The organism is Niastella soli (assembly GCF_017742245.1).
GTDB lineage: Bacteria > Bacteroidota > Bacteroidia > Chitinophagales > Chitinophagaceae > Niastella > Niastella soli.
Genome location: NZ_JAGHKO010000005.1, coordinates 519,044 through 576,714 on the forward strand (window position 1 = coordinate 519,044; position 57,671 = coordinate 576,714).

General features: G+C 42.3%; 56 protein-coding genes and 1 tRNA gene (2 of these 57 running past the window's edge). 32 read left to right on the plus strand and 25 right to left on the minus strand.

The window, feature by feature from the left end:
* The 6 genes from J7I42_RS22520 to J7I42_RS22550 all read left to right on the plus strand — a co-directional run.
* Window positions 1–2,158: the 3' portion of a T9SS type A sorting domain-containing protein gene (locus J7I42_RS22520; protein WP_209141134.1), read on the plus strand. Its footprint begins 1,010 nt before the window's first position; 2,158 of the gene's 3,168 nt are visible here — the last part of the coding sequence; its start codon lies off the left edge, out of view; it ends in the stop codon at window positions 2,156–2,158.
* A 17-nt stretch (window positions 2,159–2,175) separates the two neighbouring features.
* Window positions 2,176–2,313, plus strand: a complete 138-nt coding sequence (locus J7I42_RS22525) for a hypothetical protein (protein WP_209141135.1) — start codon at window positions 2,176–2,178, stop codon at window positions 2,311–2,313.
* Window positions 2,314–2,380: 67 nt separating this feature from the next.
* On the plus strand, window positions 2,381–2,926 hold the full coding sequence (locus tag J7I42_RS22530; protein WP_209141136.1) for an RNA polymerase sigma factor: 546 nt from the start codon (window positions 2,381–2,383) through the stop codon (window positions 2,924–2,926).
* Window positions 2,907–3,176 (plus strand): hypothetical protein, encoded by a 270-nt coding sequence (locus J7I42_RS22535; protein WP_209141137.1) that lies wholly within the window; start codon window positions 2,907–2,909, stop codon window positions 3,174–3,176. Before J7I42_RS22530 ends, J7I42_RS22535 begins: the two co-directional genes overlap by 20 nt.
* Before the next feature lie 156 nt (window positions 3,177–3,332).
* The gene (locus tag J7I42_RS22540; protein ID WP_378572186.1) at window positions 3,333–4,037 is read left to right on the plus strand and encodes an ATP-dependent Clp protease proteolytic subunit; all 705 of its coding nucleotides are present in this window, start codon (window positions 3,333–3,335) and stop codon (window positions 4,035–4,037) included.
* 1,244 nt (window positions 4,038–5,281) lie between these two features.
* Window positions 5,282–7,684: an ABC transporter permease gene (locus tag J7I42_RS22550; protein WP_209141139.1), complete on the plus strand. Its 2,403-nt coding sequence runs from the start codon at window positions 5,282–5,284 to the stop codon at window positions 7,682–7,684.
* A gap of 482 nt (window positions 7,685–8,166) precedes the next feature.
* On the opposite strand, the gene J7I42_RS22555 is transcribed toward J7I42_RS22550, so the two are convergent.
* Window positions 8,167–8,415 carry a hypothetical protein gene (locus tag J7I42_RS22555; protein WP_209141140.1) on the minus strand — a complete coding sequence of 83 codons (249 nt, stop codon included), beginning with the start codon at window positions 8,413–8,415 and terminating at the stop codon, window positions 8,167–8,169.
* Between the two features lie 546 nt (window positions 8,416–8,961).
* Here J7I42_RS22555 and J7I42_RS22560 point away from each other — a divergent pair.
* Together J7I42_RS22560 and J7I42_RS22565 are read left to right on the plus strand one after the other, a co-directional pair.
* Entirely contained in the window at window positions 8,962–9,117 is a 156-nt protein-coding gene (locus tag J7I42_RS22560; RefSeq protein ID WP_209141141.1) for a lmo0937 family membrane protein, read from the plus strand.
* Window positions 9,118–9,352: 235 nt separating this feature from the next.
* Window positions 9,353–10,804 (plus strand): SDR family oxidoreductase, encoded by a 1,452-nt coding sequence (locus tag J7I42_RS22565; protein WP_209141142.1) that lies wholly within the window; start codon window positions 9,353–9,355, stop codon window positions 10,802–10,804.
* A gap of 35 nt (window positions 10,805–10,839) precedes the next feature.
* Here J7I42_RS22565 and J7I42_RS22570 read toward each other — a convergent pair whose 3' ends face one another.
* The 4 genes from J7I42_RS22570 to J7I42_RS22585 all read right to left on the minus strand — a co-directional run bounded on the left by J7I42_RS22570 (window position 10,840) and on the right by J7I42_RS22585 (window position 13,305).
* Window positions 10,840–11,226 carry a hypothetical protein gene (locus tag J7I42_RS22570; RefSeq protein WP_209141143.1) on the minus strand — a complete coding sequence of 129 codons (387 nt, stop codon included), beginning with the start codon at window positions 11,224–11,226 and terminating at the stop codon, window positions 10,840–10,842.
* Window positions 11,219–11,584 carry a phage holin family protein gene (locus tag J7I42_RS22575; protein WP_209141144.1) on the minus strand — a complete coding sequence of 122 codons (366 nt, stop codon included), beginning with the start codon at window positions 11,582–11,584 and terminating at the stop codon, window positions 11,219–11,221. The genes J7I42_RS22570 and J7I42_RS22575 overlap by 8 nt, the downstream gene beginning before the upstream one ends.
* A gap of 32 nt (window positions 11,585–11,616) precedes the next feature.
* A complete protein-coding gene (locus J7I42_RS22580) occupies window positions 11,617–11,826 on the minus strand; it encodes a YtxH domain-containing protein (RefSeq protein WP_209141145.1) in 210 nt (69 codons plus the stop codon).
* Between the two features lie 348 nt (window positions 11,827–12,174).
* Window positions 12,175–13,305, minus strand: coding sequence for an AI-2E family transporter (locus J7I42_RS22585; protein WP_209141146.1), 1,131 nt, complete (start codon window positions 13,303–13,305; stop codon window positions 12,175–12,177).
* A 192-nt stretch (window positions 13,306–13,497) separates the two neighbouring features.
* Here J7I42_RS22585 and J7I42_RS22590 point away from each other — a divergent pair, with 192 nt between their 5' ends.
* From J7I42_RS22590 to J7I42_RS22600, 3 genes are all read left to right on the plus strand, one after another.
* A complete protein-coding gene (locus tag J7I42_RS22590) occupies window positions 13,498–15,684 on the plus strand; it encodes a catalase (protein ID WP_236065554.1) in 2,187 nt (728 codons plus the stop codon).
* Window positions 15,685–16,065: 381 nt separating this feature from the next.
* Entirely contained in the window at window positions 16,066–16,773 is a 708-nt protein-coding gene (locus J7I42_RS22595; RefSeq protein ID WP_209141147.1) for a tellurite resistance TerB family protein, read from the plus strand.
* A 122-nt stretch (window positions 16,774–16,895) separates the two neighbouring features.
* A complete protein-coding gene (locus J7I42_RS22600; protein ID WP_209141148.1) occupies window positions 16,896–17,201 on the plus strand; it encodes a hypothetical protein in 306 nt (101 codons plus the stop codon).
* Between the two features lie 65 nt (window positions 17,202–17,266).
* Here the strand turns inward: J7I42_RS22600 and J7I42_RS22605 are convergent, their stop codons facing one another.
* Complete coding sequence (locus tag J7I42_RS22605) at window positions 17,267–17,674, minus strand: response regulator (RefSeq protein ID WP_209141149.1); 408 nt, start codon at window positions 17,672–17,674, stop codon at window positions 17,267–17,269.
* Window positions 17,675–18,053: 379 nt separating this feature from the next.
* Window positions 18,054–18,185, minus strand: coding sequence for a low affinity iron permease family protein (locus tag J7I42_RS35205; protein ID WP_236065555.1), 132 nt, complete (start codon window positions 18,183–18,185; stop codon window positions 18,054–18,056).
* A 286-nt stretch (window positions 18,186–18,471) separates the two neighbouring features.
* On the opposite strand from J7I42_RS35205, the gene J7I42_RS22610 reads away from it, so the two are divergent.
* A complete protein-coding gene (locus tag J7I42_RS22610) occupies window positions 18,472–19,365 on the plus strand; it encodes an SDR family oxidoreductase (RefSeq protein WP_209141150.1) in 894 nt (297 codons plus the stop codon).
* A 330-nt stretch (window positions 19,366–19,695) separates the two neighbouring features.
* Here J7I42_RS22610 and J7I42_RS22615 read toward each other — a convergent pair whose 3' ends face one another.
* The gene (locus J7I42_RS22615) at window positions 19,696–20,283 is read right to left on the minus strand and encodes a hypothetical protein (RefSeq protein WP_209141151.1); all 588 of its coding nucleotides are present in this window, start codon (window positions 20,281–20,283) and stop codon (window positions 19,696–19,698) included.
* A 176-nt stretch (window positions 20,284–20,459) separates the two neighbouring features.
* Window positions 20,460–20,678: a hypothetical protein gene (locus J7I42_RS22620; protein ID WP_209141152.1), complete on the minus strand. Its 219-nt coding sequence runs from the start codon at window positions 20,676–20,678 to the stop codon at window positions 20,460–20,462.
* 201 nt (window positions 20,679–20,879) lie between these two features.
* On the opposite strand from J7I42_RS22620, the gene J7I42_RS22625 reads away from it, so the two are divergent.
* The 5 genes from J7I42_RS22625 (at window position 20,880) to J7I42_RS22645 (ending at window position 23,146) form a co-directional block, all read left to right on the plus strand.
* On the plus strand, window positions 20,880–21,023 hold the full coding sequence (locus J7I42_RS22625) for a hypothetical protein (protein ID WP_209141153.1): 144 nt from the start codon (window positions 20,880–20,882) through the stop codon (window positions 21,021–21,023).
* Entirely contained in the window at window positions 21,001–21,822 is an 822-nt protein-coding gene (locus tag J7I42_RS22630) for a toprim domain-containing protein (RefSeq protein WP_209141154.1), read from the plus strand. Before J7I42_RS22625 ends, J7I42_RS22630 begins: the two co-directional genes overlap by 23 nt.
* A 60-nt stretch (window positions 21,823–21,882) precedes the next feature.
* The gene (locus J7I42_RS22635; RefSeq protein ID WP_209141155.1) at window positions 21,883–22,272 is read left to right on the plus strand and encodes a hypothetical protein; all 390 of its coding nucleotides are present in this window, start codon (window positions 21,883–21,885) and stop codon (window positions 22,270–22,272) included.
* Window positions 22,273–22,483: 211 nt separating this feature from the next.
* Window positions 22,484–22,864, plus strand: a complete 381-nt coding sequence (locus J7I42_RS22640; RefSeq protein ID WP_209141156.1) for a hypothetical protein — start codon at window positions 22,484–22,486, stop codon at window positions 22,862–22,864.
* A 66-nt stretch (window positions 22,865–22,930) separates the two neighbouring features.
* On the plus strand, window positions 22,931–23,146 hold the full coding sequence (locus J7I42_RS22645) for a hypothetical protein (RefSeq protein WP_209141157.1): 216 nt from the start codon (window positions 22,931–22,933) through the stop codon (window positions 23,144–23,146).
* A gap of 157 nt (window positions 23,147–23,303) precedes the next feature.
* On the opposite strand, the gene J7I42_RS22650 is transcribed toward J7I42_RS22645, so the two are convergent.
* The 5 genes from J7I42_RS22650 to J7I42_RS22670 form a co-directional block, all read right to left on the minus strand.
* Window positions 23,304–23,771: a hypothetical protein gene (locus J7I42_RS22650; RefSeq protein WP_209141158.1), complete on the minus strand. Its 468-nt coding sequence runs from the start codon at window positions 23,769–23,771 to the stop codon at window positions 23,304–23,306.
* Between the two features lie 90 nt (window positions 23,772–23,861).
* Window positions 23,862–24,389: a hypothetical protein gene (locus J7I42_RS22655; protein ID WP_209141159.1), complete on the minus strand. Its 528-nt coding sequence runs from the start codon at window positions 24,387–24,389 to the stop codon at window positions 23,862–23,864.
* A gap of 19 nt (window positions 24,390–24,408) precedes the next feature.
* Window positions 24,409–24,876 (minus strand): SMI1/KNR4 family protein, encoded by a 468-nt coding sequence (locus tag J7I42_RS22660; RefSeq protein WP_209141160.1) that lies wholly within the window; start codon window positions 24,874–24,876, stop codon window positions 24,409–24,411.
* A 5-nt stretch (window positions 24,877–24,881) separates the two neighbouring features.
* Window positions 24,882–25,445 (minus strand): hypothetical protein, encoded by a 564-nt coding sequence (locus tag J7I42_RS22665; RefSeq protein ID WP_209141161.1) that lies wholly within the window; start codon window positions 25,443–25,445, stop codon window positions 24,882–24,884.
* A 20-nt stretch (window positions 25,446–25,465) separates the two neighbouring features.
* Window positions 25,466–25,768, minus strand: coding sequence for a helix-turn-helix domain-containing protein (locus J7I42_RS22670; RefSeq protein ID WP_209141162.1), 303 nt, complete (start codon window positions 25,766–25,768; stop codon window positions 25,466–25,468).
* A gap of 483 nt (window positions 25,769–26,251) precedes the next feature.
* On the opposite strand from J7I42_RS22670, the gene J7I42_RS22675 reads away from it, so the two are divergent.
* The 5 genes from J7I42_RS22675 to J7I42_RS22695 all read left to right on the plus strand — a co-directional run bounded on the left by J7I42_RS22675 (window position 26,252) and on the right by J7I42_RS22695 (window position 30,480).
* Window positions 26,252–26,623, plus strand: coding sequence for a hypothetical protein (locus tag J7I42_RS22675; RefSeq protein ID WP_209141163.1), 372 nt, complete (start codon window positions 26,252–26,254; stop codon window positions 26,621–26,623).
* Window positions 26,620–27,276 (plus strand): LexA family transcriptional regulator, encoded by a 657-nt coding sequence (locus tag J7I42_RS22680; RefSeq protein ID WP_209141164.1) that lies wholly within the window; start codon window positions 26,620–26,622, stop codon window positions 27,274–27,276. The genes J7I42_RS22675 and J7I42_RS22680 overlap by 4 nt, the downstream gene beginning before the upstream one ends.
* 15 nt (window positions 27,277–27,291) lie before the next feature.
* The gene (locus J7I42_RS22685) at window positions 27,292–27,510 is read left to right on the plus strand and encodes a hypothetical protein (protein WP_209141165.1); all 219 of its coding nucleotides are present in this window, start codon (window positions 27,292–27,294) and stop codon (window positions 27,508–27,510) included.
* Window positions 27,511–27,828: 318 nt separating this feature from the next.
* Entirely contained in the window at window positions 27,829–30,186 is a 2,358-nt protein-coding gene (locus J7I42_RS22690; protein ID WP_209141166.1) for an HYD1 signature containing ADP-ribosyltransferase family protein, read from the plus strand.
* 3 nt (window positions 30,187–30,189) lie between these two features.
* Complete coding sequence (locus J7I42_RS22695) at window positions 30,190–30,480, plus strand: DUF6881 domain-containing protein (RefSeq protein ID WP_209141167.1); 291 nt, start codon at window positions 30,190–30,192, stop codon at window positions 30,478–30,480.
* A 65-nt stretch (window positions 30,481–30,545) separates the two neighbouring features.
* Here J7I42_RS22695 and J7I42_RS22700 read toward each other — a convergent pair whose 3' ends face one another.
* Window positions 30,546–31,247: a hypothetical protein gene (locus J7I42_RS22700; protein WP_209141168.1), complete on the minus strand. Its 702-nt coding sequence runs from the start codon at window positions 31,245–31,247 to the stop codon at window positions 30,546–30,548.
* A gap of 345 nt (window positions 31,248–31,592) precedes the next feature.
* Here J7I42_RS22700 and J7I42_RS22705 point away from each other — a divergent pair, with 345 nt between their 5' ends.
* Both J7I42_RS22705 and J7I42_RS22710 read left to right on the plus strand, forming a co-directional pair.
* Entirely contained in the window at window positions 31,593–32,177 is a 585-nt protein-coding gene (locus tag J7I42_RS22705; protein ID WP_209141169.1) for a hypothetical protein, read from the plus strand.
* Window positions 32,178–32,268: 91 nt separating this feature from the next.
* Window positions 32,269–33,189 carry a recombinase family protein gene (locus J7I42_RS22710; protein ID WP_209141170.1) on the plus strand — a complete coding sequence of 307 codons (921 nt, stop codon included), beginning with the start codon at window positions 32,269–32,271 and terminating at the stop codon, window positions 33,187–33,189.
* Window positions 33,190–33,214: 25 nt separating this feature from the next.
* Here the strand turns inward: J7I42_RS22710 and J7I42_RS22715 are convergent, their stop codons facing one another.
* Together J7I42_RS22715 and J7I42_RS22720 are read right to left on the minus strand one after the other, a co-directional pair.
* Window positions 33,215–33,658: a hypothetical protein gene (locus tag J7I42_RS22715; RefSeq protein ID WP_209141171.1), complete on the minus strand. Its 444-nt coding sequence runs from the start codon at window positions 33,656–33,658 to the stop codon at window positions 33,215–33,217.
* Between the two features lie 212 nt (window positions 33,659–33,870).
* Window positions 33,871–33,947 (minus strand) — tRNA-Arg (locus J7I42_RS22720).
* A 171-nt stretch (window positions 33,948–34,118) separates the two neighbouring features.
* Here J7I42_RS22720 and J7I42_RS22725 point away from each other — a divergent pair.
* The gene (locus J7I42_RS22725) at window positions 34,119–34,592 is read left to right on the plus strand and encodes a 23S rRNA (pseudouridine(1915)-N(3))-methyltransferase RlmH (RefSeq protein WP_209141172.1); all 474 of its coding nucleotides are present in this window, start codon (window positions 34,119–34,121) and stop codon (window positions 34,590–34,592) included.
* Window positions 34,593–35,531: 939 nt separating this feature from the next.
* Here the strand turns inward: J7I42_RS22725 and J7I42_RS22730 are convergent.
* From J7I42_RS22730 to J7I42_RS22745, 4 genes are all read right to left on the minus strand, one after another.
* Complete coding sequence (locus tag J7I42_RS22730) at window positions 35,532–36,569, minus strand: DUF4249 domain-containing protein (protein WP_209141173.1); 1,038 nt, start codon at window positions 36,567–36,569, stop codon at window positions 35,532–35,534.
* Between the two features lie 3 nt (window positions 36,570–36,572).
* Window positions 36,573–39,125 (minus strand): TonB-dependent receptor, encoded by a 2,553-nt coding sequence (locus J7I42_RS22735; protein WP_209141174.1) that lies wholly within the window; start codon window positions 39,123–39,125, stop codon window positions 36,573–36,575.
* A gap of 100 nt (window positions 39,126–39,225) precedes the next feature.
* The gene (locus J7I42_RS22740; RefSeq protein ID WP_209141175.1) at window positions 39,226–40,227 is read right to left on the minus strand and encodes a FecR family protein; all 1,002 of its coding nucleotides are present in this window, start codon (window positions 40,225–40,227) and stop codon (window positions 39,226–39,228) included.
* A 50-nt stretch (window positions 40,228–40,277) separates the two neighbouring features.
* A complete protein-coding gene (locus J7I42_RS22745) occupies window positions 40,278–40,844 on the minus strand; it encodes an RNA polymerase sigma-70 factor (protein WP_209141176.1) in 567 nt (188 codons plus the stop codon).
* Window positions 40,845–41,176: 332 nt separating this feature from the next.
* Between J7I42_RS22745 and J7I42_RS22750 the strand changes: the two genes are divergently transcribed.
* Both J7I42_RS22750 and J7I42_RS22755 read left to right on the plus strand, forming a co-directional pair.
* Entirely contained in the window at window positions 41,177–41,779 is a 603-nt protein-coding gene (locus tag J7I42_RS22750) for an RNA polymerase sigma factor (RefSeq protein ID WP_209141177.1), read from the plus strand.
* A 361-nt stretch (window positions 41,780–42,140) separates the two neighbouring features.
* Window positions 42,141–43,433, plus strand: coding sequence for a FecR family protein (locus J7I42_RS22755; RefSeq protein WP_209141178.1), 1,293 nt, complete (start codon window positions 42,141–42,143; stop codon window positions 43,431–43,433).
* Window positions 43,434–43,896: 463 nt separating this feature from the next.
* On the opposite strand, the gene J7I42_RS22760 is transcribed toward J7I42_RS22755, so the two are convergent.
* Window positions 43,897–44,877: a helix-turn-helix transcriptional regulator gene (locus J7I42_RS22760; protein WP_209141179.1), complete on the minus strand. Its 981-nt coding sequence runs from the start codon at window positions 44,875–44,877 to the stop codon at window positions 43,897–43,899.
* A gap of 499 nt (window positions 44,878–45,376) precedes the next feature.
* On the opposite strand from J7I42_RS22760, the gene J7I42_RS22765 reads away from it, so the two are divergent.
* The 4 genes from J7I42_RS22765 to J7I42_RS22780 all read left to right on the plus strand — a co-directional run bounded on the left by J7I42_RS22765 (window position 45,377) and on the right by J7I42_RS22780 (window position 54,176).
* Complete coding sequence (locus J7I42_RS22765; RefSeq protein WP_209141180.1) at window positions 45,377–45,985, plus strand: GNAT family N-acetyltransferase; 609 nt, start codon at window positions 45,377–45,379, stop codon at window positions 45,983–45,985.
* Between the two features lie 210 nt (window positions 45,986–46,195).
* Window positions 46,196–46,351, plus strand: a complete 156-nt coding sequence (locus J7I42_RS22770) for a hypothetical protein (RefSeq protein WP_209141181.1) — start codon at window positions 46,196–46,198, stop codon at window positions 46,349–46,351.
* Window positions 46,352–46,361: 10 nt separating this feature from the next.
* A complete protein-coding gene (locus J7I42_RS22775; RefSeq protein ID WP_236065556.1) occupies window positions 46,362–52,799 on the plus strand; it encodes a HAMP domain-containing protein in 6,438 nt (2,145 codons plus the stop codon).
* Window positions 52,800–52,874: 75 nt separating this feature from the next.
* Window positions 52,875–54,176 carry an ATP-binding protein gene (locus tag J7I42_RS22780; RefSeq protein WP_209141182.1) on the plus strand — a complete coding sequence of 434 codons (1,302 nt, stop codon included), beginning with the start codon at window positions 52,875–52,877 and terminating at the stop codon, window positions 54,174–54,176.
* A gap of 93 nt (window positions 54,177–54,269) precedes the next feature.
* Here the strand turns inward: J7I42_RS22780 and J7I42_RS22785 are convergent, their stop codons facing one another.
* Window positions 54,270–54,719, minus strand: a complete 450-nt coding sequence (locus J7I42_RS22785; protein ID WP_209141183.1) for a response regulator — start codon at window positions 54,717–54,719, stop codon at window positions 54,270–54,272.
* Window positions 54,720–54,895: 176 nt separating this feature from the next.
* Here J7I42_RS22785 and J7I42_RS22790 point away from each other — a divergent pair, with 176 nt between their 5' ends.
* A complete protein-coding gene (locus J7I42_RS22790; protein WP_209141184.1) occupies window positions 54,896–55,201 on the plus strand; it encodes a hypothetical protein in 306 nt (101 codons plus the stop codon).
* 109 nt (window positions 55,202–55,310) lie between these two features.
* On the opposite strand, the gene nagB is transcribed toward J7I42_RS22790, so the two are convergent.
* Entirely contained in the window at window positions 55,311–57,218 is a 1,908-nt protein-coding gene (nagB, locus tag J7I42_RS22795; RefSeq protein WP_209141185.1) for a glucosamine-6-phosphate deaminase, read from the minus strand.
* Between the two features lie 101 nt (window positions 57,219–57,319).
* Window positions 57,320–57,671 carry the end of a beta-N-acetylhexosaminidase gene (locus J7I42_RS22800; RefSeq protein WP_209141186.1) on the minus strand. Its footprint extends 1,226 nt past the window's final position, so 352 of the gene's 1,578 nt are visible here — the last part of the coding sequence; the start codon falls outside the window, past its right edge; it ends in the stop codon at window positions 57,320–57,322.

Consider the following 57,671-nt stretch of genomic DNA (forward strand, 5'->3'; position numbering starts at 1 on the left):
AAACGGGCATAGGTCATGGGTGGCCAAAATAAACAAAGCAACCGGGCAAATCATGCGTCAGGGATGGTTTGGCGGACGAAGCTATGAGGACGCTCCGGTTGATATATTGGAAGACCCCGAAGGCAGCCTGGCAATTATCAGTTCAACCTGGCCAAATAATCCTTATGTGTCATCATACAAAGGTGGCGATAACGATATGTGGATCGTTAAGTTGCGCAATGCGGTGAACACCATAAAGGCAACAGTATACCTTGACAATAACCAGAATGGCCAAAAAGATACAGGGGAACCGCCGTTCGGAGATGCTTACATAAAATTGAAAAGGAATGCCACTGATAGTGCTTTATTGTCGTATAATGACGGTTCTTTTACCGCAAATGTAGATACTGGCCGGTATGAAATAAGTCTTACGCCATTCAGGCCTTATTATAATATAACACCTGCCACTAAACAGGTTTATTTTTCAGATTATAATAAAACGGATTCTGTCTCCTTTGGTGTAGTGCCTGTTCCCGGCATTGTTGACGTTACTGTAAGCTCTTGGTCGACTGACCCGGCCAGACTGGGACGTAACGCTAATATTAATGTAAAATATACCAATAATGGAACCGCGGCTTCTAATACTGTATTGAAATTTGTAAAAGACCATCGCACAGATTTTATCGCTTCTCCGCTGATATTTACTCAAGACGGTGATACGCTAACGGCAAATATCACCAACCTGAAACCGCAGGAATCCAGGGAAATAACCATTACACTGGCAATAAAAACACCTCCTGCTGTTAATTTGAATGATACATTGTTGCACGAAGTAAGTATCGGTGAGGCAGGCACCGACTCTACGCCGGCTGATAATCGACAATCGGTAATACAGGTAATAGTTGGTTCTTACGATCCTAATGATAAGCGTGAAATTACCTTACCAGGGAAAATGAACGCCAGGCAGCTAAAAGACAGGGAATATCTTGTTTATCAGATCCGCTTTCAGAATGTGGGAAACGATACTGCTTTTAATATTGTTGTAAGGGATACTATTGAGGAAAAACTCGATATCAATACATTTGAAATGATTAAGGCAGATCATGCCTATACTATGCAAATAACACAGGGCAGGTATGTGGAGTGGCGTTTTGATAACATTCTGCTTGCCGATAGCAATATAAATGAGCCGCGTAGTCATGCGTATCTTATCTATCGTATTAAACCCAAAGCCTCACTGCAGATGGGGGATGTTGTTAAGAACACAGCTTCTATCTATTTCGATTACAACCCGCCTGTAAACACGAATGAAGAAAGAACACTCGTAGTCCCAAATGTGCCGGCAACGCCTTCGATAAATGGTATCGGGGTTGCTTTTTGTGCCGGCCAGGGCGTACAGAAGGGAAAGATTGCCAACCTTCCTGCAGATGGGCCCGGTGTCACCACTACCATAGTCAGGCTTGACAACAGTAATCTTACGGTGGCTGCTGATAGCACTTTCTCCTTTAACGTTGATCTATTGCAACATGGCTCGCACACCATCGAAGTGACTTTCACCAACATTACAGGATCACAGACTGTGGCATACCAGTTTTCCGTAACTGCCGCGCAAACTCCCCAGGTGACCATCACAGCGAGTAGCACATATATTACCAATCTGACAACACCTGTTACCTTAACAGCAGCCTCAACAGGTAGTGGAGCGAATCCCTTGTATTCTTTTGCCAGGGACAAAGCCTTTACTAACGTGTTACAGCCGGAGGGACCGAATGCTTTCCTGATCATTCAACCATCTGCACTGGCCCTTGGAGACAATAAGATATACGTACGGGTGAAAACCAGCGCATCCTGTTATACAATACAGACTAATTTCGATAGTATTCTGTTGAAGCGGGATGCTTCCACCGGGATTGTGGATGTAAACGATCAGGGTCGCGTCATCACAGTGCTTCCTAATCCCTTCAGCAGCACGGTAACACTCGTAGGGCTAAACAACAGTAAAGCATACAGCATTGTACTCCATAATAGTCATGGACAAGCGGTGTATACCCGTGAAGTAAAAAATATACAGTTGTTTGAGATACAGACCACCCACATTGCTCCGGGGGTTTACTGGCTTACCCTTTATAATGCTAATAAGAAACCAGTTGGAACAGAAAAGGTAATCAAGTTAAGGTAAATTCAAATCGGGGGCGCATGGAAGCATTCAACGACTTTGAAGGCGGATGTTTGGCAGACATCAAAACCGATTTTTTCTACAAGCAAATTGCCGAGCCGTTTATTTCCGACATTTCAGCAGAAGCAGCAACCGGTGTTTTATTTTATGCCCGATGAAAATAAATTTGTACATTCTGGGTGATATTTACTCTAAAACTGCCACTTATTAGTAAAGCGTTAGTTTATGATGCAAGAGCTGATAATAGAAGACAGGGCCGCAGACAGGAAGGTGCTTTTTATGCACCTGTACCAGCAGGCGTTTCCGCTGGTGGCCAAATATGTGCGCGATAAAGGTGGTTCATTCGAAGAAGCCAAAGACATTTTTCAGGATGCGCTGGTGATCTATTATGAAAAACTGGTCACATCTAAAGTTGAACTAACCTATAGCGAACGTTCCTATCTTCTTGGTATTGCCAAACACCTGTGGGCAAAGAAAAATAAAGAACACTACAACCATATAACGCTGGATGATTCGCTGACCGGTATAGCCATGGAAGAACCCGGCACTACAGCGTCTGATAAACTGCTCAACCTGTTACACCACTCAGGCCAGCGTTGTATGGAATTGCTGCGGGCTTTTTATTACGATAAATTACCGATGACTAAAATCTCAAAGCTGTTTGGTTTCAGCAGCGAACGCTCGGCCACCGTTCAAAAATACAAGTGCCTTGAAAAAGTGAGAGATCTTGTAAAAGAAAAATCGTTGAGCTATGAGGACTTCCTTGCATAACATACAACAGATAGAGGATTATCTTTTAAAATATGCCGGCGAGGCCGACCAGTGCTTGTTTGAAGCGCGGTTGCTGTTACAACCCGCCTTGCACGAACAACTCTTGTGGCAGCAAAAAACCTACGCCATCATTCGCCAGTACAGTCGCCGCCAGTTAAAAGCCGAAATAGAATCAGTACACCAGCACCTGTTCAATGAAATAGAGCATATAACCTTTCGCCGGAAAATAATGGCACTTTTCGGGCAATAGGCAGTAGGGCATAAATGCTGAAGATCTATAGTCTTTGGAATTGTATTCCTATAGCCTACTGCCCCCACTGCCTGAAACCGGCCTTTTTTTGTAGGCTTTTCAGCCTGACGTTCTGTGTTCCCAAGCTTCATTAATTACTAAAACAAACTTGATACTATGACCAGTATTCAACAGGATTTTCGTGCCTATGCGGTATACCATCATCGTATTGGCAGCCAGCATGTGGATGGCTTTATTGCCCGGGTAGAAAACCGCTTTATGCCCATGGCCATGACGCCTTATATTACAGAAGAACGGCAATTGAACGTGGCGCAGATGGATGTGTTCTCGCGCCTGATGATGGACCGCATTATTTTTTTAGGCGATGCCGTTGACGATAAAATTGCCAATATCATTCAGGCGCAACTGTTATTCCTGCAATCAGCCGATGCCAAACGCGACATCCAGTTATACATTAATTCCCCCGGCGGGTCCGTGTATGCAGGCCTGGGCATTTATGATACCATGCAATACATTACGCCCGAAGTGGCCACCATTTGCACGGGCACGGCCTTATCTATGAGCGCTGTATTGTTATGCGCCGGCGCCGCCGGTAAACGCGCCGCCCTGAGCCATGCCCGCGTAATGATCCATCAACCTTCGGGTGGCATTCAGGGCGTTGCCGCCGATATAGAGATCACTATGCAGGAGATCAAAAAATTGCAACACGAATTGTATTCGATTATTGCCAAACACAGCGGGCAGGATTATCAAAAAGTGCACGAAGCATCTGACCGCGATCACTGGATGAAGGCGCACGAAGCCAAAACATTTGGCATGATCGATGAAGTGTTAGGCGAGGGGGCTCAAAGCAAAAGCTGATATTCAAATTTCTTTGCCTCTTCACCGACATCTTTTAAATGTCTTTTATTTTTGACCGGTAGTCGTTACCGGTCATTTTTTTTCCTGTTTTTTCCTGTCAGAATTTTTTAACACACTTATCGGTGAAATATGCGCGTCTATTGCTAAAACTACGCGTTCATTAAATGGGGCTTGTTTTCTTGTTTGTCAGGCAACTCTTTGTTAGATTCGTTTAGTCATCTTTAACCATTACCATTAGCTAACTTGCCTTCACATGAAAAAAAACAATTTGTAGCACCTGCTATTAGCAGGGCTTCACATTTATCCTCTCCCTCTCATTTCAATAGTCAATAAAAATACAGTGTGTTCCCGAATAAATACTTACCGGGGAAAATAAGTTAATGCATAATGGTGTGCCACACAGGCTACAACTGTTCAGCAATAGCTTGCTAACGGTGCGTAAAGGCATGTGCATGCCTGTAGGTAATATCCAATAAAAGCGTTTTATCCAGCGGAAAATATCATACTGGGATTGTTGTTAGCGTAAAAACATCCAATAATATAAGGATCATTGGTGTAGTTCAGTCCCAGACGAGTGGTCATAGGCCAGGCTCTATAAAATTTCAAGAATTAAAGCCAGACGGAACAATTTTCAGCAAAAAAGACGCGCGAGATATTGGGTCAACAATTGATTGAAGTTATCTCCTTTGTTACCATTTGAATCAAACCAGTTGCAACCTGTACCCAGCTGGCAATCGGAGAAGATGATAATGCGGTCTACTATTGTTTTAGTAGCGATCATACGGATGTTATCGCAGGCCGTCAGCAATGCTTGGTAAATATGCCTGTGGAGACCTGCCATTTTATACAGGCAAATCACAAAAGCGTCCGGCGTATCGGGGTCATGACCACTAACGGTACCTATAAGACGGGATTATATAAGAATTTATTGTTGGATTTGGGCTATGATGTCGTGATCCCGGATCTTATTTTTCAAAACGAGGTTATCCACAGAATGATCTATGATCCGGTATTCGGAATCAAATTAAGACCCGATTCTATTTCATTAGAGTAAAAATGTTATTGGAAAAAGCGTTAGATTTATTTATCGGCTGTACCGATTTATCGCTTATACTTCCCGGAATGATGGTTAACGATATGCTCATCATCGACTCCACTGATGTGCTGGCGGCATTGATCAGGGAGGCGACTAAACGGGAACAACTTCCGCATGCCCAATCGTTGAAGAACATTAAGTCATAAATATGTTTAAAAACTATCTGATCATTGCATTCCGGAATCTTAGAAAGAATAAAGTGTCCGCTATCATCAATATCGGTGGTCTTGCTATGGGGATGGCCGTAGCCATGCTGATCGGCTTATGGATATATGATGAATTGTCCTTTAATAAATACCATGAGCATCACTCTCAGATCGCACAGGTCATGCGGCACCAGGATCAGCAGGGGGATAAAATAACAAGCTTTTATCATCCGATGCCGCTTAGCGAAGCACTTCAAACCACCTACAAGGATGTTTTTAGATATGTTGTCATTTCCAAACAAACGGAAGAGCACATCATTTCATCCGGGGAGAATAAATTTGTACAGGCGGGGAATTATATGGGACCCGATGCGCCGGAGATGCTCAGCCTCAGAATGCTATACGGCAGTCATGGTGGACTGAAAGACCCTAATTCCATCCTGCTATCCCAATCTTTAGCAAAAAAACTATTTGGTAACAGCGATCCAACGGGCAGGATCGTGAAGATCGATGACCGGCTTACTGTAAAAGTTACGGGCGTTTATGAAGATTTGCCGGCCAATTCAGAATTCAGGTATGTAACCTATATCGCTCCTTTTGAACTGTGGGTGTCGGGTTTAAGAAACAAGGGAATGGATGCACGAAGCGATTGGAGGAATTACTTTGTATTGATCTATGCCGAGCTGGCCCCTGGCGCCGATGTTAACCGGGTGTCAAAGATGATCAAAAATACCTATCTGTCTCATGTTGATCAGAAGACTGCAGATACAAAGCCGGAACTGTTTCTTCATCCGATGGATAAGTGGCATCTGCACTCAAAATTTGAGAATGGCATTGCGTCTACCAGTGATCAGATGATGTTTCTCTGGTTCTTTAGTTTTATCGGAGTTTTTGTACTGCTGCTGGCTTGTATCAATTTTATGAACCTGAGTACGGCCCGTTCCGAAAAACGCGCCCGGGAGGTAGGTGTTCGCAAAGCAATTGGTTCTTTGCGCGGTCAGCTGCTCGCACAGTTCTTTTGCGAATCATTGCTGGTGGCCGCTTTTTCTTTTGTATTAGCCATTGTACTCGTCCTGCTGGCGCTGCCCTGGTTCAATAAGGTGGCGGGTAAGGATATCTCCATATTATGGGCAAACCCCGTGTTCTGGTTATTAGGTCTTGTTTTTACCATCACTACCGGTCTGATTGCCGGCAGCTATCCTGCATTTTACCTGTCTTCCTTTAATCCTATTCTTGTACTAAAGGGCAGTTTTCAGGCTGGTCGTTTCGCATCGGTTCCACGAAAAATACTGGTGGTACTTCAATTCACGGTGTCCATTATGCTAACTGCCAGCACGATCATCGTGTACAGGCAGATCCAGTTTACCAAGGACAGGCCGGTGGGTTATACCCGCGATGGGCTTTTAATGTTCCACCTGATGGCGCCAGGTGCTTCGGGGAAGTATAAACTGCTAAGTAATGAATTAATGAATACCGGCGTGGTGTCTGGAACGGCAGGAGCGGGAGGCGCCGTCACCGAAGTATGGTCTATGAACAGGAACTTTGACTGGAAAGGGAAGGACCCTAGCACCGATCCCAGCTTTGTTACCCTATCCGTTACACAGGATTATGGCAGTACGATCGGCTGGCAATTAATTTCCGGTACAGGTTTTTCAAAAGAATATGCCAGCGACTCATCCGGTTTTGTGATCAATGAAGCGGCAGCAAAACTGATGGGGCTGAAAGACCCGGTAGGAGAATTTGTGAGATGGGAGCCTGGCTGGCGCAAAGTCGGAAACTTTAAAATATTAGGCGTCATAAAGGATATGGTGATGGAATCTCCTTTTGAACCGGCGCAGCCGACGATCTTCACCCTTGATTCGGTTACGAGATGGATGTTCGTCAGGATCAATCCTGCAGTGAGTACCAGCAAAGCGCTGGAAAGGATTGAGCCCGTTTTTACTTCTTTATTTCCGGCAGCACCCTTTGATTACAAATTTGCCGATCTGGAATATGCAAAAAAATTCGCATCGGAAGAGCGTGTAGGCAAACTGGCCACCTTGTTTTCCATACTGGCCATTTTTATATCCTGTTTGGGTTTGTTTGGACTTGCCTCTTTTGTGGCGGAACAAAGGACGAAAGAGATTGGCGTAAGAAAGGTATTGGGCGCTTCCGTGTTTGGTGTATGGCGTCTGATCTCAAAAGAGTTTTTCATGCTTGTCCTCATCGCTTTTTTGATTGCTACGCCAACGGCATATTTTCTGATGCACAACTGGCTGCAATCCTACCAATACCGGTCGGGCATTCCCGCGTGGGTGTTTTTCATTGTAGGGCTGGGTGCATTGTTGATTGCATTGCTCACCATAAGTTACCAAACGATCAAAGCTGCATTATTGAGTCCTGCAAAGAGCCTGAAGGCTGAATAGAAGATCTTATCACATATGAAAATATTTCCGGTCAACCGGGTCGTAACGCTCCTTATTATCTGCCTTGGCTTTGCCCTGTGAACTGGTAGATGATCTCCATCTTCAGCGGGACGCCGCACGAACTCATATTCATCGGGCCTGGGAAGCAGTGCAGGAAATACTGCCCGCCTGAGCTACGAGAGTATATATGTGATCGACTATAAGGACATGTCTTTCGAGTACGTTTCAGAAAATCCGCTTTTCCTATGCGGGTATAGTGCGGTCGAGGTCTTGCAACTGGGCTATGAATTTTACTTCCGGCAGGTCTCTCACAATATTTGAAATAACAAAATTTGCTGAACAACAAGGTCCTGACCCACCTTGTGCAGTTGCTTTTACGTCGGCGGAACTCTGGTTGTGCCTGCCGGGTTCTCACAAATTAATAATAAAGGTGTGGATACACTACAAGTGTACCACACCTTTATACCATTTAAAAAAATAGATCAGTTTAGTAAGTCATCTATTGGAATGGCCTCCAGGTAATGGCTTATGGCATTCGCATCCGGCAATACCCGGTATTCTTCAATGCTCTTGTCGGTTTTGTTGCAATAAGCTTCAATGTAATAATAGTCGAGCTGAAACAGGAAAACAATAGTGTCCGGGTAGGATCTCTGAGCTAATGCCACTGCATTGTTCATGACAGCGTATTTTTTTTCCTCCTCATTTAACAGAATAAATTCAGAAAGCTTCATGACGTTAATTTTAAAAGTTAACTAATAAAGGCTTGCTAAAACTTTAAACGAAACTGAAGAACAGGAACAAAAACGTAATACGATAAATTACTACTACTGATAAAAGAGAACAAAAACTGCGATACAATACATAATCACTAAAAATCACCATGCGTCAGAAAAAAGGAGGCTAATTTTGACGCTAAAAAACAGAGACTTTGCGAATATAGGAGTTCTAAGGCAAAAAAAGATGGATTTTATGAAAACACCTGTTACTGCTTTATAAACGAACCTCCAGGCCAATTATTGTTTTCTATCCGATAGTAATACGGCAGTCGGGATGCGCTATGCTACTGAGCTACCAAAACTAAAGCCTCTCGCCACTGATTGTTACCCTCTTCTGAAGAACGAAAGATGTGGTCCATTTGTAATACCTCATTAAAATGTGTGAATGATGTAATTCAATTGTTTAATCACGTAACAGTTACGAGCAAAAATTGGCTGATCTTTATGTCGGCAAGTCTTTATTTGAAAGAATGCTATTTTTAATGAGATAAAAATAATTTTATGAGAAGCTTATTATACATCGTAGCCGTCATACTGGTTGTTGGATGGTTAATTGGTTTTATTGGATATCATGCCAGTGGGGCCATTCATCTGCTGCTTGTTCTTGCAATTATTGCTATTGTGATAAATGTTATGCAGGGTAAAAAAACCGTATAGAATCATTTCAGCTCCAGGATTTTGGCTGAATTTTTGTGCGAGTATCCTTCCCGAAAGCTTCTATTGCACAAAACCATGACGAAATGCCATTCTGAATTAGTTCATCCAGGCCAGGATCAGTCAAATACCCCATATTTCTTTTTGTAAATACTAACGATTATATCTGATTTATCAATAGAAGGAAAAATGTTCTCATAGATCTTAAGGTTTTAGGGACAGTTTAACCTGTGTTGCTATGCATATACTGATTACCGGAGCGAATGGTTATATAGGGCAACGTCTGGCCCCCGTGCTGGTGGAACAAGGGCATCGTATTACCTGCTGCGTGCGGAGCAGGCGACGTTTTGCCACTGTTCATTTGCCGGCCGACGTCCAGATTATTGAGGCTGACTTTTCGTCGAGCAGCACACAGCTTCAATTCCCCGAAGACATTGATGTGGCATTTTTCCTGATCCATTCTATGCGGGAAGGGCCTTCTTTTGAAGATGCGGAGCAACAGGCTGCCACGGTTTTTCTCCGGCTTGCAGAAAGCACCCGTTGTCAACAAATCATATATCTGAGCGGCATTGTAAATGCTCCGCATCTTTCCAGGCATTTGTCATCCAGGTTGGCGGTAGAAAAAGTACTTCGCGCAGGCAGGATACCCGTAACAGTTTTACGTGCCGGGATCGTTGTAGGATCCGGCAGTTCTTCTTTCGAGATCATGCGCGATCTAGTGGAGAAGCTACCAGTGATGTTAGCGCCAAAATGGGTGAACACGAAATGCCAGCCGATAGGTATACGCAATGTGATCGCTTTTCTGACCGGCATACTGCTACTGAAGGAAACATTTAATAAAGATTACGATATTGGTGGCCCTTCCGTTCTTACCTATAAACAAATGCTGCTGCAGTTTGCGGCGGTCCGCGGCTTGAAACGGCATATTATTACAGTACCAGTGATGACACCGCGCTTGTCGAGCTACTGGCTTTATTTTGTAACCTCCACCTCTTACCAGTTGGCAGTGAACCTTGTTGATAGTATGAAAGTAGATGTAATATGCCGACCCAATAACCTTGCGCAGCATTTGGGTATCACTTTGCTTTCCTACAAGGAAGCCGTGGCGCTTGCTTTTCAGAAGATTGAACAGCAGGAAGTGATCAGTAGTTGGAAGGATGCTTTCAGCGCTTCAAATACCAATCTGCAAATCATTAGCAATATCGAGGTGCCGCTATTCGGATGCTTTAAAGATGTAAAGCGCCGCAGCATTAAGGGCGATGATCAGCCGGTGCTTCAAAAAATATGGAGTATTGGAGGCAATACCGGCTGGTATTATGGCAATGCTCTTTGGAAGATACGTGGTCTCCTTGATAAAGCATTTGGCGGAGTGGGCCTCCGGAGAGGTCGTACCAGCCAGGTTAACATTTCAAGTGGAGATGCACTTGATTTCTGGCGTGTACTTATAGCCGATAAAACAAACAAACGCCTGTTGCTTTTTGCCGAAATGAAATTGCCTGGTGAAGCCTGGCTGGAATTCCAGATTGTTCAGGAAGACAATCAATATTTCCTGACGCAGACTGCCACTTTCCGGCCCAAAGGTGTCTGGGGCAGGTTGTACTGGTTCACCATGCTCCCTTTCCATTACTTTATCTTCAACGGCATGATCAATGCATTATTGAAGCCAGATGACCGAATACCACCCAGATAAAGATTTGATGAAAAGCATAAAAGTTTTCAATGTGGCTAATCATCTTTCGGTTTTCCATTTGTATTTTTTAAAATTCCACGTAAACGGTCGAAAAATTTATTCTTTTGTTCCTTCAAAAAATTAGATGAATAATTTTTAAGCAAATATGGCAATATCAATTTAGAAAGCCAACCAGCTCTTGCCAAAATGATTTTCTTAAAAATAATATCAGCAATAAGATCAGAACTAAGAGACAGTATTAAACTGGTTTTGTCTCTTGCAGTAAATTTATTTAAATGACCTGCTATTTCATAAATCGGTTTAAGTTCAAGTTTTAGTTTTATGGTATCTGCCTTTACTACCTCTTTTTTATTTTGTAAAAGTACCTCCAGTTGATGCTTTTCTTCTAATAACTCTTTGTATTTTTTAAACTGCCTATTCATAAACCTTTTTAGTAAGGAGGTTTCTCAGAAATGGAAGAATTAAATTCTTTCTCATTATAATAATGAAAATCATTATCATAATATAAAAGCCAGCTACTAAAAAAAAGCCAACAATCCGATTATTAACCAGATTCCCAAGCCACCAGCCAAGACCAAGTGATATGAATCCGAAACTGAAAAATCCAAAAATTATCAGGATAACGGCATTTACAGCTCCTGAAGCGATGTTGATTCCTTTTTGAGCAACAGTTACCGAAATAAGGTGATAGTATGTGTTCAGATAATCTGTTACACTTTCCAACAGATCCTTTGTTTCTTCTTTAATTTCCTGAACTTTAGTTTTAGGGTCTTCTTCCATGTGTTATGTTTAAAGAAGTATATGCAATATAATTAACGGTGGACAGCGTTCGAAAATGAATCAGCTGTTCTCCCTTCTTTTGCTTTTTTTGCCTTAACTATAAGATTTTTTAGTTTTTCCGCCAGGTCGGAAGTGGTTTCTGCAACTTTTTTTCTTGTTTCATTTCCCTTAGCTGGAGCAACCAGCAAACCGATGCAAATTCCAGCAGCACAAGCGCCGAGGATAATATAAATTGCCTTCATAATAAATTTGTTTAACTAAACTGTTGAAAGAATTGTACCAATAAAAACTAAGGAGAAATATCTATAACAACCGATTTTGCAATTTTTTTAGGTGGAAATTGTTCTACAAGCTAGCAATGCCATTTTAGGTAGGGTTGAAAAATAGAGGTGCTTACAGACGATATATATATTGCTAATTATGGCCAATTCCAGGGATGAAAGTTGACCCATACCTCTTTTAGCAAGTATCCTTCTTCTTCTTCTTCTGATTCTTCTCCTGTTATGAATACTTTAAACCAATGGTGGAAACATCATTTAGTGCGCTCAACAATAGAAGCTTTACATTGGAGGAGCTTTAATAAATATTTTCTATCCTTCTATCTTTTCTTTTTCAGTTCTCCGCAGTATCCGGTTCCATCTCTTTTGCCATATGATCCCAATATGCTCGGTGGGTACATCATCGCCAAGTAGTTTTCCCCAGGGTTTCAGGCCTTCAATTCTGTCAAATATAATTTTTAATATAGCAATAAAGGGAATTGAAAGAAACATTCCAGGGAAACCCCATAACAATCCTCCCAGCAGTACAACAATAATCGAGATTAATGCATTGATTTGAACTTTTGAGGATACGATTTTAGGGACCAAAAAATTATTATCGATAAACTGTATCACCGTATAGGATATGACAATGGCCAGTATTGGTGAAAAGCTGTCTTGCGAAATAAGTGACATCAATACAGGCAGTAAAATTGCGATTACACCTCCTATATATGGCAATATGTTTAAAATTCCTCCTATTACCCCAATGACTATGGCGTTGGGTACGCCTATGATCATTAAGGCAATGCTATTCAAAGTGCACACGATGGCAGTTTCAATCATCAATCCTAACATAAAGCTTTGTATAGCGCTTTTTACTTCACCCAATACTTCAGCAACTTGCACAGAATGCTTTTCTGCAAAAACTTCAAACAAAAAATTTAGTATAAGCGGTTTATAAAAAAGCAGTAAAAAAACATAAATAGGTAATAGGACAATAACGCCCACCATACCCAATATGCTCCCAAGTGTATTGGTAAGCACGCCAGGTGTTGCTGCTCCGGTCAACTTTTCCCGTATAACATTTATATGCTTTTGGATTGAAAAACCCAGGGTATGTTGAATCCATGTTTGAAATTTTGTAAGCAGCGCGGAAAATTTTTGCTTTACAAGCGGCATGCTTTCCCCAAACTTTGCAATTTGGTTAGATAAAAGATAGATTAAACCAGCCAAAATAAGCGTTGCTATTAACAATGTAAGTAAAATTGCAGGAATCCTGGGCATTATGCGGTTCAGGCGGTTAAATAATGGATTAAATAATATAGCAATTAACCCGGCAAATGCAAAGGGTATTAAAACCTCTGCAACCGATTTTAGAATATAAAAGAATAAAACGAGTGCAATTAAAATGATAGTTGCTTTGAAGTAGAATGGAACTTCCTTTAAATTAGGGGATTGCATAATTGAAATGTAAAATGAAATACATTTATGTATTTAAACAATCATGCCACATGATTTCTTGGGGAGCTGCCATGACGTGTATCTCTTAGTATTAGGTGTCCCTTATTTTCATGCTGACCAAAAGCCTACTATACCATCATTGCTGGCATAAAAGTTTGTTTGTTTATCCCACATACACTAAAACAAATAACTATGCCAGTCAAGAAAAACAAGCCTGCTAATAATGACATGCCTGAAACAAAAAAAGACACCGATCTTAATGCCGACAAAGAAAAAGCGGATGCCCAATCAATGACCACCAACCAGGGCGTAAAGATCAATGACGATCAAAATTCATTAAAAGCCGGCGACCGAGGTAGTACACTGATGGAAGATTTCATTTTCCGTGAAAAAATGACCCATTTCGATCATGAACGTATACCTGAACGGGTAGTACATGCAAGAGGCACCGGTGCGCATGGTTATTTTAAAGTTTATGAATCACAGGAAGCTTTGACAAAGGCAAAATTTCTCACAGATACATCGGCTGAAACGCCTGTATTTATTCGCTTTTCAACAGTAGCAGGTTCTCGAGGCTCTACCGACCTGGCCCGTGATGTGCGGGGTTTTGCCGTAAAATTTTATACGGAAGAAGGCAATTTTGACCTGGTAGGCAATAACATGCCCGTTTTCTTTATACAGGACGCTATGAAGTTTCCAGATCTTATACATGCGGTGAAGCCCGAACCCCATCATGAAATGCCACAAGCCGCATCGGCACATGATACCTTCTGGGATTTTATTTCGCTGATGCCTGAAAGCACGCATATGATCATGTGGTTGATGAGCGACCGGGCCCTACCACGTAGCTATCGCATGATGGAAGGATTTGGCGTACATACTTTTCGTCTGGTGAATGAGGCTGGTGTTTCCCATTTTGTAAAATTTCATTGGAAACCGTTACTGGGCGTTCATTCCATAGCCTGGGATGAAGCACAGAAGATCTCTGGTAAAGACCCTGACTTTCATCGCCGCGACCTGTGGGAGGCTATTGAAAGTGGCGCTTACCCCGAGTGGGAATTGGGCATACAGGTAGTTCCCGAAGAAGATGAACATAAATATGAATTTGATCTGCTTGATCCCACCAAGATCATTCCTGAAGAACTTGTACCTGTGCAACGCATAGGCAAGCTGACGCTTAACCGTAACCCGGATAATTTCTTTGCAGAAACAGAACAGGTGGCTTTTCATGTGGGTAATGTGGTACCTGGAATCGATTTTACCAACGACCCATTAATGCAGGGGCGGCTGTTCTCTTATACCGATACGCAGCTGATTCGTCTGGGTGGGCCTAACTTTCATGAAATACCTATTAACCGACCGGTAGTTCCCATTCATAATAACCAACGCGATGGATTCATGCGGCAACAAATCAATACCAACAGAACCAGTTACAATCCCAATTCCATTGGCAGTGGTTGTCCCTTTCAGGTTGGTAAAATGCAAGGCGGATTTACTTCCTATGCAGAGCGGATCGATGCTCATAAAATAAGAGCAAGAAGTAAAAGCTTTTTTGACCACTTCAGTCAGGCTACCCTATTTTATAACAGTCAGTCGGAACCAGAAAAAGAACATATGGTAAATGCCCTTTCATTTGAATTGGGTAAAGTAGAAATAAAAGAGATCCGCGAACGTATGCTTGGTATTCTGTCGCTGGTTGATAAGGGATTGGCTGGTCAGGTAGCCCGGAATCTAGGGCTTAGTGTTCCCGAAGTTGAAAAGCCAATTAATAAAGGCGTTCCAGCCGACGCCAATGGTGAGTATGAACCGGTATTAGATGTAAAAAGTTCGGTAGACAAATCTGTAGCTTTAAGTATGGCTGGCACAGTTAAGGATTCTATAAAAACCCGGAAGATTGCTTTTCTGGTGGCTGATGGGGTAAATGATGATTCAGTCATTACTATGCAGGATCAGTTGCTGGATCAGGGAGCGGTAGTAGAAATTATTTCCGCCCGGCTGGGTACTGTAAGTGGTGAGAACAACACTATTATTCCGGTGAACAAAAGCTTACTAACTGCCGCTTCTGTATTTTATGATGCGGTGTATATTCCCGGCGGAAGCCTTAGCGTAGGCAAATTGGAAAAAGATCCCGATGCCATTCATTTTTTAAATGAAGCCTACAGACATTGCAAAGCTATTGCGGCCGATAACGATGCGCTACCTGTTTTACAGGCGACTTATTTTTCGAAGAAATTACCAAAAGAAACAAGCAAAGGAAAAGCATCGGATGAAGGCATAATAGTTCAAACCGAAATAGGCATGCTCGTAAAGGAATTTACTGCTGCAGTAGCTAAACACCGTTTCTGGGAACGGGAAGAAGAACGTAAAGTACCTGCATAACCGCTCGGGTGCAAAAAGTGGAACTGTTATTAGTGATTATCGTCTGATAAAAGCCTTTGTTACTTCTAATGATTCGTGGGGACCTAGTAGTAGCGCCTCCAAAAGGAGAAGATAATCGCGATATTGATTAAGCTTTTTTAAATACAGTTGTGCACCAAGTTTGTATGCTAAGCGTATTGAATCAGGATTTTCAGAAGTTGAAAATATAATGATTTGTGTTGCCTTATAAGCTTCAATTGACCGGAAAAAGTCTTCAATTTCTTTTCAAAACAATTTCTAAGCTCACAAATAGTTCAGATTTGCTATCATTATCGACAATATCAAAGTAGTATACATATTCGTTCTGGCATGAAATTTAAGCACATTAAAATAAAGCTTTATATGGATAACAAGCATGTATTAGAGGGTTACAGTGATCAGGAAAAAGGAGCATATTTGGGCGCAATCGCCTCAATTGCGACGGCAGACCGGCAGGCATCCGAAGAAGAATTACAGTATTTAACCGCCTTATGCAATGCAGCCGATATTTCTGAGCCACAAAAGGACGCGGTCATTAGAGCGTCAAGTGAATTGAGTGGTGACGAACTGAAAAATTGCCTGGACATATTAAAGAACAGTGATCTCAAATTTTCATTTGTAACAGACCTAATTGCTTTTGCTAAATCCGATGATAATTATGGGGAAGAAGAGCAACAAAGAGTGAAAGAAATCTCACAGTATTTGGGTGTTGATCAGAATCAGTTTTCTCTCCTTGGAGAATTTTCAGAAAAAGCAGCTGCTAAAGATGTTCCTGCCGAAGAAAAGGCAACGCCTTCTTTTTTATCGTCACTTGGGTTAACAGAAAAAATGAAAAGCGCTGGCATCAATTCAAACAGCCTCCTGAAAGGTTTGTTAGGTATTGCCGGGCCCGTGATACTCGGTAGTATAGTATCGAAAATCCTTAGAGGACGAGGACAGGGGACGTCCGGCAATCTTGGCGGCTTAATGGGGGGCGGCGGATTGGGTTCGCTTATCGGCATGCTAAGCGGTGGAAGAGGGTTTGGTAATGCAGGCGGATTATTAGGAAGGATATTCGGCCAACGGATTTAACAATATAGCTTATAGTTTCAGCATCCCTTGAGATTGCCGTATCGATATTGGTAGAAATATCTAAATGGAAAGAGAAAATTGTTGGGCAGAAGCTTTTGCTTTCATTGGTGCCTGTTTATCGAATGAAAAAAATATTTAAACGCCTGTTCGACGATTCTGAATTTCTCAGCGATTATGGCATTCGTACACTGTCAAAACACAACGAGCAAAATCCTCATACGATGCTGTTCAATGGCAGTCATTTTAGCGTTGCATACACTCCGGTTGAAAGTACAACTGATCTCTTTGGCGGTAATAGCAATAGGCGAGGACCCATTTGGTTTCCCCTGAATTATTTGATCATTGAAAGCCTGCAGCGTTTCCATGAATTCTACACGGACGATTTTAGGATAGAATTTCCCAAGGGAAGTGGCGCATGTCTTACATGAAAAAAAGAAAATCAAAAATTCATGTGGCCTGGTAAATTGATCACGACAACGCATTATTTTTCTTTCTATCTGCTATACGACCATTCGCGAGCAAAGATGTCCCGTAGCAGTTTACAAAGTTCTATAATCGAAGATGGTTTTGTAAGGAAATAGGATGCGCCAAGCTTTCGGGCTAAGTCTTTTTCCTCCGGTGCCTGGGATGTCGTATACACAATAATAGGGATAGTTGCGTAACGAGGTATTTTCATGATTGCCTCAAGAAACCGGCTTCCTGTTAATCGAGGCATATTCCAGTCTAAAAACAGCAGGTCTGGTGCAGGGATGCTATTTTCTTGCAGCCGAAGAAGGGTAGTATCCCCTTCCTGGTAATAGGTAAACTGAACAGGATGCCCCAATTCCCCGAGCGCCATTTTAAAAAAGTAAGCCTCGTCTTCATCATCATCAATAAGTAAGATGTGCTTTAATTTACCCATTGTTGAAAGCTTTTAGCTTTTGGTTGATGACTACTTTTTAATACGGATGGTCGGTTAAAAACTTCTACAAAATTGCATCATGAAGGGATATTAAAAAAATTTTTTAGATTTAGAAAAAGTCAAGGTCATTGTTCGATCTTGCCCTTTTGCGATTGTCGTTATAACATTTTGAAAAGCAAAGGGTAAATCAACTTTTTTGAGCTGTTGTTGGCCCAGGTATTTTGTTGTGTATACACAAAGAATAGCCTGAATCGGTACCCTAGATGGTCCCGGGATACCAAGAGAAGGGCTCTATACCTCTACCATAGACCATTGGCCATATTTGCTGGCGTCATTTTAATAGCCATGTTATCAGGGTTTCTCGAAGATTTCATCCGGATCAGCAGATCCCCCAAATGATTACAATACCCATTGCTATCAAAATGGCGCCGGTACTTCCCGTTGCTTGCGTGGTGACTGATGCGAGTCTTTCCATTAATGGTTTATGGGTTGCTTTCGTTTTCTTTTCCATACTTAATAGTTCCATTAAAATCCTTATTCAAATTTGTATTCTGCGTAATTTTAAAACATACGGTTAATTTAAAATCGTATAGAAAACGATATTTTTGAAGAGATGTAGTTAAAAGTCTACAACCTTAATCCTTTATAATACTCATCTGTCAGCTGTAGCTAAATGATGGCAACAACAATTAACGTTTTATTTTTTTAAGATGTATGCCATTTACCCTTCTTTTTTAATCAGCGAAGAAAACCTCAGGTGGCGTCCTTTTTGCGTGTGTTTTTCTAAATAATCAGTTATGAATATTGAGATAAAAGCGCCTAAACAAAATCCATTAGAAAAATATCCACAACCGCCTTATCCGGCGCAGGAGCAACAAATGCCGGGCTCTGAGCAGAAAATGGACCCCAAACCAGACCATGGTGAAACGTCGTACCAGGGCAGCGGAAAGCTGACCGGCCGTAAGGCGTTGATCACAGGTGGTGATTCGGGGATTGGAAAAGCGGTGGCCATTGCTTTTGCACGGGAAGGCGCAGATGTTCTGATCTCTTATTTAAACGAGGAAGAAGATGCGCGGGAAGTAAAACAGTATATTGAGGCAGCTGGAAGAAAAGCGGTGCTGGTACCTGGTGATATAAGCAATGAAGAACAATGTAATAAACTGGTAGAAAAAGCCCTTGTGGAATTTGGTCAGCTCGACATTATAGTGAACAATGCAGCCCACCAGATGCAGCATAAAACGCTGCAGGAAATCTCCGCAGAGGAGTGGGAGTATACCTTCCGTACAAATGTACATGCCATGTTTTACATCTGTAAGGCAGCAGAACCCCATTTACAACCGGGCAGTTCCGTTATCAATACCACTTCAGTAAATGCCTATACCCCTAATCAAACATTACTACCCTATACTTTGACCAAAGCGGCTATTCAAAACTTTACTTCGACGCTGGCGCAATTGTGGGGAGAAAAAGGCATTCGCGTAAACTGTGTGGCGCCCGGCCCCATTTGGACACCTTTAATCCCTGGCAGCTTTTCTGCAGATCATGTTAAAGAATTCGGCAGTAAAACGCCAATGAAACGCGCCGGTCAACCAGCCGAACTGGCACCGATATATGTACTGCTGGCTTCAGAAGAAGCCAGTTATATGTCGGGGGCAACCGTACAGGTAACTGGTGGAATGCCCACGATCTGATTTCTTTTACCCAAATGAACATGCAGGTATTACCGATGGTGGGGGGATTTTATATTCGTCCGCCCGGAACCGGTGCTTGGCTTTTGATAAAGTTAATATTAAGAATTAAAGCTGAGCTTTGTTCGTCAAGCCCTGAACCACAGTACAATAGAATTACCGGATTTTATAATTGTAAGCTTGGAACTGAAGCCAATTAGAATTACTAAACTATGAAATTTATTTTGGTGTTCAATAGAATTTGGTCACACCAGACTAAAGCCGATAGAGATTTATTGTTGATGTTTTGTTCGTCTGCCAGCATAGACGCAAACCATTGTTAGTGGCAGCCGGTCAATTTAAAGTAAGCACATTTCTAATGCTGTCGATTTCAGCTTTAAATGTCGTCGGATGAATTCTATAGAACTGCGGTCGCTCGTTGGCAATAACAAATCTTATAATTTTTTCCTTGTCAATGAGATTTGTTATAGTGTCGGCTATCTTAAATTCTTTGCAGTATTTACTATAGCGTTCCGTCATTATGTAGTTAAAACACTTTTCAGGGGAAACGTCCCGATTAATGCAAAATGCCAGGGTCCAGGGAGCAACTTGATATCTAAAACTCTTGTAAGGTTGCAAGTATGCTGTCTGTAACTGCCAATTATTTTGCAATGGATACTTAAGCATTAGAAATTCTGTCCAGAACTGTTTCAAATATCTCGTGGTAATGTGTTCGTGTCTGTCTTTATAAACCTTGTCATACAGAAAATAAAAACTGTCGGTAAGTTTTGGTGTCGAATTGATGCTTGCAATTAAACTTTCTACCTGCTGTTTTGAGTAATGATTCTTCCAAGCAAAGCGATAGTAAAGGAACAAGCCAATGTAAATCGTCAGGATGAGGGCGAATCCTGACAAAAGGAATCTAAAAAATATTTTCTTCAAAGGCTTCAATTTGAGTTATCTTTTAGGTTGCCACTAAGGCTTGAATTTCCGCAATTACGCGTTGCCATTAGCGGGAAACAAAATTTGAAAGTTATTACTTTTGAACTATTTAGACAAAAAAACGCGGTTGCCATCGAGTCGCGCAAATACAACTCAGTTAGGATTTAAATCATCCCTCATCGTTTGAACGTGTCTGACTTTTCTTCCTCCTGCCACTGTAGAACGATTGTATCGCCGGTTGAATTTAAAATTTGAGTATCGCTTTTATTTACAATCTTTTTGGTTGCTGCTGAAGTATCCACAAGGAGATTATGTAAATCAATTTGTTTGGGATTAGGAGCGTATGAATAAGCAGTTAAAATACATAACAATACGAACAGAGAAGAAAAATTCATAGCTTTTACGGTTTAAACAAAAAAGAAACAGGACAAGAGGAAAAAATCCGTCTTGTCCTGTTTAGTGACCCCGTCGATACAATTTTCCAATAAATTTTTAGGAGACTTAACACGGCTTGCAAAGCTTGCGGTTTGATACCCAATGCTTTGCGGGCCTTTTTTATTTGTAGGTATTTAATTGTAAAACGAAAACCTGTGAGTATGGAAAAATTAAATTGTGAGCAGGCCAAACGGCTCGACCTGGTCGATTATTTGACGTTTTTAGGGCATCATCCTCAAAAGGTCAGTAACGGTGATTACTGGTTTTTATCTCCTTTAAGGGATGAAAGAACGGGCATCCTTTAAGATTAATCGAAAACTTAATGTGTGGCATGATCATGGGAGCGGCAAAGGTGGTGATCTTATTGATTTCGGAACGCTTTACCATAACTGTTCCGTTAGCGACTTGCAGGAACGCTTGTCGGGGTACCACGCTCGCCCGGTTCTTTCTTTTCACCCGCCTACTGTTCCCGGCAATCTTTCGGGTGCAAATTCCCGCCTTGCTGGTGAAAAGAAAGAGACCACAGAAGGCAAAATTGTTGTGCTGGATTCCCGCCCGCTGGTTGCAAAAGATCTTCTGGATTACATTGAAAAAAGAGGCATACCACTTGAAATCGCGGGCCGATTTTGTAAGGAAGTAGACTTCCTTTTGTATGGCAAAAAGCTTACTGTGATCGGCTTTCAAAATAATTCCGGTGGTTATGAATTACGAAGCGAAAATTTTAAAGGCAGCAGTTCCCCCAAGGATGTAACTTTTATTGACAATCGAACAGATGATGTTGCGGTGTTTGAAGGCTTTTTCAGCTTCCTATCTTTTTGCACCGTCAATAAAAATTTAACAGCCCCACTGTCAAATTGCCTGGTATTAAATTCCCTTTCTTTTTTTGAAAAGAGCCGTTCATTAATGGAACAATATAAGCAGGTTCATTTGATTTTAGACAGAGACAACGCCGGTATGAATTGCACAAAACAGGCTTTGCAATGGGATGCCAATAGGTATATAGATCGCAGTGATTTTTATCGGAATCACAAAGATCTAAACCAATGGCTTATACATCACCGGCAGAGCCAGGAGCAAAAGCCAAGGATAGGTAGGAAGCTTTAAGTTTTCGGTAGCCAGCTATATTTTGGTAATACCAAAATGTTGGCCTATTTCTGCCGGCAAATGGAAAAGAAATATAATCTGCGGGAGGTTTTAAATCCGCGAAAATTTCTATCTAAAGAGGAACGCCTGATACCTCGCCAGGACATGCGAAAAGACCGGTTAAAAATGGATATTCGGGACACCCTGCAGCATGTTACTACTTACCAGGAATTTGAAAAGAAAATGAAAGCGATGGGCTACTCAGTTTTAAAGGGCCGAGGCATTTCTTTTATTGACGATAAAAAGGTAAAAATTAAAGGAAGTGAAGTGGGTTTTTCTCTTTCAAAAATTGAACGCGTTTTGGAGTTAAGGCAGAAAATTGAAATGGTGCCACAAGAAGAGAAGATGCGGGCAAAGATGATCCAGGAGTACCAACCCAGGCCGGGCCTCACTAGTCTCAGAAACTGGTAGAGAACACTTACATGACTGCCCAGTTCGAGAAACTTCAACAATCACCATTATTCAAATTTCAGGAGGAGCTGGTTAAAATACTTTTTGAACCGCAACAGGGGGAATATCAATCGCAGTCGCTAGATCCAAATTGGTTGAAGGAATTCAAGCGAAAAAAGAAGAAACAACTACGGCACCGGTTATAGAATTTTTATTATAAAACTTATTATTTATGGAAAACAATAAAGTGAACGGGAGCCATCTGGAAATACTGGAAATGGTAATAAAGGAACTGGTGGAAGAACACGCTAAAACCAACCGGGTAATAGCGGATCTGATAAAAGGAATTAATGGTATTAACAGCAAGATAGATAAACCCGCAGTGATGCATACACCGGAACCGGATACCAGTAAAATCCAGCAGATTATCGAAAAGTGTATGCTGGAGATCAGGCTTACAATTAGTACCAGTCTAAATAAACACAAGCCAGGTAGATTCCAGTTATTTTTGGAGTCGAAATATAAGTGGTGGGTGGTTGTGACCATTTTAGGAATCTTTCTGCTGACATACGCCTTTTTCCTTTTTGTATATTACCTGGCCAAGTCAGCATAATCGGCTGGGGGGAAGCGTATCATTAAATGTGAAGTCTGTACCTTTATTTTGAAAATCCAGGATGATATGGAACAACAAATGGAACCGATATTTTTGAGGTATGGTGGAGCTGAAAAACTCACCACAGAAATGACCAAAGATGAACTTGACCAGCTATCGGCTTCCATTTTAAGGAGGGCTAAGGAAAAGGCTTTTTCCAAAGGTCGGCCTATTATTTTTGGTGAGGAAGGCAAGGTATATGCGGAATGGCCAGACGGAATTATTGAAGAACTTAAAGTCTAGGTCTAATGCTGGCCCAAACGGGATTGAAAAGAACTCTTACAACGTTGTTCCCAAAAACACACCAGTAATAAATAAATTAAGATGAAATCGCTAAGAGGCCCGGATTGCCGGGCTTCTTACATTACGCAGGAATAACAAACTTTTGCGTTCGCTTTTATTACGAGTTATGTCCTACAAAGAATAGACTTGCTGAACCCTTGTATTGCATGATTAGGTCTACCAATTCTTCTTTGTTTTTTTCAAGGTAAGAAATTTCAAATTTCAAGTCGGCAAATTCTTTAAAATGTAAAACTAAATCTTCTCTATGATTTTCACTGTAATGATCATAAAGTGTCGAAAAGCTTTCAATCGTACTCCACTCAAAAAAACCTTTGTCTCGTAACTCAATTCCATCTTTAGTCAAAATTATTTCAGCTTTTCGTTTTACTAATTCGTTAAGAAAGTGAAAGAAACACCCAAAAATTATTATTCCTAAGATTATCGTAAATGTCGGGTTTTGCTTGTAAATAATTCTTGTCTTTTCGTAGGGCCCAATAAAATACCAAAGAATCATAAGCCCGGTCAATATAACAAAGCGCCATTGCTTTTTCTTAGATTGTCTAATTATTAATGGTTTATAGCTCATAGTTCAAGTCAGTTCTCATTTTACGGTTGTCAACGGAGTGGCAATGAATTGTCTCATTTCGGCTAACAGTGCTAGCGGTTAGGGCTTCTGTTAAATGTCTGTTAACAGTATTGCCCAAAATTTATTTTCGCTCTCGTTAGTTGAAATAACATTTTCTCCAGGCCGCAATTTGTAAAAACTTAGTCTGTCACTAATGAAATGCTCCTCATCTTCTTCTTCAAGATTGTTTTGCTTTGCCCAAAGCTGTCCAAGTTCAGGTGTCTGAAACGAATACCAAAACCTGATACCTTTAATTTCTTCTTTTTGAAATTTGTCTGCAAGTAAAGTCAGGGCTTTAATACCAAGCATAAAAGCCTTTTTGTTGTCCGCAGGAACGATATGCCAGTCCACATGAAAATGATTTTCGCTGTCCTCAATGATTGATTGATTTTCCCAGTTCTGATTAGCTTTGTAGAGTCTGTTAAATGATTTTAAAGTAACACCAAGCTCCGTAATTAAAATTTGGTCATCAAGAATACTTTGAACTTCTGCTGGCAAACCAAATGAAAATGAAAAATCTTCAGGCAGGCTATATTCTGTTTGCAGTTGCTTAAATGTTTCGTTGTATGTAATCGTCATGGCTTTAGAAGCAGAAGTTTTATTTAGTTTTGTTTGCTAGATTTTCACGCCATGAATACAAACCATCAAAAACGCCTTTATTCAAAAAAACATTCAAAAACTCTGAAAATGAATTTGTCAATACGATTGTATTCAATGTTTTGTTGTATATTTTATATTGACTTGAGTCATTAGAATCTACATGAAGCGTCCACGTGTCGCAATATATCATATATTCTGCAATGTGAAAATCACCATTGCTTTCTGTAAATGAGTTTCTATCCTTTATGTTATCAACTATTTCTTCAAGAGGAATAATTCTAAACATGTCTTCGTCAGATTCAAAGCCATTCGAAAAGGAATAAAAAGTTTTTATATCGTCTGGAAGTGTAATGTGTAAAATTTCCTCAAATTTTACTATGTCAGATGATGAAGCTGGTGCATATAAAGTTATTCCAAGCCTCGTCTTGTCCGTTTTAATTCTATTTATAATGTCTTTTATTGTCATTTCGATTAATCTACTTCTACTTTGTATATCAATTCTCGTTCGCCGTCCAAAAAAAGTTCGATTTCAAAAGGTTTTTCAAATTGCATGAACCAACTGTCCTTCCTATAGCTTTCACAGATGTGTTTAATGATTTTTCCTATAATAGCCATTAGTATGACTTTGATGTCTTTACTATACTTATTGAAATTTGGAAATATGTGTCCCATACTCCATGTTATGCTCTCGATTTGTCCGGCAGTCGGTTTATACTTGACATTGCGAGCATTTCTTTTTTCAGAAGCATATTCAACTGTAGCTGCTGCTTCATTTGGATCGGAGTAAAACCGAATTTCGATTTTGTTGATTACCTCTGGTTCTCTAAGAAAAATTATTCCACCAGCAAATGTTTTGTGAACAAGCCACCTGCCTTTTTCATGGTAATAGTGGTCTAGATCGTGACGTAACATAACTTTCTCGTTCTCCGCCAGATTGTTGGAAACTATTTTATACAATGTGTCTAATACGTCCAGCAATTCGTACCCTTTGCCAGGAAATTTAATCTGATTTATTTTATCGATTAATGTTAGCATGTAAAAATTGCCTATTACGATCAGGATTTTTTCTGTTTATCTTTTTTAGATTTGGACTTATAGTTTAATATTTCACATAAATCCAAATCCAATACCTCTGCAATGGCGATTAAAGTTAATATCGTAGAATTAGATTGCCCTTTCTCGATAGCGCTTATCTGAGTATGTTTTACATGTGCTAACTTAGCCAGATCCCGCAGGCTGATACCTGGTTTGTCTAATGATCTTTTCTTTCCTTCCGGTCCCATATACCCCATACGGGCGTTATATAACTTTTCGCCTATCAGTTTTAAGATTTCCGCGCTTTTGATGCTGTCCAGCATAGATTATTTATTAAGCTGGAAGATGCCTCAAATTGAATAAATTATTTGTTCCATTATTTGGGTACAAAAATCCTTTCATTAAATTTGAATAGTAAATCCTAAATAAAACAAGAATTTATGAAAGTCAATCCAGGCAAGCATTTGATGAATTTACTGTTGCCCCCTTAGCTATTTCCAAACCATAGAATATTGAGATATTGATGGCAATTCGCTAATATACCTGTAACAGAAAAAGGTCGAAAATTTTCACGGACACAGGTAAGTTCAGCAAATTGCTCACCTTAAGGGTGGGCTTTGCTTGCTTATGTGTCCCAGGGAATTCGACCTCCCTCTGTTACTAAGCAATGTCAAGGCTCATTCTTTTTTTATAAACTTCTGCCTTTATACCTGCCTATATTAGCGATTCCATACTGTATTGATATTCCTTTAGCTATTCTGCCCTTATTTATCTCTAATTCTCCGTATTAATTAAAATTAATATGTATGGAAGCGCCATTAATCAATTCCGCTACAACTGTAGGGTTTAAAGGTAAATCCTACAATAAGCACCCTCAATTGTATAACCAGCCATTACGCCTCACAGAAGAGCAATCAGACAATCCCATTCTTGTTTTTGATGACTTTTTTGAAAGTTATCATTTAAACGAGACCTGGGAATTATTATGGGAATGGCTTGTGTCTGTTATCTCAAGTGCTGGAAGCATTTCTAGTGAGCCGCTTGAAAGAAGCAATCATTTCTATTTTTATGAAAAGATAGAAGCGATTATTGAAGCTGCATTTATTTTAAAATCAAACCGGCTTAAAGAAATGCAGGATAAATCAGGTTGTTCATCCCTTCCAAATAATGAGGCATGACAGAAATCGGACTTCGGTTAAAGATGTTTAGAACGCGGTCAGGCACTAAAATGCATGTGATTGCAAAAGCAACAGGTATTGCAAAGGAGACGATGTATAAATGGGAAAAAGGAACTAAGCCAAGTAACATAGTTGAATACTTTAAGCTGAAGGAGTACCTGAATAAAATGGAGAATAGGCTGGAAATAGAAGCCTTTGAAATGGAGAATCAAAACCCGGCCACATTAAGGTTGCCTTTAAACACTTCAGAATCACCTAGCCCTCAAACTGATGGTAAAGCAGCCAGCGGAACGGTAATCTTTACAAATGGTGAACCGGAATTAATTGTTGATCGTATTAATGCCCCCGTTTTAGGTGTATGGGATGGATGTATTCAGGTTAATGGGCATAGCATGGAGCCAACGTTCAGCTATGGTTGCCGGATAATAGTTTCCCGGTTGAGCGACACTCAACTCCTTAACTGGGGCCATTATTATTACATCATCGACACCAACTGGCAGGGATTTGTAAGAAGGGTTTACCAGGGCGAAAAGGATAATACTATCAGGTTGGTTTCAGATAATCCAGATCAAAGTAAATATCCGCCTATTGAAAGAAGTCTTAACCAGATTGTAGCTTTTCTTACGGTAGGCGCGTCAATTACGAAATTCTAACTAATATTTATTTATATGAAACTTAGTCAAGAAGCGCTGAAAGCAATTAATAATCCAGTCACCCGCCGCCGCTTAATGGATGTGCTGGGCTGTACTGAATTTACGATATCCAGGTATATTCAAAAGAACAGTGATAATCTTACCAAAGCGGCGGCTATGGTGGTTATCAGAGAAGTTACCGGTTTATCGGATGATGAAATGCTCTTTGCAAATAATAATGTTTTAGTCAAATAGGATGACTGAAAAGTTTTAACAATACTACTAATCAGTACCATTATACCAGAAGTCCCGGTGTGTCTACATCGGGGCTTTATTTTTGTAGGTTAGGGGTATTTTCTTCAGAATTCCTTCAATTCTAAAAGCAGGTAACGTGCAGGCAAATATGATAAAAAAAGTAGTAAACTGAGAAGCCTTAGCAAAGAAAGTTTAATTAAAAAACTTTACTATTTCACAACTTTTCAACCTGAGTTGTTCCCGTGAATTACTAAATGTCGGCAATTAAAGTTAGGCCAGGTAATTGTTGTTAATTTGCCTTATTAATAACCCCTCACTATGAAAAGGCTATTGCTGCTTGTTACTTTTTCTATTCTTTGTCTATTTTCTTTCGCTCAGACTAACGTACAACAGGATAACAGGATAAATCCTATTTTAAAAAGCGCCCTTGGTGCAAGAAGCGGTTATTACATTTATGGTAGAACTAATGCCTCGGGGTTTATTAATATAGCCGTATTAAATCAATCATCACATACATTATGCTGGTTCACCTGCCATGGGCGGTTATTTGATTCTACTAAACTCACCAACCAGGAATTTGATCAGGTAACTTCAAAACTATCTGACCCTTTTATATTATATCAAAATATTTGTGATAAATACCTGGCTGATATTGCCGCTGCTAAAGATATTTACCGGGTATATGGCGATATGCAGCTGTTCGATAAATTGAATGGCAACTATCGTGCACTATTTGCAATGGAAACGGTGCAAGTGGCCAAAACCCGACTGCAAAAATTAATAGCAATAGAAAATGTCCGTAAGAAGATTCTCACCCAGCTGGCTTATCTGAATTGTGCAAGTCCGTTAGGGCTGCATGATGATCCGCTTTATAAGATCAGTAAAGCGCAGGCTGGATCCATGATACAAATGATTGACAGCACCGTATACTATAATATTGACCCCACCAGTGCTGTCGCTAAAATTAGTTTGTATAAAAAGGCTGCAGGACAACTTTACATTCAGAACAGGTCTTCTGAAATAATAGACAGCGTAGCCATCCAGCCTGAAAAGTATGATCTTTTACAAAAAGAAAAGACAGATGTTTTTCTGTTATACCGCGGTTGGTTAGAGCTGCAATGGCAGGGAACCTTGTCCGCAATAAGAAGGCAAAGTGCGGGGTTATACAATCAAGCGAATATTCAGGATGAAAAAGAAGTTAAAGAACTCTACAACCAACTAAATATTATTGGTGCAAAGATCAATCAATTATATTCGCCCGAAGCAAAGAGTATAGAGCAGGCTGTTTATGACACCTATAAAAATGAAACATCTGAAATAAATTATATCCCCCTGTTGGGCATTGGATACAGTTTGATCCAAACAAGAGGTCAGAAAGTATACGAGCTAACCAATCACTTAGGGAACGTTCTGGTTACTGTAACTGACAAGAAGATTGGCGTATCTTCCCCTTCCAATAGTTCTTTGATCGATCATTACGAACCGGATATTGTAAGTGCGCAGGATTATTATCCGTTTGGTATGCTGCAACCAGGTCGTTCTTATCTTTCTCCCAGCGGGGATAAGTATAGATACGGATTTAATGGCAAGGAGAATGATAATGAGGTAAAAGGAGAAGGGAATCAACAGGATTATGGGATGCGTGTATATGATCCAAGGTTGGGACGGTTTTTGAGTGTGGATCCATTACAAAAGACCTTTCCTGGATTAACGCCTTATCAATTTGCGTCAAATGGTCCAGTAACAAACATTGACTTAGATGGATTGGAAAGGTATTATTATTTATATGAATGGCGTTCTAAGACAGGTTTATCGTTGGTAAAAAAATATGTTCAAAATAATGAACCAACTTTTGCCAATGAGATTTACGACATGGGTCTAAATGTAAACAGTCGATGGGAGATGGCAATGAGTGAGCGAGTTAAGGAGTATGATGGTGCTCCTATTCGATCACTGTCTAAAGGAATATTTGTGAGGTATTACGATGACAATAATAATGTTATAGGAGACAAAGAATATATCTGGCATATCCAACTTCAAAAAGCAGATCATCAAAAAAATATTCAAGACCTTCAAAACCCATCAGGGGATGGATATTTTGACGGCAGAGCTGTTGGAATGGCGGTGAATGACGGTTGGAATGAATCCTTAACAGCCTCAGTTCAAGCAGATGTTAGTTTTTCAAATCTAACCAATTATGCAGCAGGTTCACCCTCTGTTGGTGGTACAGCAACTACTACTACAGGCAGACAGGCTGCTGCAATTAATAATGGAAATTCACAGGCATCAAGTGTAAATAATAATGCTAATTCAACAGCAGGGCAGAAAACCATTCTATACCATTATACCACAGCTGAGGGGCAAAAAGGGATATTATCATCTAAAACACTTAATGCGTCATTAAAGGCGGTTAACCCTTCAGATGCTCGATATGGCGATGGTCAATATTTGTCAGATATTGCTCCCACAACAATGACAACAGCGCAATTGTCCAAAGCATTTTTAAATATACCATTTCAAGGGAAACGGTTTACTCACTATGTAGCAATTGATGTGACAGGGCTAAATGTTCAAAAAGGGCGTGATGGCGTATATGTAATTCCTAATTCGAATAGTCTAAATTTGCAAAATCGGATAGTAGGCAGTGGGCAAGTTCAAACACCCGTAAAAAAGTAATCAATGGAATATTTTAAAGCATCTTGGATACATGATTTGGTAGACGAACCTATTTTGTTTTATAGTGAGCTTGATAATGAGAGAAATGAGATAAGAAAGGTTGAAGTTTATGGAGATGGTAGTTTTGGTCTTGCAGATGCTAATTTTGAATTTGGAGGAACAAAATTGGGTTTAGAACCTGTTCCTTCAATAGAAGAAATAAACAGTGAACCTGAATTTTTGGCTCAAATTATCACTAAAGAAGAATTTGAAGAAGTTTGGGCAGAGTATATAGGTTTTTTAAAAAAGGGTTAGGCTGTCATCATGGATTAGATTTAGTACAGAAATCTGAATTCAAAAAGAAAGAGCAAATAGTAGGGTTATATGCTTTTTACTATTTTGTCAATTTCCTTAATCAGATTAACAGAAATTGTGGCAGGGTAATTTTTTTTAACAAATTCAACAAAACTGTCCTTAACGCCTGCCTGCTCCCAATCCATCACCGTAAACACCTTCAACAACGTCAGCTGCGGATTCTCATTAAATGCACATAGCACCAAATAAGGCGGACTGTAATAAAACGAGTTCTCCCACAGTTTTTGATATAACTTAGGATTCAGGCTTCTTTTAAAGTCCAGCACCAGGTCATATAAATTACAGGTAAGCGAACCCAGGTTTACAGTCTCAGCCAAATAGGGTAGACCCTCATCATGTAAAAAGGTGTACAGGTATTCCAGAAAGCCAGGTTCCATCATATCCAGCAGATCCCGGCCATAGTAGGCATATTCCGTTTTGAATAGGTCTAAAGAAAAGTTATCCCGGTTCTTATCAATAATGAACTCAATCAGCGATTCTTCCTTTTTAATAATATCCTTTACATCAGGGCCGAAAACCTCACCTCCAATTCGAGCACCATATTTAGGCTTTGAGAACAGATCAAAAAAGAAGCTCTTAAAAAAGATACTTTTCCTGTCAAAAGTCACCTGCACGTATAAGGGATGTATCAACTTACCATGAAAGTTGGTCTGCTTAAGGCGGTCATTGTAATACGTCTTATATGTTACCTGGTATTCCTTTTCCATTGTTTACTTCACTTAACGCTGCTTAACGAATGTAAGCATGTTTATAAGATTTCCTGTCGGTGTCAAAACTTTTTGGGGTCAAATCAATGCAATTTAACACAAAATAGTTTTGGTAATACGAAATACTGTCAAAACATCCGTATATTAGTATTGGGGTTGTCTTACAGGACAGTGCGAACGATAAAAATGAGGGAGGTAAGATGGATAAGTTAACACCGCAAAAGGTTCAGGATTTTTTGCGCCAACGGGGAACGATAATTACCCTTGAAGTAGCTACGGCTATATTAAACTTTATACGGAAATTAGCTAACATAGCTATTTCAAATTATCTACAAAAGTAAGCGTATGCATGGTTTTAAAAATGGGTTCATTTTATTAATTATTGCAGTCATTGCCAATAGCTGCGTTTCTAAAGTTTTTCCAGATGAAAAACTTAATATAGATCCTAATTTCTTAATGCTTTTCAATTCATTACGCCAAAAGGATACGTTTTCATTTGAAAAATTTAATGGAAATAAAAAGGTTTTTACAATAACAAAGTTTGATTCAGTGTTTAAAAATGAGAAAGGGTGGTTTATAAACGAAGCTCCCTATAGATTGCTGCAAATAAATGTGAAGGAGATTGGTGGAGATACGACTTTATTGGAAAGACCTAATGAGATATTTGTTAATAAGGATCCCGAAGATAGTGCTAGTACATTGGGTATAAACTTTAATAACTTATACTATTTTGCTGATAATGTATTGCCACCAATAAATGATAGTGCTAAAATGATTAACGATCTTAAAATAGATCATTACTATGTATTTGAATCATTTCTAAGATTAAAGAATCAAGGAGATGTACAGGTTTTATATATAAATCGACAATTTGGCTTTCTTGGCTTTAAGACATATTCGGGTGAATATTGGAGTCGGGTTGCAGATTAAATATATATCGGTAGCGGGCCAAAGTTTTGTTTTGGTGCAATGAACCCTGAAGATTAAAAATTTCGAATAAATTTTATAAAAAAGTACGTGCATGAAGATTGCAGATTTGTACATTAGGGTGAGTACCGATGAGCAGGCAGATAAAGGCTACTCACAACGTGACCAGGAAGAGCGTTTACGCAAGTATTGCCAAATTCAAAACATCGAGGTACGGAAGGTCATATATGAAGATCATTCGGCAAAAACCTTTATCCGGCCAGAATGGAACAAGTACCTTATTTTCCTGCGAAAAAATAAGAACACCGCCGACCTGGTACTATTCATCAAATGGGACAGGTTTAGCCGCAATGCCGATGATGCTTACCAGATGATCAGTACCCTTCGAAAGCTGGGAATTGAACCCCAGGCCGTAGAACAGCCGTTAGATCTTTCCGTACCTGAAAATAAGATGATGCTGGCTTTTTATCTGGCCGCACCGGAAGTTGAAAACGATCGCCGGGCATTGAATACTTTTCACGGAATGCGCCGGGCTAAAAAAGAAGGTCGATACCTGGGCATTGCCCCAACCGGTTATATAAACCGAAACTCCGAAGCCGGAAAGAAATACATTGAACCGCACGAACAACAGGCCAGCATCATGAAATGGGCATTTGAGACGCTGGCAGAGGGATGTTTTAATGCCGAACAGATTTACAAAAAGGCGAAAGAAAAGGGCCTAAAGAGTACCAAAAGTAATTTCTGGATGAATATTAGAAACCCGCTGTATTGTGGCAAAATTATAATTCCAAAATATAAGGACGAAGAAGCGCACTCCGTAAAGGCACAACATGAACCGCTGGTTTCTGAATTGTTGTTCTGTCAGGTGCAGGACGTGCTGGGCGGCCGACAAAGGCTGACTAGGAAGAGCGTTTATGCAGGTATTGTCAAATTCAGGAGATCATTCGATAAAAACCTTTTCATAACGACCTTGTGCAGGATGATGGAAAAGCAGCCGGTCCTGAGGTTGTTATAAAATTGCCTTTTATTTATGATTAATGTTATTTGTTGGTAGGGCTTACTCCATTGAGTTTAGCTAACCTTATGATTTCGCTTTTGTAGTTAGTCATGTAGCCATCTTTCAAGCCGTCAATTAATTCTTCCAGGGTGGTCTTGTAAAGTTTAGCAGGAAATTGCTTTAAGAATCTAAATAATTCTGAAATTGCTTCTTCGTCCCTGTCCAAACTTGCGTAAGTGACATATAGCCACAATGATGCAAGTTCATATTCTGGATTTAACTCGGTCGCCTTTTTAAAAGAATGCAACGCATTATTTCTTTCTCCTAGATCATCATAAACACCCCCTAATACTGAATAAACAATACCTAAACTTTTATCATTCGGGTAGTTGTCCAATATTTTTAACAATACTTCGACTGAAGTTTTCAACTCCCCATTGTCCCTGAGGTCCGTTGCTAATTCAAACATGCTGTCAATAGTCGTCATCTGTTTTTTGTCAAATAATGTTAAGTTCAGCTTTTTTTAGCACAAATACAACTCAGATAGGGTTTAAATTATCCCGATGTACCGTGCATTGATAAAGCAACCCAATGAAAATCTAACGATTGACGGATTTGGAGTTCGAACCACCCGGCTCAATGAAGCTGTTTCGCCAAAAAAGAAACAGGACAAGAGGAAAAAATCCGTCTTGTCCTGTCTGGTGACCCCGTCTGGATTCAAACCAGAAACCTTTTGATCCGTAGTCAAATGCTCTATTCAATTGAGCTACGGGGCCGTGTTTTTCGTGAATGGGCGGCAAAAATATACCTATTTGATATTCCACCCAAAAAAAACATCTAAAATTCTAAATAAAATTTTCCTTTTACCCTGAATTCCAGCCATTAGGCCACATTGATTATCTTGCCCCTGGCATATCAAATGCGTTATCACCTAAAAGGTCATTGTTATGAAAATTCAATGCTGGTCAATTGGTAAAAACCACGAGTCTTACGTAAAAGAGGGGATTGAGGACTTTACCCGCCGGTTATCGAAGTATTTCCCTGTTGAATGGAATCTGATCCCCACCCCTAAAAACGCGGGTATGCTCAGTGAAATGGACCTGAAGAAAAAAGAAGGGGAGACCATTCTGGAATGGCTCAAGAAAGACGATTATCTGGTCTTGCTTGATGAGCGTGGCCATTCTTATACTTCTCCTCAAATTGCAGAGTTTTTGCAATCCCGGGCCAATGACAGCGTTAAAACCCTCGTTTTCCTCATCGGTGGCGTTTATGGGGTGGATGAAGCGGTTTTTAAAAGGGCCAATATAACCTGGTCAATCTCCAAACTGGTATTCCCTCATCAGCTGGTTCGGTTGATCCTCGCCGAACAATTATACCGTGCCTGCACTATTCTTAGAAATGAAAAATACCACCACAGTTAACGGCTAACGGGTCAGGGATTTTTAGTGATCCATTACCGGCATTTTCATGGCTTCACAGGGACCAGCCAGGGACCTGGAAGGGATTTTATGCCTGTTAGGTCCAGGTAATATTCCTGTTTGGTGGGCGGAATACAGGGTTTGTATAGAGCGTAATGGTAGTCTAATGGCCTGGGTATTGCACCGGAATTCTCCAGGGAGTGTCTGAGGATGCTCTTGGAGCCAATCCCATGACCATATCCAGACAATACCTGGACAATACCTAGACAATACCTAGACAATCCCTAGACAATACTTAGACAACTCCCAGACAACTACACCACATTCCTGGTCCGGTAAAGCGGGTTGCCGGGCTTTGTAGGTATAGAGTAACCTGGATGGTCTCTTGATAGTTATACAATTCCCTCACTTTAGTGCCGCATTTCCTCCATTGATTCAATGGAGGTAAAGTATAGGAATAGTGAAGGATCAGTATAGGCAAAGCGAAGGAAATAAAAACCGTCACCGGTTTTCGACCATTCGTCCCACCGGTTTCTGCTGAACCGTCCCACTTAAAATGAAATTTCAGTGGAGAAATTGCTATTCGTCCCACCGTTTTCCGAAGCCCGTCACAGCGGTTTCCGAAGCCCGTCCCATGATGGAGTTGTCGTGTGAAGGTAATGGGTACCTTTGTATTCGTATACGGTAGTTCTTTGATTTATTGGAGAAAGGAAGTCGGGAGTTGACCAGTTGATCAGTTGACCAGTTGACGAGGAAGTTGATATGGTTGATAGGGTGACAGGGAAGTAGGTCACCTACGCCAAGGCTTCGGCGAACGAAGGAAGTAGGAAAAATCGGGCGGCGCAAATTGGTATTAATCTAGACAGTCGCGAGTCATCTGCCGTCTGCCGTCTGCCGTCTGCCGATTCACGTCCGGCGACTTAGTTGTCCAAAAGCTTCTTTTTACTGTAAAGTATCAAAATAGTAGATCTTCTCCCGCTTAGCCGATCCACCAAAGATTCCCAACCCGTTTACAATATTGCCGGTGGGGGATACCAGCTGGTTGGTAGGTACCGAACCAAAATCTGTTTTGTACTTTTCGTACAACTTAAGGTATTTGTACAGTTCCTCGTTTACCGATTTTAACTGCAGTCGAACACGGCCTTTTTGTTTGGGATCAACAAAGAACTGTTTATCTATATACACAGTTGTTTTATAGTATTCCCCATTGAATGTTGCATCGGGAAAGAAAATACGTCTGAATGGGTTCGTGAGTTTGTCCAGTTTGGCATTTTCCGACTGGCCGTCTTCGGTATATAAATTCAACCGGGTATACTTGTTCAAACCAACCGTGTCGGTCAGGATCCTTATACCTGGCGTGTTTTTTACCGTTTCATAAAAATCCTTGCCTGCTTGGGTATCGTATGAATAGCGCTTTCCCTGATTAATATAGAAGTGATTGTTGCGCACCATTTCTTTTACGGCTTCAATAATATAAAACTCATCATAGTCCAGCGAATCTTTCCAGGTAATATTCACCGCTAACACATCTTTATCATAGTACTGCGTAGAGGCGCTGTCTGTAGCGATCAGGTGAGGTAACGTGGGAATATGCGTAGATGCTTTTACTACACCCAGGGTTGGGTGATTGATCTCTAACACATACGTAGTATTGGCTTTAAACCGTTTCTTGTTGGTAAATACCGACGTAGGATTGTTGATGAATTGTTGAGAGTAATTGGGCTGTAATACCCAGCTGGCGGCATTTTCTTCAGTTATTGTAACCGTGGCATCGTTTACTTTTTCGAACCTGATCAGGCTGCCGTTTTCAACCTTTATGGTTTTGCCAATGGGTATTTTAACAGAATCCTGTGCCGTGATCTCTGCCAGCACTACCAGTTTGTCATCCTCGAACTGATCGCTCGAGAAATTCTTTTTACAGGCGCTTATAACAAGTACCAGCAAAAGCAGAAAATAATATGTTGCGCTGTTTTTTATCATGTTTTAAAATGCCACGGTATAGGAAATGTAAGGTGTTACCTTAAAGAACTGGTATTTGGTAGTTACTACCAGCGACCGTTTACCCAGGGTGCCTTCCAGGTCATATACATACTGGCTGGGTGACCCATATATATTATATACTCCTACTGTTAATCGTGATTGTAAGGGGCCGCCGCCTAATCTGTGATAATTGCTGGCCGATACATCTAACCGGTGATAGGGCAGTGTACGGTACATTTTAGCGGTAGATGAATGATAGATCAATCGGTATTCCCGGGGCGCCAGCGGATCACTGATCTGTTGTGCATCATCAAAGTCGGGATATACCTGGTTGGGAAGGTTATATACATCACCGGTAGCAAACATCCAGAATGAAGAGAAGCTCCAGTGCTTATTGTATTTGTATGTGGCAGCAGCATTGATCTCGTGGCGGCGGTCGTATTTAAATGGAAATTTTGCTCCATTATTCAGGGCTGCAAACTGCCGCCAGTTCCACGACAAAGTATAACTTACATGTAAATACCAATTGTCGCTAACGTGCTCAGCTTTTGTTTCCAGTCCATATCCCCAGCCCTTGCCCAGTTTTACGCTTTGCCCCCAGTCAGCCGTATTTAAGAACAGGTTTTGTCCTTCCGCGTAATTCGTCACATTCTTCATTTGTTTATAATATACGTCGGCATAAACAGACACCTTTCTATTGTTGCGATGGCTGAAACCCAGGTTGAACATATCACTTTCTTCAGGGTTCAACTCTCCGGTGCTGGGCACCCAGGCGTCGCTGTTGATACCCATATATGGGTTGGTTACCATATGCAGGTACTGGGTCATCCGGTTATAGGATGCATCGAGCTGGTTATGTTGATCAAATTTATACACCGCATACAGGCGCGGTTGCCAGGAGGTATATTTATAATTATTGTGCTCGTAAAAGGAAAGGCGTACCCCTGGCCGCAGGAAGAATTGTTTGCCGGTCCTGAACTCGTTTTCATAGAACAGCGCCAGTTCGCGGAATGATAAAGGAGGAAACGCGCTGAAATCGCCGGGGCGGTCAATAAATTCGGGTGATACATTGGTATCGAATGGGCGAATACGGGTATAGGAGGCCTTGCCGCCTACGTTTATTTTTATATTGTTGGTTGGTGAGATCTCCAGGGCAGTACGGGCTGTATATTGGTTAATGCTGGAGTAGGTATTGTAAACCCGGTTCTGTACCAGCCGGCCTAAACTATCGTATAGATTATACCGGAAACCGGCCAGGTTATCGTAATTGCTGATGTTAAAGGACGAGTTGATGAAGGCCCGCGAACTGATCAGCCGGTTCCAGTTTAAGGTGGCGGCTTTATTGCCCCAGTTTTGCTGGTTATTGGTATAGTTCTGGTGTAATTGCATGGCATCGTGCCCCGCATAGGCATTCACCATGATCTTATCTTTTTTGCCCAGCCATTGGGTGTACTTCACATGCAGGTCATAAAAGTTAACATCTATGCCCGATTTAAGCATGCGCAAAATGGGGTTGATCCAGCTTTGACGGAACGATACCATAATGGAGGAGCGGTCTTTTTTTATGGGTCCTTCCAGGGTAAAAGAACCGGCCAGCAAACCAACATTGGCTTCCCCTTGCCATTTCTGCATATTTCCATCCTTCGTCATTACATCGATCACCGATGATAACCCGCCGCCATATCGTGCCGGAAAATTCTTTTTGTACAGGTACATCGATTTCAGCGATGTTTTATTTACGATCGACAGCGTGCCCAATAAATGGGTGGGGTTGAAGATGGGGTTCCCATCCAGCAGAAAAATATTTTGATCGGGGCTGCCACCACGTACCAGCATTCCATAAGTGATCTCAGGAATATTCTTTACACCCGGGTCTAAATAGAAAGATCGCAATACATCCGATTCACCCAGAATGATGTCGTAACCGGCGGCATCTTTGGACGCTTTATTTTCTTCCACTTCGGCGGCCGGCGGCGTGGTTGTTACCGTTACTTCCTCCTCGATGTCATTTTTGGGAGTCAGGTAAACGTCCATGAGGGTATTCCCTTTTAGGTTTACCTCTACCTGATGGGTTTTGTAACCGGCATAGGAGAGATACAATACATTCTTTCCTTCGGGAAGCAATAAGGTATAGTAACCATGATTGTTTGAATAGCTGCCGCGTTGCCGGTCTGGCTGCCAGATAGTGGCATCGGCCAGGGGCTCGCCACTCACATTTTCTTTAATGATACCGTAAACCGAATACCAGGAAATAAAAAAATCTTCCGGCAGGGGATTGGGGGCCGGAGTAATTATCAGCTTGTTGTTTTTTTCAATCAGGTTTATCTTTTGGCCTGCCAGTACCTGGTGCAGCACTTCGCCAATGGTTTCGGGCGATCCGGTGAGAGTAATGACCTTGCCGGTATCTAAAAAATTGGCCGAATATTCAATAATAGTGGGGCTGTGCTGATTAATGTCGTCGAGAAAATTACGAATGGAGCCTTTTTGAAAAGATGGATTATAGGAACGCGCAAATGAACTAACCCTTTGAGCCTGGGTTAATTGTACACAAATCATAAGAACCAAAAATATGCAATACAGTCTTTTCATGCTATAACTCAAGCTATAGCCTGCGATTCACCTGGTTTTTTTAAGCCAATATGTACAAAGAACTAATTTAATTTCGATAAAATAACATTTTATCCTTTTCTTTTTTTACTTGGAAACCGGTGATCAGCTTGAGTTCTTCCAGTACCTGTTCCAGAGGTTGGTTATTAAAATGAACAGTTACGGGAATGGTGTTGGCAGAATTTGGCAAACTGGGGTCCAGATCTACTATAATTCCGTAGTAATGAGAGATATCTTGTAGCACTTGTGGAAGTGCGGTATTATTAAAATTAAGTTGGCCCGATCTCCAGGCTAAAAAATTAGTGTCAGCTACCTGATCCTGGTAAAAGTGATGGTCCTGTTTTAAAACAGCCCGTTGACCTTTGGTGAGATAAACCTGATTATTGTGTTCTTTTTTATCAGCTACATTCACTTTACCGGTAACTACCACTACTTCATCGTCTGCATCGGTGGAATGAACCAGGAAAGAAGTGCCGAGCACTTTTACTTCAGCATGATCGGTTATTACTAAAAAGGGTTGATGTTCATTATGTTGTACGGTAAAAAAGGCTTCACCGGTCAATTTTACCCGGCGTTCTTTTTTATCGAAATGCTTCAGGTATTGGAGCGTGCTGCCTTTGCGTACGGTTACCACCGATTGGTCGGGCAGTGTAATATTTTCGTTTTGGGCTACCGCTGTAAAAGATTGCCATTGAGAGGAGCGTTGCCACCAATAACCACCCGCTGCCATACCCGCCACTATTAAAATAACGGCCGCAGCTTTTGAGGTAGAGGAGAAAAATCCAGAAATAATGAGGTGAAAAGGCTTTTTGTCCCGGGCTGTTAATTGGGCGATCTGGTCGTCCAGTTTTGCCCAGGCAATATCCGCATTAAATTGAGGTTCAGCCAGTAAGCGGCCGCTTTTTTGCCAAATAACAGCCATGTCATCAAATTCCTGTTGACAGGCCGTGTCTGATTGCAGCCATTGTTGCAGGTCAGCTAATTCCTGGGGAGTGGCTAATCCCTGCAGTTGTTTTGCTATAAGGCTAACTATATGATCTTTTTCGTTCATTCAGTATGTGGTGCTGTTGTAAAAACATTAAATTATTGTTTACCCCTACTTTATGACGTCAAAAACATAAAAATTGTGCACAGAAAAATTGTCAATCCCTGTTTTTTCCGGATGTAGGACCGTAAGATCTTTAATGCTTTACCCATTTGATTTTCAACCGTTTTTATAGAAATCCCAAGTGAATCGCTGATCTGTTTGTAAGTAAGGTTGCTCACCCGGCTTAATACGAATACTTCCCGGCATTTGGGCGGCAGGTTTTCGAGCGCATTCTTTAAAAGGGTATCATAATCGGCTTCAGGAGTAGCGGAAGGGCTGGGGCGTTCTTCCCCGGGTGTATCAATGATCTCCTGGCCATTGAAATCGCCGAGCACCGTTTTTTGTTTTTTTTCCTGAAAGCTCAGGCAATTGTTGCGGATGGCAGTATACAAATACCAGGTCAGTTCTTCTGACCCAATAAGATTTTGCTTTTTTTCCCAAACCCGCAAAAAGGTCTCCTGAACAATATCCTCACAACTATGCGGTTCTTTTACAATAGTATAAGCATACTTGCATAGCGGTTCGTAATGTTTATAAAAGGTTTCCTGGAATAATCGATATAATTTTTCAGCCTCGTGCATATGGGCGTACGGGAATCATTTCATTAAATGTAATAAAAAGTACAATGGCAATGGTATAGGATGATGCCACAATATACAAGATACCCGGCAATGTGCAATAAAGGAGGAGGACTGAAATGGTGTTACTTAATAGTGGGCAGTCCTGAGTTATGGAGAGAAAATAACATATATATACAGGTTATTTGTCTTGCCGGTAATTTTTACCAAACTTATTTTGGCTGTAAGCTTTAATATTCGATATTCGTTTAGTTACATACAAAGAGGGGGATTTTAATAACTGCAAATAAATTTCAAACCAACCTGGTTGCGCAGGAAGGGGGACGTATTGAGGAATGAAACATAATTTTCAGGACAAGTCTCTTTTACAGGAGTTTAAAAGAGGTGATGCAAATGCATTCAGGGCCGTGTATGATATGTTTTTCCCAAGCCTTTGTTTTTTTGCAAAACGATTGGTTGACAATGAAGGGGAAGGGGAGGACATTGCCGCCGACAGTTTTGTGAAACTGTTGAACCGGCACGACTCCTTTGATACATTGCCAAACATCAAAGCATTTTTGTACATTACTACCCGTAATGCCTGTTTGAATTATCTTCGTTATTCGCAAAGGCAACACTCCTCAAAAAGAGAACTGAACAGACTACAGGAAAAAACTGAAGAACATGCACTGAGTCATATGGTGCATGCGGAAGTGCTGCGCGAAGTGGAGTTTGAGATTGAACAACTTCCCAATCGCTGCAGCGAAATTTTTAAGCTGATCTACTATGAACGCAGGTCGGCCGATGAAATAGCTGAACTATTGGGGATTTCGATCAACACCGTTTGGGTGCAACGGGCCAAAGCCATCCAACTGATACGTACCAACCTGTTAAAAAAAGGTATGCTTACCGCACTGTTATGCTTTCTGGTAATGACCGATAACAATCTGAAAATGTAATCATAGATCCAATTCTTAGTTCACTGTTCATTGAACCTGAAACCGGCAGTCGGCCCCCGACAAGTCGGGAGACGGCAAACGGCAAACGGGAGACGGCAAACACACCTTCCAGGCGACCGGGAGACCAGGTCCTTCGATTGCGCTCAGAACTCACTCAACAACCCTGTAACCCAATAACCTAAGAACCCAATAACCTAAGAACTTAAAAACAGAAGCTTAGAATCAAGAAAGCAGGACTTTATACTGAAAACTGTGAGCCTGGAACCCGAAACCCCGTAACCCCGAATCCGAAATATTTCCACTTTGTATAAAGGAGTAACATTGAAATAGTGTTTAAATATGTATACGAGGTCATGTAATTATGGACACTGAATTGAATACATCAGGCATGGAAGAAGTAGATTATTTGGCAGCCTTGCTGCTGAAGCAGTTACGGAATGAAATAACCGAAGCTGAACTACAATTCCTGGAGAACTGGAAGGCCAGTCACCCTTCTCATGCCCTGGTAAGTGAGCTGGTAAATGATAGTGTTCAATTGCAGAACGACCTGCTGGCCATGAAACAGGTTGATATGGAAGGCAGGTGGCAACAGATCAGTGCTCAGGTTAATCTGTTGAAAAAGCCGGTGCCTTTGTTTCGTCGCTGGTATACTTACGCGGCAGCTGCGCTGGTATTACTGATCGCCGGTGCTATTACCTGGCCCTACTGGAAGACCGCCAAAGCCCCGGAACCAGTGGTGATAAATGAAAAATATCTCCCTGCTAATATTAGTATCTCACCCGGTGGAAATAAGGCCGTGCTTACCCTTTCCAATGGATTGGAAATAAACCTGGAAAATGCGGCCAATGGAAAAGTAGCGCAGGAAGGGAATGTAATGGTGATGAAGCAAAAGGAAGGGGAGGTGAAGTACGAACAGACGAACAGCCCCTCGGGCGATGTAATGGCCGGAGAGATTTTGAATACTTTAAGTACACCCCGGGGCGGACAATACTCCCTGGTATTGCCAGATGGCAGTAAAGTATGGTTAAATGCAGCTTCCTCTATAAAATACCCCACTCATTTCGCAACCCATGAAAGAAGGGTGGCCATCACCGGTGAAGTTTACTTTGAAGTAAAAAACCTTTCCGCAAAAAGAGGAAAAAGAAAGCCTTTTATTGTAGATGTGCTTTCAGCAACTGGAAGTCCGGGCGCGGTAGTAGAAGTGCTGGGCACTCAGTTTAACGTTATGGCGTATAACGATGAAAGCGCCATTACGGCAACCCTTGTAAATGGAAAAGTGAAAGTGTCAGTACCGTCTGCCCAGGATAACAATTTCAAATTATTAGTTCCCGGCCAACAGGCACAAATTGCACAGGCATCAAATGCGGTGGCCACAAGCGAGTTAATTAAAGTAGTGAAAGTAGATGATATGGATGATGCACTGGCCTGGAAACGAGGCTTTATTTCTTTAAACAACTCTGATATCAAATATATCATGCGTTCGCTTTCCCGCTGGTACAATATAGATGTAAATTATCCCGGTAAAGTACCTGATTTTAAATTCACCGGTTCCATTCCCCGCTCAGAGAACATCTCCACCGTGATCAAAACAATGGAGTATGCCGGAGTACACTTCAAGCTGGAGAAAAACAATACGATAAGCGTGTTGCCATAATTATTATTCCTGCTTTCACCGACTGTTTATTGGCTTTCATAAAAAACAAATGCGCCGGTAATGGACATATTGTATTAACCGGATGAGATGTAGGAGCGAGCGTTTTTGGCCATGCAAACCCTCACAATAGTATGCAGTGGCTTAACCAATTTCCGGTAATCCATAGTATGCGATCACTACCAGCGCAGGAGTATAACACTAATCATACAAGACCATGATAAACCTTATCTTATGAAATATAGACGATGGAACTTACAGTTGAAGTAACGGATTGGAAAGCTTTTATAAATAAGAATTATCATCACCTGAGATAAAGCCGCTCACATAAAGATACAATACCGGGTAAGCGATTTCCAAATTTCATGAAGGGAAACATTTTGCCAAAAAAGTCAAAAACGGATATTTATTTTAAAGGCATATATAGTCAATTATGGCTAACTAACAAACTCAATAACAAACTTACTTATTCTACATGCTCTTTACTACGTTCCCTTGCCGTTATATTATAATACTTTTTAAACGCCTTTGAAAAAGCACTAAGGTTGGTGTAGCCCACTGCTGAAGCCACCTGCGATACGGAGAATTTTTTGCCCGATAATAACTGCCAGGCTTTTTCCATGCGTACATCCCGTAAATAGTCGGCCGGACTGCTTTGATATAACTGTTGAAAACCGGTCTTTAATTTATAATCATTCAGTCCGGTAAGCAGGGTCAGTTCCTTTAAGGTCCAGTCTTTTTTAAGATCGGCCTCCATTTTGGTCCTGGCCTGATATATTGCCTGTGCTTCGTCCATGGAAAGCGATACTGGTTCCCACATGGGGTTTTCGGAAATGTTTTCGAGACAGGAGGTCAACAAGGTCAATGACCTTGCATGCAGGGACGTTGCCGGGCGTTTACCAGCCTGCATTAATTGATACACCTGGGTTAACAGCGGACGGTTGGCTACCTGGTTTACCGGCGTTAACATGGCGGGTTGCTGTTGAATAACTTTTTTATGAAAATCATTCATAAGAACTAAAGGTGGTAGCTTTTGAGACAAAACATATACGGGATAATGAATGTCAATAGAAAAGTACACTCCGGCATTTTGAAAATGAATACGGTGGTTTTGAAAAGGAAAATACAACAGGTTGTATCCCTGCTCATAAAATAACAGGTTGCCCAGCCCTTCAATATGATAATGAAGATGATTGATAAGATGGAATCGTAATTTTAATAAAGGCTCAAATTCCTGCATTGTGATGGTGCAGCCCCGGTTCATTAAAAAGTGTTGTAACCTGATGGAAATACCTTCGGTTTGTAATTGTTGAAATAGTACATGGCCGAAATCACCCGATGCTGATACTGATGAGGCGCCGGGGATAAGATAATTAGTCAGCATTTCAGGAAGCTGATCAGTAAAGGACAGTTCCTTGTAATTATCTGCAATCAATTTTATTTGCATACCTACCAATGATTTTATGGGCCATTTTTCACAAAATGATTCACCTTGCCTGCCCAGGTTGACAATAGCATACACCTCCCGGTAATGGGTTGTATTTTTGAGAACAACGATCAGTAAATGAAATCCAATCAGGTGAAACACCTATTGCCAAACGTTAGAAATTGTTCCGCTAATGCAGTGCGATCATCAGGCCCTTGTGGGAGTTTTGTAGGTATGCTTATATGCATGTAGAGATAGCAACTGCACCGGCTAAAGATAAGGGAATTTTTCCCCAATCACTTACGAAATCGGATTTAAAATTAGTGTTAAAACTAACGGTGGTTTTTAACCGGAGTGACACAAAAAAACAGCTGCCGATGTTCGTTTCGCCAAAAAAAATAGTTTACTTTACCTGTAAACGTTGATCTTCCCGCAGCAAGGTGATTTTAATAGTGCAAAAACATCACCTTTATCCGATACCCCAGTTTTTTTTAAAAATAGTCACTCTATCTTATCTTATATGACAACCTTATCCCCTAATTCACTTTGCCAATCCCTTGACGCAAGGAAAGAACAACCCATTGTATTTCAAAAAGAGCTGGTGCCGGGCTACCACATCAGTCTTCGCCCCGTATCAGTGCACACCGATCAGGATATAAACGCCATTCACAATTGGCTGTCGGCCGGCTATGGCCAAAAGGCGGGGCTGCCCATTGACCAGCTGCGTGTATTTTTTATTTTGATGGGCGAAAGCACCTATGCGCAGGCTTTTATGGTAATGCTGAACCACCATACTCCCATTGGCCAGTTTGAAGTATACCAGGTTGAACAGGATGAATTGAACGATGCCATTGATACCGGTGAAAGTGATTATAGAATGTATATTCCTGTAATGCCGGTTATAGAATCACATCCTGATGTAACCATACAAATACTGCATGCCTGTCTTCACTATTTCTTTTCCTTTTCTGAAGTGAACCGGATCTTTTGGGTAGTACCCGGAAATGATAAAGAGCGTAACAGAATAGCCATAAAAACAGAAGGGCTATTATATAAAACTTTAGACCAGGGAGGGCCGGATGCCGATCAACCCGCGAAAGTTTACCAGTATAAGCGCGTGCAGATTTAATGTCGGTACATAGTCATATTAAGTAATTTTATCATTCCCGGTGGCCCCATGGCCTCTTATTTAAAGTAAAGGCATCATTAACACTATATAGATCAATTAGCAAAAACGTTTGGGTAATGCATTACCCATTTTGGGGAAGCATGCCCTGAATGGGGATGATATATAGTAATATGATCAACTGTTTATGTAAAAAACTGACCCAAAAACTGTATGAATCACGACAAAAAAAACGGAACGCTGTTTGAGAAACAACACAGCAATATTGTATTGCAGCAAACAGCTAATCAACCCCAACGAAAGTTAGCCAATCGGTTGCCATACAATCCCCATGGTAATAGCTCAATAAATTTTAAAAGAAAATTCTAAATAACCTGATATGGCGCGTTCCAAACCCAATACTACTCGCTCGACCCGGCAGAATGTAGCAGCGGTTGTGCCCGCAAACGGCAAACACGTTCCACCCAAAAAGAAACCCAAGATAATTGAACCAGCTAATGAAGCCGCTTCGCGGGTGGAAAGCGATGTGCTTGATCACCGCGAGTTGCTGCATGTACTTACCCAGGTAAAGAACGGGAACTTTAGCGTTCGTATGCCCATCGATCAGGTGGGGTTAACCGGAAAGATCTGTGATACGCTCAATGAAATTATTTCCCTCAACGAAAAAATGATGATGGAATTTACCCGTGGCGGTAATACCATTGGTAAGCAGGGTAAGCTGAACCAGCGCATTGAGCTGCCAAATGCCCGTGGGGCCTGGCGCACTGGTGTTGAATCATTGAATATCCTGATCTCCGACCTGGTGCATCCCACCATTGAAATAGCCGATGTGATCAGTTCGGTGGCAAAAGGAAACCTCTCAAAGGAAATGCCGCTCGAAATTGGCGGGCACGTACTGCAGGGGGAATTTGCCACTATTGCCAAGGAGGTGAACGACATGGTGAAACAGCTGAACCTGTTCTCCATGGAGGTGACCCGTGTGGCGCGTGAAGTAGGTAGTGAAGGTAAGCTGGGCGGACAGGCAAAAGTAAAGGGTGTAGGTGGGGTTTGGAAAGACCTTACCGATTCAGTAAACCAGATGGCGAGTAACCTTACCGGGCAGGTACGTAACATTGCCGAAGTAACCACAGCCGTGGCAAAAGGTGACCTGTCAAAAAAAATTACGGTAGACGTAAAAGGGGAGATCCTCGAATTGAAGAACACCATCAACACGATGGTGGACCAGCTGAACTCCTTCTCCTCTGAGGTAACACGTGTGGCGCTGGAGGTAGGTACCGAAGGTAAACTGGGCGGCCAGGCACAGGTAAAAGGGGTAGCCGGTACGTGGAAGGATTTGACCGACTCCGTAAACAACATGGCCAGTAACCTTACCGGTCAGGTGCGTAACATTGCCGAGGTAACCACCGCGGTGGCGAAAGGTGACCTGAGCCGGAAGATCACAGTGGACGTAAAAGGGGAGATCCTCGAATTAAAAAATACGATCAATACAATGGTGGACCAGTTGAACTCTTTCTCTGCCGAGGTAACGCGTGTGGCGCGTGAAGTAGGTAGCGAAGGTAAACTGGGCGGCCAGGCAAAAGTAAAAGGGGTTGGTGGGGTTTGGAAAGACCTTACCGATTCGGTGAACCAGATGGCGAGTAACCTTACCGGCCAGGTGCGTAACATTGCCGAGGTAACTACCGCGGTGGCAAAGGGTGACCTTAGCCGTAAGATCACGGTGGATGTGCGGGGTGAGATCCTGGAGTTGAAGAATACGATCAATACGATGGTGGACCAGTTGAACTCCTTCTCCTCTGAGGTAACGCGGGTGGCGCTGGAGGTAGGTACCGAAGGTAAACTGGGCGGTCAGGCGCAGGTAAAAGGGGTAGCCGGTACCTGGAAAGACCTTACCGACTCGGTGAACGGGATGGCGAGTAACCTTACCGGCCAGGTGCGTAACATTGCCGAGGTAACCACCGCGGTGGCAAAGGGTGACCTTAGCCGTAAGATCACGGTGGACGTGCGCGGAGAGATCCTGGAGTTGAAAAATACGATCAACACCATGGTGGATCAGCTGAACTCCTTTGGTTCGGAAGTAACGCGGGTGGCGCGTGAAGTAGGTTCCGAAGGTAAGCTGGGTGGTCAGGCCGACGTACCGGGCGTAGGGGGTACCTGGAAAGACTTAACAGATTCTGTAAATAAAATGGCCAGTAACCTTACTGGTCAGGTGCGTAACATTGCCGAGGTAACCACCGCCGTGGCGAATGGTGACCTAAGCCGAAAGATCGATGTGGATGTAAAAGGGGAGATCCTGGAATTAAAGAACACCATCAACACGATGGTGGACCAGCTCCGCGGTTTCGCATCGGAAGTAACGCGTGTGGCGCGTGAAGTAGGTAGTGAAGGTAAACTCGGTGGCCAGGCCGAAGTACGTGGTGTGGCCGGTACCTGGAAAGACCTTACCGACTCGGTGAACATGATGGCCAGTAACCTTACCGGTCAGGTGCGTAACATTGCCGAGGTAACCACCGCGGTGGCAAAAGGTGACCTTAGCCGTAAGATCACGGTGGACGTGCGCGGAGAGATCCTGGAGTTGAAAAATACGATCAACACCATGGTGGACCAGCTGAATGGTTTCGCTTCGGAAGTAACGCGTGTGGCCCGTGAGGTTGGTTCGGAAGGTAAACTGGGCGGACAGGCGGACGTGCCTGGTGTGGCCGGTACCTGGAAAGACTTAACTGACTCAGTAAATAAAATGGCCAGTAACCTTACCTCGCAGGTGCGTAACATTGCCGAGGTAACCACTGCGGTGGCGAATGGTGACCTGAGCCGAAAGATCGACGTAAACGTAAAAGGGGAGATCCTCGAGTTGAAGAACACCATCAATACGATGGTGGACCAGCTTCGCGGTTTTGCATCGGAAGTAACGCGGGTGGCGCGTGAAGTAGGTACAGAAGGTAAACTCGGGGGTCAGGCGAACGTGCCTGGTGTGGCCGGTACCTGGAAAGACCTTACCGACTCGGTGAACATGATGGCCGGTAACCTTACCGCCCAGGTGCGTAACATCGCCGAGGTGGCCGTTGCAGTGGCAAATGGCGACATGTCGAAAAAAATTACGGTTGACGTACGCGGTGAGATCCTGCAGTTGAAAGAAACGCTGAATACGATGGTGGACCAGCTGCGTGCCTTCGCCTCGGAAGTAACGCGTGTGGCACGTGAGGTGGGTACGGATGGTAAACTGGGCGGCCAGGCGTTTGTGCCTGGTGTGGCCGGTACCTGGAAAGATTTGACCGACTCGGTGAACCAGATGACCGGTAACCTGACCGACCAGGTGCGTAATATTGCCGAAGTGACCAAGGCGGTGGCCAGTGGCGACTTGTCAAAAACAGTGGCCATCGACGTAAAAGGCGAGATCCTTGACCTGAAGAATACGATCAATACCATGGTGGACCAGTTACAAGGGTTCGCCTCGGAAGTAACGCGTGTGGCCCGTGAAGTTGGTACCGAGGGTAAACTGGGTGGACAGGCAGAAGTGCGTGGGGTAGCCGGTACCTGGAAGGATTTGACCGACTCGGTAAACATGATGGCCAGTAACCTTACCAACCAGGTGCGGGGTATTGCCAAAGTGGTAACAGCGGTGGCAACCGGTAACCTGAAACAAAAACTAACCATTGTATCACGCGGGGAAGTAGCGCAGCTGATCGATACCATCAATGAAATGATCGATACGCTGGCCACCTTTGCCGATCAGGTTACTACCGTGGCCCGTGAGGTGGGAGTTGAAGGTCGATTGGGTGGACAGGCGAGCGTGCCTGGTGCGAGCGGGATCTGGAAAAACCTGACCGAAAACGTGAACCAGCTGGCGCAGAACCTTACCACTCAGGTGCGTTCCATTTCTGAGGTGGCATCGGCGGTAACAAAAGGTGACCTTACCCGGACCATTCGCGTGGAAGCGAAAGGTGAGGTGGAAGCGCTGAAAGATACCATCAACCAGATGATCACCAACCTGCGTGAAACAACCTTGCGTAACCAGGAGCAGGACTGGTTGAAATCAAACCTCGCCAAGTTTGGCCAGATGTTGCAAGGTCAACGTGACCTGGTAACGGTAACGCAAAAGATCCTGTCTGAGCTGGCCAGGGTAGTAAGTGCCCACTTTGGCGCCTTCTATATTTTACGGCAGGATGAGGATACCAATAATGAAGTAAAACTGAAACTGTTTGCAGCCTATGGCTATAAATCAGATAGAAATATTCAAACCGAATTTGGCATTGGCGAAGGGCTGGTAGGTCAGGTGGCGTTTGAAAAAGAACGTATCATCCTGAGCAATGTACCAAGCAATTACATCCGCATCAGTTCTGCATTGGGTAAAGCCAAACCCGCCAATGTAATTATCTTACCGGTATTGTTTGAGAACGATGTAAAAGCGGTAATTGAGCTGGCTTCGCTGGATATGTTCAACCAAACCCACCTCGACTTCTTAAGTCAGTTGACAGAAAGTATCGGTATCGTGTTGAACACCATCGAGGCGAACTCCCGTACGGAAGAGCTGTTGACCCAATCGCAATCGCTGGCCAGTGAGTTGAAAGTACAACAGGAAGAGCTGCGCAGGACCAACGATGAGCTGCAGGATAAAGCCCTGTTGCTGGTAAAACAAAAGAACGAGGTGGAAGCCAAGAACAAGGAGGTGGAAGAAGCACGCCGTTCGCTGGAAGAAAAAGCAGAACAGCTGACACTGACCTCGAAGTATAAATCAGAGTTCCTGGCGAATATGTCGCACGAGTTGCGTACGCCATTGAACAGCTTGCTGATCCTTGCACAACAGTTATATGAAAATGCCGAAGGTAACTTAACGGAAAAGCAGATCCGGTATGCCAAGACCATTCACTCCTGTGGTGATGACCTCATACAACTGATCAATGATATCCTCGATCTATCGAAGATCGAATCAGGGTTCATTACCGCCAATTTTGCACCAGTACGTTTCTTCGAGATCACTTCATTTGTGGAAACCACCTTCAAGCCAATTGCCGAAGCCCGTCATTTGCGCTTTACTATAGAAACGGATACCAATCTGCCGGAAAATATGGAGACCGACATCCAACGGTTGAATCAGATCCTGAAGAACCTGTTGTCGAACTCCTTTAAGTTTACCGAAAAAGGGGAAGTGAAACTGAAGATCTATGACGCCAAGCGGAATTGGAAACCAGGTAATGCCATCCTTGATAATGCCCTGCGGGTGGTGGCTTTTGCCATCAGCGATACCGGTATCGGTATCCCGCTGGAAAAACAAAGCATCATCTTTGAAGCCTTCCAGCAGGCAGAAGGAAGTACGAGCCGTAAATACGGTGGCACCGGTTTGGGGCTGTCGATAAGCCGCGGTTTAACCGAACTGTTAGGCGGTACCATTGAACTGGATAGCACACCCGGGCAGGGAAGTACCTTTACCCTGTTCCTGCCAATAGATAACGTATCGGGGGTGGTAACCCGCGAAGCGCCAACAAGCCTGAGCGACTACCAGTACCAGCTGGGCAGCGACAGTGGTGAAATTGATACCCTGTTGAATTCTATCAGGGTTGCCGGCGAAAGCGTGGATGCCGCTGGCATGCACATAGTGAATGAAATGATCAACGAGACCGGTGATGACCGCAATAATGTGGCGCCCAATGAAAAAGTGATCCTGATCGTTGAAGACGACATCAGGTTTGGGAAGATCGTTATCGAAAAGGCGCACCAGTATGGATTGAAAGCCATTGTGGCTACCAACTATATTGAAGTGTTTGATTTCATCAACCGCTTTACACCCATTGCCATTACGCTCGATGTAAAACTGCCTGATACCAGCGGCTGGAAGGTAATGGAATTGTTGCGCAACGACCTTAGTTACCGGCATATTCCCATTCACTTGATCTCCGGGGAAGAGAACCGTGCGCTGGCATTAAAACGCGGCGCCCGCAGCTTCCGCCTGAAACCTCTGGATAATGAATCACTCAACGAACTGTTCGATGATATAGTGTCCTTTAATAAGAAAGAGGTAAAACAGATCCTGGTGGTAGAGGATAATGAGGTGGATGCATCGCAAATAGTGAAACTGCTGAACACCGACAATATGAAAGTGACGTTGGCCGAAACGGGGGAAAAAGCCATGCATGATATCAATAGCACGGATTTCGATTGTATCATCCTTGATTATTCCCTGCCCGATCTGCCAGGAAATGAACTGGTGAACCAGGTAGCGGAAAGTAAACCAAGGCTTACTCCGATAATTATGTACTCGGCGAAGGAGTTCAATAAAAAAGAACTGCAGCAGTTGAACAATGTAAGCAGTAAGATCCTCTTGAAAGGGGTGAACTCACTGGAACACCTGTTGGAAGAAACGGTGTTGCAATTGCACATCAATCATAAGGACCTGCAGGCAGAAAAGCGGAAAGTGATAGAGAATATCAGAAAAAAAGAAGACATACTTACCGGTAAAAATATACTGGTAGTGGACGACGACGTGCGTAACCTGTTTGCACTAACTACGGTATTTGAACGTTATAATATTAATGTGATCACTGCAGAGAGTGGAAAGGAAGCTATAAATATCATCAGGGAAGACAACCCGAAAATTGATATGGTGCTGATGGACATCATGATGCCTGAAATGGATGGGTACGAAACTACCCAGAAAATACGGCGCGAGCATAAGAACAGTACCTTGCCTATTATTGCCGTAACCGCAAAAGCGATGAAAGGCGACAGGCAGAAATGTATCGAGGCCGGTGCATCTGATTACATTACCAAACCTTTGAAAATTGATCAGTTATTGTCCTTAATGCGGGTATGGTTCTATAAATAATTGAATAAGTAGCCGTGCACAGCTTTCACCATTAACCAATTGACCATTGATTGAAATAACCAAGAAACCATTGCAATGCGTCCAAAAATTCTATTAGTAGATGACCGCGAAGATAATTTGATGTCGATGGAGGCCATTCTGGCTCCCGATGGCTATGCTTTTGTAAAAGCAGGATCGGGTAGTCAGGCGCTGAAAATATTGCTGAACGAAATTGACTTTGCGCTCATTTTGATGGATGTAAAAATGCCAAACCTGAACGGGTTTGAAACAGCCGCCCTTATTTATGAACGCGAAAAACTGAAACACATCCCCATCATTTTTATTACGGCCAATAATTATGGGGAGGAGAATATTTATAAAGGCTATCGCATGGGGGCGGTAGACTACATCTATAAGCCCATTAACTCCGAATTGCTGCGAGCGAAAGTAGGAGTGCTGGTTGATCTGTACCGCAAAAACCATCGCCTTATTGAGCAGGAAAAGCGGCTTACGATCATTAACCGGAACCTGGAAATGGAGGTTACAGAGCGGAAGGCGTCGGAAGAACGCATCAAGGAGCTGAACCGGCAGTTGTTGGAAAATATCGCGCTGCTGGAATCGGCCAACCGCGATCTTGACCGGTTTGCGTTCATGGCGTCCCATGATCTGCAGGAGCCCCTGCGCAAGATCCGCACTTTCAGCGACCTGTTGTTTGTGAAGTACGAGCCGGTGCTCGATACCCCGGCCATCAATTATATCAACCGCATTCAAAGTGCCGCGGTGCGCATGCAAACGCTTATCAGCGATATCCTGGCGTTCTCCCGTATCAATAATGAGAAAGATACTTTTGTAAATTATAACCTCAATCTCATTTTACAGGAGGCGTTGGATGAGCTGGATGCCACCATCCAGGATAAAAAAGCCATTTTAGAGATTGAACCATTGCCTACCATCGATGTGAACCCGGGCCTCATTCGGCCCCTGTTCGAAAACCTGTTGAGCAATGCATTGAAGTACAGCAAAAAAGAGGAACCGCCCGTAATAAAGATCCATTCAGAAATTATTGCCGCCACTACCTCCAATAAAGAACCGGTACAGTATTGCCGTATTTATGTGCAGGACAATGGCATTGGCTTCGATCAGCAATATGCCGAACAGATCTTCGACATGTTCAGGCGGCTGCATGTGCACAGCGAATTTGAGGGCACAGGTATTGGCCTTACCCTTTGTAAAAAGATCGTTGAAAAGCACAACGGGTTTATCTCCGTACAAAGCAAGCTTAATAAAGGGTCTACCTTCATTATTTCATTGCCGGTTCACCAGGCCAAGGTGGAAGCCCCCGGTGAAACCCATACAAATACTGATGCGGAGGCTTTAATATTACTGGGTAAGAAATAAGAAGGAAAACATAAAGAAAAAGACCTGTAAGGACGATCCTTACAGGTCTTTGTAATTTTATGTGACTGATCTGACCAGGTCAGCTATTAAATGCTATTGCGGGTTCAATACAAACATGGAACGGGGAGGAAAGTACAGTACTTTTTTCCAGTCGATGGTGAAGATCTTCTCCAGGATGGTCTTCAATTCAGTGATTGTATGCGGCTTGATAGCATACATGTTCGATCCTTCACGGTAACAAAATTCTATATTCTGCAAATCGTTCAGCGATGAATATACGATGATGGGAATGGAATCATATTTCCTGTTAGCCCTGATCTCCCGTAAGCACTGACGTCCATCCTTACAGGGCATAAGCAGATCAAGGAAAACTATGTCTGGATTATTTTCATCCAACAGTTTAAATAGAATATCGCCGTTTTCTGCCCTTGATAATACCACTTTGAACGAAAGTTCTTCGATCGCCAGTGAAAATATCAGGTAGTCCTCGTCGTCATCCTCCGCTATTAGTACATTTGTCGGATACTGATTATACACGTTCATATATATACTTTTTTTAGCCTGCTATCCCGTTTTACCGGGATCACTTAACAATTTCAACACGTTCTTTTAATGAATAAAAAGCAATAAATTCCCATAATACGAATACCGAAAATACAATCTAAATCCCAATGATGGAATACAATTTTTAGACTAGTGTAGAACTAAAACAGTAAAGTATGCAGGAAAGACCAAGGTATATTATATTGTTTTACGACCACAGCGAAAACGTACACGCTATGAAGCAGTTGATACAACATCTGCCGGTCCCTGTAGAAGCGGATTGTGTAGAGAATTTTCAACAACTTTTAGGGGTACTTGACAACAGGCTGCCGGACCTCATTATTGTATATGTTAATAATCCGGTAAAAGGGTATGTTTCCCATCTGAAAGACATGCGTTTCCATATCGGCATCGATGAGATCCCGGTGTATGTCTTCACAGAATTACCCGAAAAACAAACCTTAATTGAGTTACTGAACTAATGCCTTCAGTAGAGTTGTGGAAGGCAATAGGTAAAACTAAAAGGGCCCCCGACAGTATCGTCGGGGGCCCTTTTAGTTTTATCTCACTCTTTTGAGCTATTTGCAATTCCTAGTAGTGCCAGCGAACAAAGGCTTCCATGGCGGCATACTTGGTTAATCCCAGCTGTGCGTACAGGTTGGCCGTGTTGGCGTTCCTGTCTTCCGCCCGTTGCCAGAATTCACGGCTGTCGCTTCCCTGGAAGGGTACACTATCTTTTTGCGACTGGTGAATAAAGATGCCAAAGCGTTTTTTGAGCACCTGGTCGGGGCTCATCGGGATAGCCATTTCAATTTCGCTGAGGTCCCATTCCTGCCAGGCTCCTTTGTACAACCAAACCCAGCAGTCTTTCACCCATTCATCGCCCGCCTCTTTTATACGCCTTAAAGACTCAAATACGATATCCAGACATACCTTATGGGTGCCATGTGGGTCGGCCAGGTCGCCGGCTGCATACACCTGGTGGGGTTTTATTTTACGCAGCAGTTCCACGGTCAGTCTAATATCCTCTTCACCCATTGGTTTCTTTTCAATAGTGCCTGTTTCATAGAAAGGCAGGTTTTGGAAGTGGATGTTCTCGTCCTTGATGCCAACATAACGGCAGGTGGCCTTGGCCTCACAACGGCGTATCAGGCCTTTTACCGACCTGATCTCTGGCGTGTCTATCTGGTTCGATTTCTTGGCCCGGAGGTATCGACGGGCTGTTTCGAGGATCTCTTTCGATTTTTTGCTGTCCACTCCAAACATGTCTTCAAAACCTACGGCAAAATCCATAAAACGGGTCACAAATTCATCGGTAACAGCAATGTTGCCGGAAGTTTGATAGGCCACATGTACATCGTGACCCTGGTCGTGCAGCCGTTGGAAAGTACCGCCCATGGAGATGATGTCATCATCGGGGTGGGGGCTGAAGATCACACAACGCTTGGGATAGGGTTTGGTACGCTCTGGGTGGTTGGGTAAATGTATATCGGGTTTGCCGCCGGGCCAGCCAGTGATGCTGTCGCGCAGCATGTAATACACCTGCAGGTTAATTTCGTAGGCATCGCCCTTTTCAACCAGCAGATCACCAAGGCCATTATCCCGATAATCGTTATTGGTTAAACTCAACAAAGGCTTGTTCACTTTCAGCGACATGTTCACCACTGCTTTGCGGATCATCTTGGGTGTCCAGTCAATATCACCGGTAAGCCAGGGTGATTTAAAGCGGGTGAGGTCTGATGCTGCAATTTCATCCAGGATGAACAAACTCTCATTATGCTGTTGTAATAAAGAAGCGGGTATTTGTTCTGTAACATTATCTTCAACCGCTTTTTGTACCACAAATGTTTTGGCCGGGCCCCAGGCCATCAATAAAATGCGCTTGGCTTTCAAAATGGTGCTGATGCCCATGGTGATTGCCAAACGAGGCATTTCAGAGATGTTGGCAAACTCATGCGAGTTGGCAATACGGGTTGAATTATCTAATGTGACCAGCCGGGTGCGGGAAAGGATGCTGGAACCTGGTTCGTTAAAACCAATATGTCCGTTATTTCCAATTCCCAGTACCTGCAGGTCTATGCCGCCGGCCTCTTCTATCATGCGTTCATATTCCAGGCAATACTTCTTCACTTCTTCTTTGGGTATTTCACCACTGGGAATATGAATGTTTTTGGGATCTATATCAATGTGATCGAACAAATGCACATGCATGAAACGGTTATAACTTTGCAATGCGTCGGTGTCAATTGGATAATATTCATCCAGATTAAAAGTGATCACGTTCTTAAAGCTCAGGCCTTCTTCTTTATGCAATCGCACCAGTTCGGCATATGTTGACCGGGGTGTTGAACCGGTAGCTAAACCTAATACACAGGATTGGCCGGCCGCTTGTTTGCTGCGGATAAGATCGGCTATTTCCCTGGCTGCGAATTTTGAACCTTCTTTTAGATCGGGATAAATACGTACAGGTATCTTCTCAAACGAATCAACCATGCTCATAAATAATCGGTTTTTATAGTTGGGCGAAATTAAAGCTATTTCCAGTATTCATTGGGAAATGCGGGTTCTTTCGGGTAGAAAATCAACAATCGGTTGTTTTACTACTCAAACGTTTTATTATAGTTGGTCCCCCATAAAGTATATCGTTTGCATTGTGTTTGCAAGCGGGTTTCAAAATCATTCCAGTTGCGTTTTGTTGCAGGGCTCCATAATACTTCGCTCAATGCACTTACGCGCGGAAAGATCATATACTCAACTTTTTTAGGATTGGTTACATATTCCGTCCATAAATTGGCCTGGGCGCCCAGAATGTGTTTGCCTTCCGCTTCGCTTAATTCAGCCGATACCGGTTCGTAACTATAGATCTTGTTAACGGGCACATAACCGCCAATGGTCAAAGAATCTTCTTTCTTTGCCTGTGAATAATCCAGGTAAACATAACCCGTGGGTGTC

Excerpts from the sequence above, each read along its gene's own strand:
- J7I42_RS22525 (WP_209141135.1), top strand. The coding sequence starts at position 2,176 with ATGGAAGCATTCAACGACTTTGAAGGCGGATGTTTGGCAGACATCAAA.
- J7I42_RS22530 (WP_209141136.1), top strand. The coding sequence starts at position 2,381 with ATGATGCAAGAGCTGATAATAGAAGACAGGGCCGCAGACAGGAAGGTG.
- J7I42_RS22535 (WP_209141137.1), top strand. The coding sequence starts at position 2,907 with ATGAGGACTTCCTTGCATAACATACAACAGATAGAGGATTATCTTTTA.
- J7I42_RS22540 (WP_378572186.1), top strand. The coding sequence starts at position 3,333 with ATGACCAGTATTCAACAGGATTTTCGTGCCTATGCGGTATACCATCAT.
- J7I42_RS22550 (WP_209141139.1), top strand. The coding sequence starts at position 5,282 with ATGTTTAAAAACTATCTGATCATTGCATTCCGGAATCTTAGAAAGAAT.
- J7I42_RS22555 (WP_209141140.1), bottom strand. The coding sequence starts at position 8,415 with ATGAAGCTTTCTGAATTTATTCTGTTAAATGAGGAGGAAAAAAAATAC.
- J7I42_RS22560 (WP_209141141.1), top strand. The coding sequence starts at position 8,962 with ATGAGAAGCTTATTATACATCGTAGCCGTCATACTGGTTGTTGGATGG.
- J7I42_RS22565 (WP_209141142.1), top strand. The coding sequence starts at position 9,353 with ATGCATATACTGATTACCGGAGCGAATGGTTATATAGGGCAACGTCTG.
- J7I42_RS22570 (WP_209141143.1), bottom strand. The coding sequence starts at position 11,226 with ATGAATAGGCAGTTTAAAAAATACAAAGAGTTATTAGAAGAAAAGCAT.
- J7I42_RS22575 (WP_209141144.1), bottom strand. The coding sequence starts at position 11,584 with ATGGAAGAAGACCCTAAAACTAAAGTTCAGGAAATTAAAGAAGAAACA.
- J7I42_RS22580 (WP_209141145.1), bottom strand. The coding sequence starts at position 11,826 with ATGAAGGCAATTTATATTATCCTCGGCGCTTGTGCTGCTGGAATTTGC.
- J7I42_RS22585 (WP_209141146.1), bottom strand. The coding sequence starts at position 13,305 with ATGCAATCCCCTAATTTAAAGGAAGTTCCATTCTACTTCAAAGCAACT.
- J7I42_RS22590 (WP_236065554.1), top strand. The coding sequence starts at position 13,498 with ATGCCAGTCAAGAAAAACAAGCCTGCTAATAATGACATGCCTGAAACA.
- J7I42_RS22595 (WP_209141147.1), top strand. The coding sequence starts at position 16,066 with ATGGATAACAAGCATGTATTAGAGGGTTACAGTGATCAGGAAAAAGGA.
- J7I42_RS22600 (WP_209141148.1), top strand. The coding sequence starts at position 16,896 with ATGAAAAAAATATTTAAACGCCTGTTCGACGATTCTGAATTTCTCAGC.
- J7I42_RS22605 (WP_209141149.1), bottom strand. The coding sequence starts at position 17,674 with ATGGGTAAATTAAAGCACATCTTACTTATTGATGATGATGAAGACGAG.
- J7I42_RS35205 (WP_236065555.1), bottom strand. The coding sequence starts at position 18,185 with ATGGAAAAGAAAACGAAAGCAACCCATAAACCATTAATGGAAAGACTC.
- J7I42_RS22610 (WP_209141150.1), top strand. The coding sequence starts at position 18,472 with ATGAATATTGAGATAAAAGCGCCTAAACAAAATCCATTAGAAAAATAT.
- J7I42_RS22620 (WP_209141152.1), bottom strand. The coding sequence starts at position 20,678 with ATGAATTTTTCTTCTCTGTTCGTATTGTTATGTATTTTAACTGCTTAT.
- J7I42_RS22625 (WP_209141153.1), top strand. The coding sequence starts at position 20,880 with ATGGAAAAATTAAATTGTGAGCAGGCCAAACGGCTCGACCTGGTCGAT.
- J7I42_RS22630 (WP_209141154.1), top strand. The coding sequence starts at position 21,001 with ATGAAAGAACGGGCATCCTTTAAGATTAATCGAAAACTTAATGTGTGG.
- J7I42_RS22635 (WP_209141155.1), top strand. The coding sequence starts at position 21,883 with ATGGAAAAGAAATATAATCTGCGGGAGGTTTTAAATCCGCGAAAATTT.
- J7I42_RS22640 (WP_209141156.1), top strand. The coding sequence starts at position 22,484 with ATGGAAAACAATAAAGTGAACGGGAGCCATCTGGAAATACTGGAAATG.
- J7I42_RS22645 (WP_209141157.1), top strand. The coding sequence starts at position 22,931 with ATGGAACAACAAATGGAACCGATATTTTTGAGGTATGGTGGAGCTGAA.
- J7I42_RS22650 (WP_209141158.1), bottom strand. The coding sequence starts at position 23,771 with ATGAGCTATAAACCATTAATAATTAGACAATCTAAGAAAAAGCAATGG.
- J7I42_RS22655 (WP_209141159.1), bottom strand. The coding sequence starts at position 24,389 with ATGACGATTACATACAACGAAACATTTAAGCAACTGCAAACAGAATAT.
- J7I42_RS22660 (WP_209141160.1), bottom strand. The coding sequence starts at position 24,876 with ATGACAATAAAAGACATTATAAATAGAATTAAAACGGACAAGACGAGG.
- J7I42_RS22665 (WP_209141161.1), bottom strand. The coding sequence starts at position 25,445 with ATGCTAACATTAATCGATAAAATAAATCAGATTAAATTTCCTGGCAAA.
- J7I42_RS22670 (WP_209141162.1), bottom strand. The coding sequence starts at position 25,768 with ATGCTGGACAGCATCAAAAGCGCGGAAATCTTAAAACTGATAGGCGAA.
- J7I42_RS22675 (WP_209141163.1), top strand. The coding sequence starts at position 26,252 with ATGGAAGCGCCATTAATCAATTCCGCTACAACTGTAGGGTTTAAAGGT.
- J7I42_RS22680 (WP_209141164.1), top strand. The coding sequence starts at position 26,620 with ATGACAGAAATCGGACTTCGGTTAAAGATGTTTAGAACGCGGTCAGGC.
- J7I42_RS22685 (WP_209141165.1), top strand. The coding sequence starts at position 27,292 with ATGAAACTTAGTCAAGAAGCGCTGAAAGCAATTAATAATCCAGTCACC.
- J7I42_RS22690 (WP_209141166.1), top strand. The coding sequence starts at position 27,829 with ATGAAAAGGCTATTGCTGCTTGTTACTTTTTCTATTCTTTGTCTATTT.
- J7I42_RS22695 (WP_209141167.1), top strand. The coding sequence starts at position 30,190 with ATGGAATATTTTAAAGCATCTTGGATACATGATTTGGTAGACGAACCT.
- J7I42_RS22700 (WP_209141168.1), bottom strand. The coding sequence starts at position 31,247 with ATGGAAAAGGAATACCAGGTAACATATAAGACGTATTACAATGACCGC.
- J7I42_RS22705 (WP_209141169.1), top strand. The coding sequence starts at position 31,593 with ATGCATGGTTTTAAAAATGGGTTCATTTTATTAATTATTGCAGTCATT.
- J7I42_RS22710 (WP_209141170.1), top strand. The coding sequence starts at position 32,269 with ATGAAGATTGCAGATTTGTACATTAGGGTGAGTACCGATGAGCAGGCA.
- J7I42_RS22715 (WP_209141171.1), bottom strand. The coding sequence starts at position 33,658 with ATGACGACTATTGACAGCATGTTTGAATTAGCAACGGACCTCAGGGAC.
- J7I42_RS22725 (WP_209141172.1), top strand. The coding sequence starts at position 34,119 with ATGAAAATTCAATGCTGGTCAATTGGTAAAAACCACGAGTCTTACGTA.
- J7I42_RS22730 (WP_209141173.1), bottom strand. The coding sequence starts at position 36,569 with ATGATAAAAAACAGCGCAACATATTATTTTCTGCTTTTGCTGGTACTT.
- J7I42_RS22735 (WP_209141174.1), bottom strand. The coding sequence starts at position 39,125 with ATGATTTGTGTACAATTAACCCAGGCTCAAAGGGTTAGTTCATTTGCG.
- J7I42_RS22740 (WP_209141175.1), bottom strand. The coding sequence starts at position 40,227 with ATGAACGAAAAAGATCATATAGTTAGCCTTATAGCAAAACAACTGCAG.
- J7I42_RS22745 (WP_209141176.1), bottom strand. The coding sequence starts at position 40,844 with ATGCACGAGGCTGAAAAATTATATCGATTATTCCAGGAAACCTTTTAT.
- J7I42_RS22750 (WP_209141177.1), top strand. The coding sequence starts at position 41,177 with ATGAAACATAATTTTCAGGACAAGTCTCTTTTACAGGAGTTTAAAAGA.
- J7I42_RS22755 (WP_209141178.1), top strand. The coding sequence starts at position 42,141 with ATGGACACTGAATTGAATACATCAGGCATGGAAGAAGTAGATTATTTG.
- J7I42_RS22760 (WP_209141179.1), bottom strand. The coding sequence starts at position 44,877 with ATGCAAATAAAATTGATTGCAGATAATTACAAGGAACTGTCCTTTACT.
- J7I42_RS22765 (WP_209141180.1), top strand. The coding sequence starts at position 45,377 with ATGACAACCTTATCCCCTAATTCACTTTGCCAATCCCTTGACGCAAGG.
- J7I42_RS22770 (WP_209141181.1), top strand. The coding sequence starts at position 46,196 with ATGAATCACGACAAAAAAAACGGAACGCTGTTTGAGAAACAACACAGC.
- J7I42_RS22775 (WP_236065556.1), top strand. The coding sequence starts at position 46,362 with ATGGCGCGTTCCAAACCCAATACTACTCGCTCGACCCGGCAGAATGTA.
- J7I42_RS22780 (WP_209141182.1), top strand. The coding sequence starts at position 52,875 with ATGCGTCCAAAAATTCTATTAGTAGATGACCGCGAAGATAATTTGATG.
- J7I42_RS22785 (WP_209141183.1), bottom strand. The coding sequence starts at position 54,719 with ATGAACGTGTATAATCAGTATCCGACAAATGTACTAATAGCGGAGGAT.
- J7I42_RS22790 (WP_209141184.1), top strand. The coding sequence starts at position 54,896 with ATGCAGGAAAGACCAAGGTATATTATATTGTTTTACGACCACAGCGAA.
- nagB (WP_209141185.1), bottom strand. The coding sequence starts at position 57,218 with ATGAGCATGGTTGATTCGTTTGAGAAGATACCTGTACGTATTTATCCC.